The organism is Curtobacterium sp. ME-Dv--P-122a, assembly GCF_030209645.1.
GTDB classification, from domain to species: Bacteria; Actinomycetota; Actinomycetes; order Actinomycetales; family Microbacteriaceae; genus Curtobacterium; species Curtobacterium flaccumfaciens.
On sequence record NZ_JARVRO010000001.1, the window covers coordinates 172,576 to 229,025 of the forward strand.

The 56,450-nt window shown below is 71.2% G+C and carries 56 protein-coding genes, 1 tRNA gene and 1 riboswitch (2 of these 58 only partly in view); of the genes, 27 read left to right on the forward strand and 30 right to left on the reverse strand.

All coding sequences use genetic code 11. The features are described 5' to 3' along the window. Together QRN49_RS00690 and QRN49_RS00695 are read right to left on the reverse strand one after the other, a co-directional pair. Window positions 1–32 carry the 5' end (the start) of a heme-binding beta-barrel domain-containing protein gene (locus QRN49_RS00690; RefSeq protein WP_027466617.1) on the reverse strand. Its footprint begins 571 nt before the window's first position, so 32 of the gene's 603 nt are visible here — the first part of the coding sequence; the start codon lies at window positions 30–32; its stop codon lies off the left edge, out of view. A 136-nt stretch (window positions 33–168) separates the two neighbouring features. Continuing rightward, window positions 169–450, reverse strand: a complete 282-nt coding sequence (locus QRN49_RS00695) for a hypothetical protein (protein ID WP_128780538.1) — start codon at window positions 448–450, stop codon at window positions 169–171. A 157-nt stretch (window positions 451–607) separates the two neighbouring features. Here QRN49_RS00695 and QRN49_RS00700 point away from each other — a divergent pair, with 157 nt between their 5' ends. From QRN49_RS00700 to pstB, 9 genes are all read left to right on the forward strand, one after another. Next, window positions 608–1,291, forward strand: a complete 684-nt coding sequence (locus tag QRN49_RS00700; RefSeq protein WP_017888078.1) for a response regulator transcription factor — start codon at window positions 608–610, stop codon at window positions 1,289–1,291. After that, complete coding sequence (mshD, locus tag QRN49_RS00705) at window positions 1,291–2,121, forward strand: mycothiol synthase (RefSeq protein WP_284753343.1); 831 nt, start codon at window positions 1,291–1,293, stop codon at window positions 2,119–2,121. Before QRN49_RS00700 ends, mshD begins: the two co-directional genes overlap by 1 nt. A gap of 83 nt (window positions 2,122–2,204) precedes the next feature. Then, a complete protein-coding gene (locus QRN49_RS00710; RefSeq protein WP_284753346.1) occupies window positions 2,205–2,798 on the forward strand; it encodes a hypothetical protein in 594 nt (197 codons plus the stop codon). A gap of 116 nt (window positions 2,799–2,914) precedes the next feature. Continuing rightward, window positions 2,915–5,080, forward strand: coding sequence for an RNA degradosome polyphosphate kinase (locus QRN49_RS00715; protein ID WP_071404719.1), 2,166 nt, complete (start codon window positions 2,915–2,917; stop codon window positions 5,078–5,080). Then, a complete protein-coding gene (locus QRN49_RS00720; protein ID WP_071404718.1) occupies window positions 5,077–6,024 on the forward strand; it encodes an NUDIX hydrolase in 948 nt (315 codons plus the stop codon). The genes QRN49_RS00715 and QRN49_RS00720 overlap by 4 nt, the downstream gene beginning before the upstream one ends. Window positions 6,025–6,396: 372 nt before the next feature. Continuing rightward, window positions 6,397–7,503 carry a phosphate ABC transporter substrate-binding protein PstS gene (gene pstS / locus QRN49_RS00725; RefSeq protein ID WP_111024124.1) on the forward strand — a complete coding sequence of 369 codons (1,107 nt, stop codon included), beginning with the start codon at window positions 6,397–6,399 and terminating at the stop codon, window positions 7,501–7,503. 139 nt (window positions 7,504–7,642) lie between these two features. Beyond that, window positions 7,643–8,593 carry a phosphate ABC transporter permease subunit PstC gene (gene pstC / locus QRN49_RS00730; RefSeq protein WP_071404716.1) on the forward strand — a complete coding sequence of 317 codons (951 nt, stop codon included), beginning with the start codon at window positions 7,643–7,645 and terminating at the stop codon, window positions 8,591–8,593. Window positions 8,594–8,606: 13 nt separating this feature from the next. Then, window positions 8,607–9,692 (forward strand): phosphate ABC transporter permease PstA, encoded by a 1,086-nt coding sequence (gene pstA, locus QRN49_RS00735; RefSeq protein WP_111024123.1) that lies wholly within the window; start codon window positions 8,607–8,609, stop codon window positions 9,690–9,692. Window positions 9,693–9,741: 49 nt separating this feature from the next. Continuing rightward, window positions 9,742–10,521 carry a phosphate ABC transporter ATP-binding protein PstB gene (gene pstB / locus QRN49_RS00740; RefSeq protein ID WP_027466631.1) on the forward strand — a complete coding sequence of 260 codons (780 nt, stop codon included), beginning with the start codon at window positions 9,742–9,744 and terminating at the stop codon, window positions 10,519–10,521. Window positions 10,522–10,795: 274 nt separating this feature from the next. Here pstB and QRN49_RS00745 read toward each other — a convergent pair whose 3' ends face one another. The 3 genes from QRN49_RS00745 to QRN49_RS00755 form a co-directional block, all read right to left on the reverse strand. Then, entirely contained in the window at window positions 10,796–11,671 is an 876-nt protein-coding gene (locus QRN49_RS00745; protein ID WP_259514738.1) for an anti-sigma factor, read from the reverse strand. Then, the gene (sigK, locus tag QRN49_RS00750) at window positions 11,668–12,267 is read right to left on the reverse strand and encodes an ECF RNA polymerase sigma factor SigK (RefSeq protein ID WP_111039031.1); all 600 of its coding nucleotides are present in this window, start codon (window positions 12,265–12,267) and stop codon (window positions 11,668–11,670) included. Before sigK ends, QRN49_RS00745 begins: the two co-directional genes overlap by 4 nt. 507 nt (window positions 12,268–12,774) lie before the next feature. Beyond that, window positions 12,775–13,404 (reverse strand): hypothetical protein, encoded by a 630-nt coding sequence (locus QRN49_RS00755; protein ID WP_027466634.1) that lies wholly within the window; start codon window positions 13,402–13,404, stop codon window positions 12,775–12,777. Between the two features lie 127 nt (window positions 13,405–13,531). On the opposite strand from QRN49_RS00755, the gene QRN49_RS00760 reads away from it, so the two are divergent. The 4 genes from QRN49_RS00760 (at window position 13,532) to QRN49_RS00775 (ending at window position 15,209) form a co-directional block, all read left to right on the forward strand. Further along, the gene (locus QRN49_RS00760) at window positions 13,532–13,693 is read left to right on the forward strand and encodes a hypothetical protein (protein WP_017888098.1); all 162 of its coding nucleotides are present in this window, start codon (window positions 13,532–13,534) and stop codon (window positions 13,691–13,693) included. Between the two features lie 53 nt (window positions 13,694–13,746). After that, window positions 13,747–13,819: transfer RNA gene (locus tag QRN49_RS00765), tRNA-Lys, on the forward strand. A 56-nt stretch (window positions 13,820–13,875) separates the two neighbouring features. Then, the gene (locus tag QRN49_RS00770; RefSeq protein WP_284753361.1) at window positions 13,876–14,712 is read left to right on the forward strand and encodes an SGNH/GDSL hydrolase family protein; all 837 of its coding nucleotides are present in this window, start codon (window positions 13,876–13,878) and stop codon (window positions 14,710–14,712) included. A 176-nt stretch (window positions 14,713–14,888) separates the two neighbouring features. Then, window positions 14,889–15,209, forward strand: coding sequence for a hypothetical protein (locus QRN49_RS00775; protein WP_284753363.1), 321 nt, complete (start codon window positions 14,889–14,891; stop codon window positions 15,207–15,209). Window positions 15,210–15,297: 88 nt separating this feature from the next. On the opposite strand, the gene QRN49_RS00780 is transcribed toward QRN49_RS00775, so the two are convergent. Together QRN49_RS00780 and QRN49_RS00785 are read right to left on the reverse strand one after the other, a co-directional pair. Continuing rightward, window positions 15,298–16,230, reverse strand: a complete 933-nt coding sequence (locus QRN49_RS00780; protein ID WP_284753364.1) for an aldose 1-epimerase family protein — start codon at window positions 16,228–16,230, stop codon at window positions 15,298–15,300. Next, complete coding sequence (locus QRN49_RS00785; protein ID WP_209129837.1) at window positions 16,227–17,081, reverse strand: DeoR/GlpR family DNA-binding transcription regulator; 855 nt, start codon at window positions 17,079–17,081, stop codon at window positions 16,227–16,229. Before QRN49_RS00785 ends, QRN49_RS00780 begins: the two co-directional genes overlap by 4 nt. Window positions 17,082–17,145: 64 nt before the next feature. On the opposite strand from QRN49_RS00785, the gene galT reads away from it, so the two are divergent. Further along, window positions 17,146–18,243, forward strand: coding sequence for a galactose-1-phosphate uridylyltransferase (galT, locus tag QRN49_RS00790; RefSeq protein ID WP_128780524.1), 1,098 nt, complete (start codon window positions 17,146–17,148; stop codon window positions 18,241–18,243). Then, entirely contained in the window at window positions 18,240–19,379 is a 1,140-nt protein-coding gene (gene galK, locus QRN49_RS00795; RefSeq protein WP_284753365.1) for a galactokinase, read from the forward strand. The genes galT and galK overlap by 4 nt, the downstream gene beginning before the upstream one ends. Window positions 19,380–19,534: 155 nt before the next feature. Here galK and QRN49_RS00800 read toward each other — a convergent pair whose 3' ends face one another. The 3 genes from QRN49_RS00800 to glyA form a co-directional block, all read right to left on the reverse strand. After that, window positions 19,535–19,984, reverse strand: coding sequence for a hypothetical protein (locus QRN49_RS00800; protein ID WP_284753366.1), 450 nt, complete (start codon window positions 19,982–19,984; stop codon window positions 19,535–19,537). A 113-nt stretch (window positions 19,985–20,097) separates the two neighbouring features. After that, window positions 20,098–21,033: a tetrahydrofolate dehydrogenase/cyclohydrolase catalytic domain-containing protein gene (locus QRN49_RS00805; protein WP_071404707.1), complete on the reverse strand. Its 936-nt coding sequence runs from the start codon at window positions 21,031–21,033 to the stop codon at window positions 20,098–20,100. Continuing rightward, a complete protein-coding gene (gene glyA, locus QRN49_RS00810) occupies window positions 21,030–22,307 on the reverse strand; it encodes a serine hydroxymethyltransferase (protein ID WP_284753413.1) in 1,278 nt (425 codons plus the stop codon). The genes QRN49_RS00805 and glyA overlap by 4 nt, the downstream gene beginning before the upstream one ends. Window positions 22,308–22,403: 96 nt before the next feature. After that, a riboswitch (ZMP/ZTP riboswitch) is annotated at window positions 22,404–22,488 on the reverse strand. A gap of 38 nt (window positions 22,489–22,526) precedes the next feature. Between glyA and clpS the strand changes: the two genes are divergently transcribed. Both clpS and QRN49_RS00820 read left to right on the forward strand, forming a co-directional pair. Further along, complete coding sequence (clpS, locus tag QRN49_RS00815; protein ID WP_071404706.1) at window positions 22,527–22,832, forward strand: ATP-dependent Clp protease adapter ClpS; 306 nt, start codon at window positions 22,527–22,529, stop codon at window positions 22,830–22,832. Further along, the gene (locus QRN49_RS00820; RefSeq protein WP_111102501.1) at window positions 22,829–23,302 is read left to right on the forward strand and encodes a DUF2017 family protein; all 474 of its coding nucleotides are present in this window, start codon (window positions 22,829–22,831) and stop codon (window positions 23,300–23,302) included. The genes clpS and QRN49_RS00820 overlap by 4 nt, the downstream gene beginning before the upstream one ends. 42 nt (window positions 23,303–23,344) lie before the next feature. Here QRN49_RS00820 and QRN49_RS00825 read toward each other — a convergent pair whose 3' ends face one another. Further along, window positions 23,345–24,217 carry an NAD(P)H-binding protein gene (locus QRN49_RS00825; RefSeq protein WP_284753373.1) on the reverse strand — a complete coding sequence of 291 codons (873 nt, stop codon included), beginning with the start codon at window positions 24,215–24,217 and terminating at the stop codon, window positions 23,345–23,347. A 75-nt stretch (window positions 24,218–24,292) separates the two neighbouring features. Between QRN49_RS00825 and QRN49_RS00830 the strand changes: the two genes are divergently transcribed. The 6 genes from QRN49_RS00830 to nagA all read left to right on the forward strand — a co-directional run bounded on the left by QRN49_RS00830 (window position 24,293) and on the right by nagA (window position 29,235). After that, on the forward strand, window positions 24,293–24,748 hold the full coding sequence (locus QRN49_RS00830; protein ID WP_111024113.1) for a MarR family winged helix-turn-helix transcriptional regulator: 456 nt from the start codon (window positions 24,293–24,295) through the stop codon (window positions 24,746–24,748). A 56-nt stretch (window positions 24,749–24,804) separates the two neighbouring features. Beyond that, window positions 24,805–25,239, forward strand: coding sequence for a MarR family winged helix-turn-helix transcriptional regulator (locus QRN49_RS00835; protein WP_284753375.1), 435 nt, complete (start codon window positions 24,805–24,807; stop codon window positions 25,237–25,239). Window positions 25,240–25,348: 109 nt separating this feature from the next. Continuing rightward, entirely contained in the window at window positions 25,349–26,704 is a 1,356-nt protein-coding gene (locus QRN49_RS00840) for an MFS transporter (protein WP_284753377.1), read from the forward strand. A gap of 91 nt (window positions 26,705–26,795) precedes the next feature. Continuing rightward, complete coding sequence (purU, locus tag QRN49_RS00845) at window positions 26,796–27,656, forward strand: formyltetrahydrofolate deformylase (protein WP_194654544.1); 861 nt, start codon at window positions 26,796–26,798, stop codon at window positions 27,654–27,656. Window positions 27,657–27,664: 8 nt separating this feature from the next. Beyond that, the gene (locus tag QRN49_RS00850; protein ID WP_110861851.1) at window positions 27,665–28,072 is read left to right on the forward strand and encodes a YrdB family protein; all 408 of its coding nucleotides are present in this window, start codon (window positions 27,665–27,667) and stop codon (window positions 28,070–28,072) included. After that, window positions 28,069–29,235, forward strand: coding sequence for an N-acetylglucosamine-6-phosphate deacetylase (gene nagA, locus QRN49_RS00855; protein WP_284753378.1), 1,167 nt, complete (start codon window positions 28,069–28,071; stop codon window positions 29,233–29,235). The genes QRN49_RS00850 and nagA overlap by 4 nt, the downstream gene beginning before the upstream one ends. Window positions 29,236–29,269: 34 nt before the next feature. Here nagA and QRN49_RS00860 read toward each other — a convergent pair whose 3' ends face one another. The 4 genes from QRN49_RS00860 to QRN49_RS00875 all read right to left on the reverse strand — a co-directional run bounded on the left by QRN49_RS00860 (window position 29,270) and on the right by QRN49_RS00875 (window position 34,478). Beyond that, window positions 29,270–29,833 carry a hypothetical protein gene (locus tag QRN49_RS00860; RefSeq protein WP_258370510.1) on the reverse strand — a complete coding sequence of 188 codons (564 nt, stop codon included), beginning with the start codon at window positions 29,831–29,833 and terminating at the stop codon, window positions 29,270–29,272. Next, a complete protein-coding gene (locus QRN49_RS00865; protein ID WP_284753379.1) occupies window positions 29,817–31,688 on the reverse strand; it encodes an alpha/beta hydrolase in 1,872 nt (623 codons plus the stop codon). The genes QRN49_RS00860 and QRN49_RS00865 overlap by 17 nt, the downstream gene beginning before the upstream one ends. After that, window positions 31,685–31,963: a hypothetical protein gene (locus tag QRN49_RS00870; RefSeq protein WP_111029039.1), complete on the reverse strand. Its 279-nt coding sequence runs from the start codon at window positions 31,961–31,963 to the stop codon at window positions 31,685–31,687. The genes QRN49_RS00865 and QRN49_RS00870 overlap by 4 nt, the downstream gene beginning before the upstream one ends. A 67-nt stretch (window positions 31,964–32,030) precedes the next feature. Further along, on the reverse strand, window positions 32,031–34,478 hold the full coding sequence (locus QRN49_RS00875) for a GH92 family glycosyl hydrolase (RefSeq protein WP_284753380.1): 2,448 nt from the start codon (window positions 34,476–34,478) through the stop codon (window positions 32,031–32,033). 145 nt (window positions 34,479–34,623) lie between these two features. On the opposite strand from QRN49_RS00875, the gene QRN49_RS00880 reads away from it, so the two are divergent. After that, window positions 34,624–35,799 (forward strand): MalY/PatB family protein, encoded by a 1,176-nt coding sequence (locus QRN49_RS00880; RefSeq protein WP_259572136.1) that lies wholly within the window; start codon window positions 34,624–34,626, stop codon window positions 35,797–35,799. Between the two features lie 15 nt (window positions 35,800–35,814). Here QRN49_RS00880 and nagB read toward each other — a convergent pair whose 3' ends face one another. After that, a complete protein-coding gene (nagB, locus tag QRN49_RS00885; RefSeq protein ID WP_110895274.1) occupies window positions 35,815–36,600 on the reverse strand; it encodes a glucosamine-6-phosphate deaminase in 786 nt (261 codons plus the stop codon). Between the two features lie 60 nt (window positions 36,601–36,660). Here nagB and QRN49_RS00890 point away from each other — a divergent pair, with 60 nt between their 5' ends. Beyond that, entirely contained in the window at window positions 36,661–37,140 is a 480-nt protein-coding gene (locus tag QRN49_RS00890) for an NUDIX hydrolase (protein ID WP_284753381.1), read from the forward strand. A gap of 172 nt (window positions 37,141–37,312) precedes the next feature. Here the strand turns inward: QRN49_RS00890 and QRN49_RS00895 are convergent, their stop codons facing one another. Genes QRN49_RS00895 through QRN49_RS00910 form a run of 4 tightly spaced genes read right to left on the reverse strand, consistent with a single transcriptional unit; the run spans window position 37,313 to window position 41,446 of the window. After that, window positions 37,313–38,383 (reverse strand): ABC transporter ATP-binding protein, encoded by a 1,071-nt coding sequence (locus QRN49_RS00895; RefSeq protein ID WP_071404693.1) that lies wholly within the window; start codon window positions 38,381–38,383, stop codon window positions 37,313–37,315. Further along, the gene (locus QRN49_RS00900; protein ID WP_284753382.1) at window positions 38,380–39,294 is read right to left on the reverse strand and encodes an ABC transporter permease; all 915 of its coding nucleotides are present in this window, start codon (window positions 39,292–39,294) and stop codon (window positions 38,380–38,382) included. The genes QRN49_RS00895 and QRN49_RS00900 overlap by 4 nt, the downstream gene beginning before the upstream one ends. Next, window positions 39,291–40,295, reverse strand: coding sequence for an ABC transporter permease (locus QRN49_RS00905; protein ID WP_258371352.1), 1,005 nt, complete (start codon window positions 40,293–40,295; stop codon window positions 39,291–39,293). Before QRN49_RS00905 ends, QRN49_RS00900 begins: the two co-directional genes overlap by 4 nt. Window positions 40,296–40,300: 5 nt before the next feature. Further along, entirely contained in the window at window positions 40,301–41,446 is a 1,146-nt protein-coding gene (locus tag QRN49_RS00910; RefSeq protein WP_284753383.1) for an ABC transporter substrate-binding protein, read from the reverse strand. 183 nt (window positions 41,447–41,629) lie between these two features. Here QRN49_RS00910 and QRN49_RS00915 point away from each other — a divergent pair, with 183 nt between their 5' ends. Further along, a complete protein-coding gene (locus tag QRN49_RS00915) occupies window positions 41,630–42,067 on the forward strand; it encodes a YdeI/OmpD-associated family protein (RefSeq protein ID WP_284753384.1) in 438 nt (145 codons plus the stop codon). 177 nt (window positions 42,068–42,244) lie between these two features. Here QRN49_RS00915 and QRN49_RS00920 read toward each other — a convergent pair whose 3' ends face one another. The 9 genes from QRN49_RS00920 to QRN49_RS00960 all read right to left on the reverse strand — a co-directional run bounded on the left by QRN49_RS00920 (window position 42,245) and on the right by QRN49_RS00960 (window position 53,272). Then, entirely contained in the window at window positions 42,245–43,108 is an 864-nt protein-coding gene (locus QRN49_RS00920) for an NAD(P)H-hydrate dehydratase (RefSeq protein ID WP_284753385.1), read from the reverse strand. Continuing rightward, window positions 43,098–43,838, reverse strand: coding sequence for a histidine phosphatase family protein (locus tag QRN49_RS00925; RefSeq protein ID WP_209081003.1), 741 nt, complete (start codon window positions 43,836–43,838; stop codon window positions 43,098–43,100). The genes QRN49_RS00920 and QRN49_RS00925 overlap by 11 nt, the downstream gene beginning before the upstream one ends. Window positions 43,839–43,934: 96 nt before the next feature. Further along, window positions 43,935–44,894: a hypothetical protein gene (locus tag QRN49_RS00930; RefSeq protein WP_284753386.1), complete on the reverse strand. Its 960-nt coding sequence runs from the start codon at window positions 44,892–44,894 to the stop codon at window positions 43,935–43,937. A 356-nt stretch (window positions 44,895–45,250) separates the two neighbouring features. After that, on the reverse strand, window positions 45,251–48,289 hold the full coding sequence (locus QRN49_RS00935; RefSeq protein ID WP_284753387.1) for an alpha-mannosidase: 3,039 nt from the start codon (window positions 48,287–48,289) through the stop codon (window positions 45,251–45,253). Between the two features lie 39 nt (window positions 48,290–48,328). Beyond that, entirely contained in the window at window positions 48,329–49,222 is an 894-nt protein-coding gene (locus tag QRN49_RS00940; RefSeq protein WP_371830315.1) for a carbohydrate ABC transporter permease, read from the reverse strand. A 5-nt stretch (window positions 49,223–49,227) separates the two neighbouring features. Continuing rightward, complete coding sequence (locus QRN49_RS00945) at window positions 49,228–50,178, reverse strand: carbohydrate ABC transporter permease (RefSeq protein WP_502868951.1); 951 nt, start codon at window positions 50,176–50,178, stop codon at window positions 49,228–49,230. Between the two features lie 107 nt (window positions 50,179–50,285). Then, entirely contained in the window at window positions 50,286–51,644 is a 1,359-nt protein-coding gene (locus QRN49_RS00950) for an extracellular solute-binding protein (protein ID WP_284753388.1), read from the reverse strand. 221 nt (window positions 51,645–51,865) lie between these two features. Next, window positions 51,866–52,708 carry a PhzF family phenazine biosynthesis protein gene (locus QRN49_RS00955; protein WP_284753389.1) on the reverse strand — a complete coding sequence of 281 codons (843 nt, stop codon included), beginning with the start codon at window positions 52,706–52,708 and terminating at the stop codon, window positions 51,866–51,868. A gap of 9 nt (window positions 52,709–52,717) precedes the next feature. Then, a complete protein-coding gene (locus QRN49_RS00960) occupies window positions 52,718–53,272 on the reverse strand; it encodes a DUF805 domain-containing protein (protein WP_284753390.1) in 555 nt (184 codons plus the stop codon). A 138-nt stretch (window positions 53,273–53,410) separates the two neighbouring features. Between QRN49_RS00960 and QRN49_RS00965 the strand changes: the two genes are divergently transcribed. Then, window positions 53,411–53,923 (forward strand): hypothetical protein, encoded by a 513-nt coding sequence (locus QRN49_RS00965; RefSeq protein WP_284753391.1) that lies wholly within the window; start codon window positions 53,411–53,413, stop codon window positions 53,921–53,923. Window positions 53,924–54,083: 160 nt separating this feature from the next. On the opposite strand, the gene QRN49_RS00970 is transcribed toward QRN49_RS00965, so the two are convergent. After that, window positions 54,084–56,450: the 3' portion of a lamin tail domain-containing protein gene (locus tag QRN49_RS00970; RefSeq protein ID WP_284753392.1), read on the reverse strand. The gene runs 48 nt beyond the window's last position; only the last 2,367 of its 2,415 coding nucleotides appear in the window; its start codon lies beyond the right edge, outside the window; it ends in the stop codon at window positions 54,084–54,086.

The window sequence follows — 56,450 nt, forward strand, 5'->3', positions numbered from 1 at the left end:
TCGGGGGCGAGGCCCTCGGGCAGCTCGATCAACGCTGGCCCTTGAACAGCTTCACGACGACGACCACCGAGATGAACGCGATCGCGAGCGACGCCAGGCCGAGGAGGCCGACGTAGAAGAGCTCGAGCGCAAGCAGCGAATCCATGCTCGGAGTCTACGCGGCTCGGCTCAACGCGCCAGGAGCACCACCGCGGTGACGAGGACCACGACGAACGCCCCGGACGACGCGATGCTGATCCGTTCGACCAGACCGTCCTTCGTGGCGGTGATGAGCTGCAGCACGAAGCTGACCATCACGCAGGCGACGAAGACGAGCAGCAGCCACGCGAACGCGTCGCGCTCGGCCACGGTCAGCACGAGCACGGCCCCGACGACCGCCAGCACCCAGACCGGCAGGACGGACGTCAGCCGCAGGCGACGCTGGTCGGTGGGGTGCACGGGCTCGGTCACGCGCTCCATCATGGCAGGGACGTGCGGAGCGCACGCGCCGTGCGGTGCGGTGCTCGCGCCGAGCGGTGCGGGATGACGCGCAATCCGTCCGGCCGGATGAGTCCTTCCCGAGCATCACTAGGATGTCTCCACGACGTCATCCACCTCCGGAGGTCCTGTGGCACAGCTCCTGGTACTCACCTCGACCGCGCCCGGAGACGTCCTGCCGAGCCTGGGCCTCCTGAGCCACCGGATCCGCCACGTGCCGGCCGAGGCCGCACAGCTGGTCAACGCCCCGCAGAGCGACCTGATGTTCGTCGACGCCCGCACCGACCTGGTCAGCGCGAAGGCCCTGTGCAAGATCCTCGCCTCGTCGGGGTCGACCACGCCGATCGTGCTCGTCGTCACCGAGGGCGGACTGACCGCCGTCAACAGCGACTGGAACGTCGACGACGTCGTACTCGAGAGCGCGGGCCCGGCCGAGATCGACGCCCGCATCCGACTGTCGGCCGGTCGTGCGGCGAAGGGCCAGACGAGCTCGAAGATCCAGGCGTCCGGTGTCGTCATCGACGAGGCCAGCTACTCCGCCAAGGTGCGCGGCCGGCCGCTCGACCTGACGTTCAAGGAGTTCGAGCTCCTGCGCTTCTTCGCCACCCACCCGTCACGCGTCTTCACCCGCGAGCAGCTGCTCAGCGAGGTCTGGGGGTACGACTACTTCGGTGGCACCCGCACGGTCGACGTGCACGTCCGACGACTGCGCGCCAAGCTCGGCGACCTCGAGTCGCTCATCGGCACCGTCCGCAACGTCGGGTACCGCTTCAACGTCTACGACGACGAGGCCGAGCGCCTGATGGGGCAGTAGTGCTGCCCGACCTCGACAGCTACGTCGCCCCCGGCGAGGCTCCCCCGTTCTCCGACCAGACCCTGGTGGACGTCCGAGCCGGGCGCGCGACCGTCCTGACCGTCGACCACGGGGTCGCCGTGGTCCGTGACGGCGAGCTGGAACTCGTCGTCGCCCAGGAGGCCCGTGGCCAGGGCATCGGCACGGCCCTGGTGACGCAGGCACTCGCGCTGGGCGGCGGGACCGCTCCGCGGCTCGCGTGGGCGCACGGGGACCACCCGGCAGCGCGAGCGCTGGCCGACCGGTTCGGCTGGCGCGCGGTCCGCACGCTGCTGCAGCTCCGGGCCCCCGTCGCCGACTCCGATGTGGACGTTGCCGCCGACGTGGCGCTGCCCGACGGCTACTCGCTGTCGGCGTTCCGCCCCGGCACCGACGACGAGACCGACTGGCTCGCGCTGAATGCCGCCGCCTTCGCCCACCACCCCGAGCAGGGGCGGATGACGCTCGACGACCTGCACGCCCGCGAGGCCGACGACTGGTTCTCCGGCGAGGACCTGCTGCTGCTCCGCGACGCCTCCGGGCAGCTCGCCGGCTCGTGCTGGCTCAAGGTCGAGGACGGCATCGGCGAGTTCTACGCCGTCGCCGTGCGGCCCGACCTGCAGGGGCAGCGGCTCGGCGGTGTGCTCATGCGTGCGGGCACCGCTCGGCTGCGCGGCCGCGGCCTGACCGCCGCCGCACTGTACGTCGAGGGGGACAACGAGCCGGCGCTGGCGCTGTACCGGCGGTCGGGGTTCACGCAGCACGCGATCGACGTGCAGTACGCGGCACCGGAGCAACCCTCAGGTCACTGATACGCTTCGCCCATGATCCAGGGGGACCAGGGCGGATCGCCCATCGAACGACGACGTCCGGACGCACGGTCGGGGGCAGACCGGTGAACTTCAACCCGTCTCCGGTGTTCCTCGCGATGGCCGCGATGGTCGCCATCCCCGCCGTCGTCACCGCACTCGTCCGCCAGAGCGACCGGAAGCGACCCCCGTCGACGGTCGTCGGGGACGAGGCGTACGGCGTGCTCTTCACCGTCCGCGCTCGCCGGTGGAACTACCTGCTGCTCCGGATCATCGGGATCGTCTTCATCGTGGTCGGCGGGTTCTTCCTGCTGGCCGCACTCGCCCTGCTCGACGACCCCGAGGCGATCGGGATGCTCCCCGGCGGTCTCGGCATCGGGCTGTTCGGGCTGCTGTTCGTCTACCTGGGCGTCGGGCAGAAGCGGCGCCGGGTCGAGGCGTACGACTCGCAGCTGGTCGTCACGCCGATGTTCCGTGCCGCCCGGACCGTCGACCCCGCGGCCATCAAGCACATCCGGCCCACGACGAACCGCTTCGGCGGCCTGGACGTCAAGGTGCACGGCCAGCGCGGGGTGATCAGTGTCCTGTCCATCGATGCCGCCTACCCCGAGTTCTGCGCGTGGCTCGAGCAGCGGGCGCCGGCGCAGTGGGGCGCGTTCGTGCAGGTCTTCGCGCGCTGAGCGCAGCACCTCGGTCCGTCGCGGCCGTTCCTGCACAACCGAACGGTTCACCGCCGGTTTCCACAGCGTCCACCGAGGCCCCTCCGGTGGCAGGGGCCGGGTGGCAGGATGTGGGGATGGACACCGAACCGCAGCTCGACGGCGAATCCGTCGCACCCGACCTCGACGACTTCGACGAGGTCGTCGAGATCGAGCACGAGTCGCTGCCGACGGACCGCTACTTCGACCGCGAGCTGAGCTGGCTTCGGTTCAACCAGCGCGTGCTCGAGCTGGGCGAAGACCGCACGCAGCCCCTGCTGGAGCGAGCGAACTTCCTGGCGATCTTCGCGTCCAACCTCGACGAGTTCTTCATGGTCCGCGTCGCCGGCCTGAAGCGCCGCATCGACACCGGCATCGCCGTCCCGACCAACGTCGGCCGTGCCCCCAGCGACGTCCTGCGCGACATCGCGAAGAAGGCCCACGAGCTGCAGGACCGGCACGCCCAGGCGTTCATCGGGTCGCTCAAGCCCGACCTCGACGCCGCGGGCATCCACATCGAGCACTGGTCCGACCTCGACGAAGCCGACCGGCAGCGGATGCGGGAGTACTTCAACGAGCAGATCTTCCCGGTGCTCATGCCCCTGGCCGTCGACCCGGCGCACCCGTTCCCCTACATCTCCGGGCTCTCGCTCAACCTGGCGGTGCGGGTCCGCAACCCGAAGTCGCAGCGCCAGGAGTTCGCGCGCCTCAAGGTGCCGCAGAACTTCTCCCGCTTCATCAAGCTCCCCGACGACAACTCCGGCCGGATGCGCTTCATCCCGCTCGAAGACCTCATCGCGAACCACCTCGACGACCTGTTCCCGGGGATGGAGGTCCTCGAGCACCACGTGTTCCGGGTCACCCGCAACGAGGACGTCGAGATCGAGGAGGACGAGGCCGAGAACCTCATCCAGGCCCTCGAGCGCGAGCTCCTGCGACGTCGGTTCGGTCCGCCGATCCGCCTCGAGATCACCGAGGACATGGACCCGGTGACCCTCGACCTGCTCGTGCGTGAACTCGACATCACCGAGGAAGAGGTCTTCCGGCTGCCGTCGCCGCTCGACCTCGGCGGACTGTTCGAGATCTCCAAGATCAACCGTCCGGACCTGCACTACCCGAAGCACGTGCCGACCACCCCGGTGCAGTTCCAGCCGGGTGAGCCGAACACGAAGCCCGACCTGTTCCGCGCGATCAAGGCGAACGACGTCCTGGTCCACCACCCCTACGAGTCCTTCGCCACGAGCGTGCAGGCGTTCCTCGAGCAGGCCGCGGCCGACCCGAACGTCCTGGCGATCAAGCAGACCCTGTACCGCACCTCCGGCGACAGCCCCATCGTCGAAGCGCTCATCGACGCCGCGGCCGCCGGCAAGCAGGTCCTCGCCCTGGTCGAGATCAAGGCCCGCTTCGACGAGCAGAACAACATCACCTGGGCCCGGAAGCTCGAGAAGGCCGGCGTGCACGTCGTCTACGGCCTGGTGGGACTGAAGACGCACTCGAAGCTGGTGCTCGTCATCCGGCAAGAGGGCGGGACGCTCAAGCACTACAGCCACATCGGCACGGGCAACTACAACCCGAAGACCTCGCGCATCTACGAGGACATGGGGCTCTTCACCTCGGACGACACCGTGGGCAAGGACCTCACCCGCCTGTTCAACGAGCTGTCCGGCTACGCCATCGAGAAGAAGTTCAAGCGCCTGCTCGTGGCACCGCTGCACCTGCGGAAGGGCCTGCTCAAGCGCATCCAGACCGAGGCCGCCAACGCCCGCGCCGGCAAGCCCTCGGGCATCCGGATCAAGGTCAACTCGATGGTCGACGAGCAGATCATCGACGCGCTGTACCTGGCGAGCCAGGCCGGGGTGCCGATCGACGTGTGGGTGCGCGGCATCTGCTCGCTCAAGCCGGGCATGGAAGGCGTCAGCGACACCATCCGGGTGCGGAGCATCGTCGGGCGCTACCTCGAGCACTCCCGCGCGTTCGCGTTCCACAACGACGGCGACCCCGCGGTGTTCATCGGCAGCGCCGACATGATGCACCGCAACCTCGACCGACGCGTCGAGGCGCTCGTGCGGCTGGTCGCCCCGGACCACATCAACGAGGTGCAGGAGATGTTCGACCTGGCGATGGCCGACACCGCCAGCTCGTGGCACCTGGAGTCCGACGGCGAGTGGACACGGCACTCCACGGACGATGCGGGCCGTCCGCTCGAGGACGTGCAGAATGTGACCATGCGGAAGATCTCGGCCCGGAAGCGCTCGACTCGGTGAGCGGCGGTCCCTCGGGCCCCGTCGTCGCTGCGGGTGCGGTCGTCTGGCGCGAACAGGACGGCACACCCCTCGTGCTGCTCATCCACCGCGACCACCACAAGGACGTCTCCCTGCCCAAGGGCAAGGTGGACCCGGGCGAGGCCGTCCCGACGACCGCCGTGCGCGAGATCGACGAGGAGACCGGGTACCGCGTCCACCTCGGCGCACCGCTCGGCACCGCCGAGTACGTGCTGCCGAACGGCCGCGACAAGGTCGTGCACTACTGGGCGGCCCGGGTCTCGGCCAAGGAGTACGCCCGCGCCGGGGCATTCGTGCCGAACCACGAGGTCGCCGCGCTCGAGTGGGTCACGATCGACGATGCCCGCAACCGCCTGACGTACGAGCGGGACGTCGCGATCCTCGACCGGTTCGCCGAACGCGCCGCCGCCGGACAGCACCGCACGTTCGCCCTGATCACCCTGCGCCACGCGAAGACGGTGCCCGGCTCGGACTGGGACGGCCCCGACGCCACCCGTCCGCTGCTGCCCGTCGGCCGTTCACAGGCCAAGGCCGCCGCGGCACCGGTCGCGGCGTTCGGCCCGAAGAAGATCGTGAGCAGCACGGCGGCGCGGTGCCTCGCGACCGTCGAGCCGCTCTCCGCCGCGACGAAGCTCGGGGTCTCGAGCACCGCCGACATCAGCCAGGACGCCCACGACCGCGGCGCCGCCGACGTCAAGGGCGTCGTCCGGCGTCGGCTCGACAAGGGCAAGACCGCCGTGTTGTGCTCGCACGGTCCGGTGCTGCCCGACATCATCGCCAGGATCGCCACCGCGACCGCCGACGACTCCGGCCGCTTCGACCTGCGCCGCGCCGCGATGCTGTCCGTCGGGGACTTCTCCGTCATGCACATCGCCGGGGACACACTCGTCGCGGTCGAGACGCACCGCAACACGATCCCGGCGTAGCCGCCCACCGCCGGACCGCAGCGCCGGCGGACCGCAGCACCGCCGGACCGCAGCGCCGCCGGACCGCAGCCGACGAGCCCGGCACCCGGCCACGCGACGGGGCCGCGCCGCGCCCGGGAACGCGATCCGGGCCTCCCGACCGCCCGTCCGCGACCATGCGTGCGCATCTTCCGAACGAGCGCACAGTGCCCCCGATCCTGCTCCCTGCGCGGGAGCGGCGCACGCCGCCCCGACGTCGACAACCCCTCGTTCACCTTCCGTTCACCAGCGGGGGTGATTGCGGTCACCTCGCGTCCCTACAGTCGCTCCCGGGTCGGCACCGGCCCAGGGACCGCAGTGGTCCCACTGCATTCCATTCCCGAAGGGACCCCTGTGAACATCAAGCGAATCGGTTCGATCGCAGCAATCGCGATCGCCGGCGCAGTCGTGCTCTCCTCGTGCGCGGCGAACGAGGACGCGGGCAGCACCGAGTCCTCCTCCTCCAGCGGCAGCGACTACTCGAAGCTCTCCGGCACCCTGACCGGCTCCGGCTCGTCGGCACAGCAGACCGCGCAGGCCACCTGGGCCGCCGGTTTCCAGAACGAGGCCTCGGGCGTCACCGTGAACTACACCCCGGACGGCTCGGGCGCCGGCCGCGAGAACTTCATGTCGGGTGCCGCGGACTTCGCCGGCTCCGACGCCGCGCTGAAGGACGAGGAGCTCTCGGGCAAGTTCGAGTCCTGCAAGGCGGACACCAAGGGCATCGACATCCCCGTCTACATCTCCCCGATCGCCATCGCGTACAAGGTCGACGGCGTCAGCGACCTGACCCTCGACGCGAAGACCATCGCGGGCATCTTCTCGGGCAAGATCACCAAGTGGGACGACTCCGAGATCGCCGACCTGAACAAGGACGCGAAGCTGCCGGACGCCGACATCACGGTCGTCCACCGCTCGGACGACTCGGGCACCACGCAGAACTTCTCGGAGTACGTCTCCGCGAACGCTTCTGACGTCTGGACCGAAGAGCCCAGCCAGACCTTCCCGTACTCGGTCGGTGACAGCGCGAAGGGCACCTCCGGTGTCGCCTCCGCGATGGGCAACGCCACCAACGCCATCACCTACATCGACGACTCCGGTGCGGGCGACCTCGACCGCGCGAAGCTGATGGTCGGCGACAAGGCGACCGAGATCTCGGCCGACGGTGCCGCGCAGGTCGTCGCCGACTCGAAGATCGCGACCGGCCGTGAGGACAACGACCTCGCGATCGACATCGACCGCAAGGACACCGCTGACGGCGCCTGGCCGCTGGTCCTCGTCTCCTACGCCATCGCGTGCCAGGAGTACAAGGACGCCGACAAGGCCGAGCTCGTGAAGGGCTACCTCGACTACGTCGTCTCGAGCGCCGCTCAGGACGCCGCTGCCAAGGAGGCCAAGTCGGCCGCCCTCTCCTCCGACCTTGCGTCGAAGGCCAAGGACGCGGTCGCTTCCATCAAGTAAGGCCCCCTGAGCGCCCGGACGCCGGTCCCACCCACTCGACCGGCGTCCGGGCACTCAGCCGTCCAGGACCCCACCCGGACGCGCACCACCACCCCAGAACCCGTCGCCTCCCCCGGCGTTCCTCCGACAGGAGTACCCCATGACGACCGCACCGGCCCAGCCAGGGGCCACCGTCACCCCGACCAAGCCGAAGCCCGTCGTCCGTGTCGGCGACCGCGTCTTCTCCGCCGCCTCGGTCATCGCCGGCGGCCTCATCCTCTTCGTGCTCGTGCTCGTCGCCGCGTTCCTCGTCTGGCAGAGCATCCCGGCCTTCTCCGCCAAGGTCGGCGAGCTGCCGGGCAAGGCCACGAACTTCTGGGACTTCGTCGGCCCCCTGGTCTTCGGCACCGTCTGGTCCGCGCTCATCGCGCTCGTGATCGCCGTGCCGCTGTCCCTCGGGATCGCCCTCTTCATCTCGCACTTCGCGCCGCGTCGACTCGCGCCGGTCCTCGGCTACGTGATCGACCTGCTGGCCGCGGTGCCGTCGGTCGTCTACGGCCTCTGGGGCATCGCCGTGCTGGCGCCCCTGGTGAAGCCGTTCTACGTGTTCCTGAACGAGTACATCGGCTGGTTCCCGCTGTTCTCCGGCCAGGTGTCCGGCACCGGTCGCACGATCCTGACGGCGTCGATCGTCCTCGCCGTCATGGCGATCCCGATCATGACCGCGGTCATGCGTGAGATCTTCCTGCAGGCCCCGACCCTCAACGAGGAAGCGGCCCTGGCCCTCGGCGCGACCCGCTGGGAGATGATCCGCCTGTCGGTCCTGCCGTTCGCGAAGTCCGGCATCGTCTCCGCGATCATGCTCGGCCTCGGTCGTGCTCTCGGCGAGACGATGGCGATCGCACTGGTGCTGTCGGTCTCGACGAACGTCACGTTCCAGATGCTGACGTCGCAGAACCCCTCGACGATCGCCGCGAACATCGCTCTGCAGTTCGCCGAGGCATCCGGTACGGCCCTGAACGCGCTCATCGCCTCGGGTCTGATCCTCTTCGTCATCACCCTGGTCATCAACATGCTCGCGCGGTACATCGTCCGCAGCCGAGTCAGCTGAGAGGTCGCACCCGATGTCCCTCGCGCTCCGTCAGACCGGCACCGCCGGCAACGTCTACGCCAACGGCAAGCTGCACGCCTCCGTCCCGTGGCTGCTGCTCGTCGGCAGCTGGGTCGCCCTCGTCCTGGTCTTCGCCCTGCTCAACGCGGGTGGCGCCGTCAAGGACTTCAACGTCGTCGCCGCGATCTTCCTCGGCACGGTCCTGTTCGACGTCCTCATCGTCGTCATCTCGCGCATCGTCGAGGGTGGCCGCAAGGCGGTCGACCGCCTGGTCACCTCGCTCGTCATCACGGCGTTCGTCATCGCGGTCCTGCCGCTGGTGTCGCTGCTCTGGACGGTCATCGCCAAGGGCGTCGCCCGCTTCGACGCGAACTTCTTCTCGTACTCGATGCGCGGGGTCATCTCCGAGGGCGGCGGCGCGGTCCACGCCCTGATCGGCACGCTCGAGATCACGCTGTTCGCGGCGCTCATCTCGGTGCCGATCGGCCTGCTCACCTCGATCTACCTGGTCGAGTACGGTCGCGGCGCGCTGGCGAAGGGCATCACGTTCTTCGTCGACGTCATGACGGGCATCCCGTCGATCGTCGCCGGTCTGTTCGCCTACGCGCTCTTCGCGCTGTTCCTCGGCCCGGGTGCCCGCTTCGGCCTGGTCGGCTCCGTCGCCCTGTCGGTGCTGATGATCCCGATCGTCGTGCGCTCCACCGAAGAGGTGCTGAAGATCGTCCCGATGGAACTCCGCGAGGCCTCGTACGCCCTCGGGGTGCCGAAGTACCTCACGATCCTCAAGGTCGTGCTCCCCACCAGCCTCGCCGGCATCACCACCGGCGTGATGCTCTCGATCGCCCGCGTCATCGGTGAGACCGCCCCGCTGCTCGTCACGGCCGGCTTCACCGCGAGCATGAACTACAACCTGTTCCGTGACCCGATGATGACCCTGCCGGTGTACGCGTACACGCAGTACTCGCAGCAGGGCGCCAACCCGGTGCCGTTCGTCGACCGGGCCTGGACCGCGGCTCTGGTGCTCATCCTGATCGTGATGCTGCTCAACCTGCTCGCCCGGTTCATCACCCGCCTCTTCGCCCCCAAGCTCAGCCGCTGACCCTCCGCCCCCGCGGAACCAGCGACACCACCCACCCAGAAGGATCAACGTGTCCAAGCGCATCGAGGTCGACGGCCTCAACGTCTACTACTCGAAGTTCAAGGCGGTCGAGGGTGTCGACATCACCATCGAGCCCCGCACCGTCACGGCCTTCATCGGCCCGTCGGGCTGCGGCAAGTCCACCTTCCTCCGCACCCTGAACCGCATGCACGAGGTCATCCCCGGCGCATGGGTCGAGGGCTCGGTCAAGATCGACGGCGACGACCTGTACGGCGCCGGCGTCGACCCCGTGCTCGTCCGTCGTCAGGTCGGCATGGTCTTCCAGCGTCCGAACCCGTTCCCCACGATGTCGATCCGCGACAACGTGCTGGCGGGCGTGAAGCTCAACAACAAGCGCGTCTCCCGCTCCGAGGCCGACGACATCGTCGAGCGCTCGCTGCAGGGTGCGAACCTGTGGAACGAGGTCAAGGACCGCCTCGACAAGCCCGGCATGGGCCTGTCCGGTGGGCAGCAGCAGCGTCTCTGCATCGCCCGCGCGATCGCGGTCGAGCCGGACGTGCTCCTGATGGACGAGCCCTGCTCGGCCCTCGACCCGATCTCGACCCTCGCCATCGAGGACCTGATCGAGGAGCTCAAGAAGGAGTTCACGATCGTGATCGTGACCCACAACATGCAGCAGGCGTCGCGCGTCAGCGACAAGACGGCGTTCTTCAACATCGCCGGCACCGGCGCCCCCGGCAAGCTCATCGAGTTCGACGACACCGCGACGATGTTCTCGAACCCGTCCGTGCAGGCCACCGAGGACTACGTCTCGGGCCGCTTCGGTTGATCGGCATCCGTCCGTCGCGCTGACGGACGGCCTGGAGGCCCGGTGCACGTCCGCCACGGACGCGCACCGGGCCTTCGTGGTTGCGCCGGGTGCGACGGCGACCCGCGGGACGTGCGCATGTTCCGACGATCCACGCGTCGATCGACTCGTGGTTCGTCGCTCGATGCGCACGCAGACGTTGCGTGCGCATGTTCCGACAGTCCGCGCGTCGATCGACTCGTGGAACGACGAAAGGTGCCCGCGCATCGACTGCACGGGCACCTTCCGGAATGCGTCAGGCCGTGGTGGTGGGGACCGCCATGATCGGCGAGGTGGTCGGCTGCTCGGAACCGCCCTCGGGCTCGACCGTCATGCCGATCGTCGCACCCTCGGACATCGCGCCCTTGAGCACGGCGGAGTGCACGCCGTCGGCCGCACCGTCGACCAGGCCGGCCGACTTGATGGTGCCGCCCTGCTCCTCGGAGCCGATGTACCAGAGCTCGTACGTCTTGCCCTTCGGCGCCTGCTCGACACCGTCGAGGATCACCGCGGACTTGCCGAGGTCGTTCGACCACACGACCGTCGCCGAACCGCCGCCCGCGACCTTGGTCGTCGTGCGCTGGAAGTCCGAGGCGGCGTAGATGCGGTCGAGGCCGCTCGAGGCCTGCGTGGTGCCGGTGCCGGAGCCGTTCGGGTCGAAGATCGACCCGACGCCGAGTCCGCCGAAGAAGACCGCGGCGACGGCGGCTGCGGCCGTCAGCATGACCGCCGGACGCTGGAACCAGCGGCGGCGAGCCTCGGAGGAAGCCCGGCCACCGGCGGTGGGGCCGTCGGCGATCGAGGCGACGTGCCTGGCGGGCTCGGGACGGGCCTCCTGGACGGAGGTGGTCTCGGCGACCGGGGCCTGGTCGACCGTCGTGTCGGCGAGGGGCGCGGCCTGGGGGGTCGTCGCGATCCGGGCCAGCAGCGACGCCTTCAGCGACGCGGGGGGCTCGATCGGTGCGACGGCGTAGGCGAGCTGCAGCGCGGTCTCGCGCAGCGAGTCGTTCTCGGCCTGCAGCTCGGGGGACGTCCGGAGGGCGTCCTCGAGGAGCGCGCGCTCGTCGTCGGACAGCGCGTCGAGTGCGTGGGAACCCGTCATCAGTGCGGGGTCGTCGTGGCGTTCGGTCATGAGGTCACCCCCATCTCGTCTCGGAGTCGGATCATCCCGTCACGGAGACGGGTCTTGACGGTGCCGATGGGGACACCGAGGTGTTCGGCCATCTCGCTGTGCGAGTAGCCGCCGTAGTACGCGAGTTGCACGGCCTGCCGCTGGAACTCGGTGAGCTTCGCCAGCGCTCGGCCGACACGCTCGTGCTCGATGCGGATCTCGACAGACTCGGAGACCTGGTCGAAACCGGCCTCGAGGTCGCGGATGCCGATCTTGGTGTCGCGGTCGTGCGACGACTGCGAGGCACGGACCCGGTCGACCGCTCGGCGGTGGGCCATGGTGAGGACCCAGCTGGCGGCCGTCCCGCGCTTCCGGTCGAAGCGGGTGGCCTGCTGCCAGACCTCCAGGAAGACCTCCTGCGTGACCTCTTCCGACTGCGCGCGGTCCCGGAGGAGGCGCGTGATCAGACCGAGGACCCGACCGGAGAGTGCGTCGTAGAGGTCCGCGAAGGCGGCTTGGTCACCGGCGGCGACCTGGGCGAGGAGGTCGTCCGGCGATGCCTGAGCTGGCTCTGACGAGCTCCAGCGTTCGGTGTCGCTATCCACGAGGGCAAGCATTGCAGGTTTCCCTCCTCTCGGTTGCTTTCGTTGACCAGGCGGGTAGCACGAAGCTTCCGCATGGGCGGTCGAGACGAGGGGCCGGCGTGACCCACAGGGAATTGACCGGCGGTGCCGGTCCGGGTCACACCGGGCCTCTCGCTTCGTGACGGGCATTCCGTCCGTCACGCAGATGATTCGGTGCGGTCCCCGCTGTGGATTGGATGGGGGTCGGGTTTTCTCGGCGGGATGGGCGCGGCGGGCCTGCACAGGGGTGCGCGCGGGCACGCCCGGGGCCGGTTCTGTCCACCATGAGTGAACAGGGTCGAGGGATCAGCCGACGTCTCGTAGACTGGGTCTCGCCGGGCCGCAGCAAGCCCCGGGCTCCAAAATTCGCCGCTTCGAGCGGCCTCGCGCCGAGAGGCGCTTCTGCGGCCCGGTCTTTTCATGCCCGGACGCCGCCGTGTCCGGGTTTTCTGCTGCGGACTTCGGCCTGGAGGCCCGGTGCGGGTCCGTCCCGCCGCTCGCTCAGTCCAGGCTGTCGCGGCGCCAGAGCGCCGCCGCTTCGGTCAGGTCGGCCGCCAGCTCCGTCAGGCGGAGCGCCCGCGTCGTGAGTTCGCTTGCACGCTCGGACGCCACCAGGTCCGACTCGTCCGCCACGGCGGTCGCGCCGGCGGCGGTCAGACGGCAGAACGACGCCCCGCGGTCGAGCGCCACCGCGAGGTCGCCCGTGTACAGGCCGTGCAGGATGCGGTCGGCGAGCGTCAGGATCTCCGCCGGGCCCGTCGGTTCCTCGGCACCCGCGACCGCCTGGTCGATCGTGCCGATCTGCGCCGTGCCACGCTCGAACAGGTACGCGATCTCCTCCGGGTTCTGCCGGATGACGATGCGCACCAGGTACACCCGCCAGAGCGCCCCCGGCAGGGTGTGTGCTCCGACCCGTGCCCACAGTTCCGCGATGGCGTCGATGCCGTGCACGTCGGTGTACGTGACGAGCCGCTCGACCACGGCCGGGTCCGGGTCCTCGCGCACCCGGTGCAGCAGGGCGTTCGCGGTCTCGTGCGCGACACGGTTCACGAGCGCCGGGTCCTCACCGCCCTGGATGGCGGCGAACTCGGCGTCGGTGAAGTGGACGGGACGGTGGTGATCGCGAGGCACCGCAGCAGTGTAGGCGCGGCCGGTGACACGCCCGCGTCCCGTTCGCCCAGAACGCAACGGCTGCGCCACGCGTACCGTGTTGCGGCAGGGAGGCGCTCCTCCCTGCACGTGAAGGAGAGGATCTTCCATGAACGCCCTGCTCATCATCCTGGCTGTGATCGCAGTCATCCTGCTGTTCGTCGGCGGTTTCGCTGCGAGCCTCAAGTTCCTGCTCTACGTCGGCATCGTGCTGCTGATCATCGCGGTCATCGCGTGGCTGCTGCGGACGCTCACCGGACGCCGGGGCTGACCCGGACCGACGGTTCCTTCCTGGAGGCCCTCACCCGCTAGCCTTGCGGGTGAGGGCCTCTAGCTCAGTTGGTAGAGCACCGGACTTTTAATCCGAGGGTCGTGGGTTCGAGCCCCACGGGGCCCACACCTTCCGGCCTGTCTTCACAGCTCCGGTCTGGCCTCTTGTCTAGAATGCGACGGATGGGCCGACGATCGCAGCGCGAGCGGCCGGGCACCCCCACCGGCCCGGCGACGATGCGCCGACGCCGCCGGAAGCTGGTGCCGGCACTCGCCCTCGGCGCGATGGCACTCGGGGTCTCCGGACTCCTGCTGATCCTGCCGAGCGTCTCGAGTGCCTGCCAGCCGGTGTCCTCGTCGACCTCGGCCTCGGCCGTCGCTGCCCCCGGCGTCTCGGCCGATCGCGTCGCTGCGGCGATCGAGCCCGGGTCACGCGTCCTGATCGTGGGTGACTCGTACACCTCGGGTCGGGGCTCGGCCAGCGGACTCCGCGGTTGGGCGCAGGACCTCAGCGAGGACCGTGGGTGGACGGCCAAGATCGACGGGTACCCGGGCACGGGCTACGTCGACACCGGTCGGACCGGTTCGTCGCACTACACGTACGGGCCACGCCTCGAGCGGCACGCCTCGTTCGACCCCCAGCTCGTGATCGTGCAGGGCAGCCAGAACGACTGGCTCGTCGACGCCGACACCCTCCGCGCCACGGTGGAGCGGACCCTCCGCACGGCGCAGCAGACCTGGCCGGACGCCGTCGTCGTTGCGCTCGGCCCGTCAGCACCGCTCCCGTGGGCGAACTCGACCGTCGGTGTCGCCGCATCGGTCTCCGCGGGTGCCGCCGCCGCAGGTGTCCCCTACGTCGACGCCCTCGCCGGCAGGTGGTTCACGTCGAGCAACAGCCCGGGGTACTCCGCCGTCGACGGCGGACACCCGAACGACGCCGGCTACCAGTACCTGGCGGACCGCGTCAGCGAGTCCCTCGACGCCCTCGGCGCACCCGTCGGCAGCGCCCGCTGCGTCTGAGCGGCGCCGTCTGCTCCTGAACGGGGTACAACCCGTCCCCAGTGGGCTCATGGGAGATCCCCTGCCCACCACAGCCCGCCCTCAGCGGATTGTTGGGCTGCCGCCGATAGTGTCGTTCCCGGATCCGATCACCGGATCCTGCAGCACAGCACCACCACGAACGAACGGGGTACACCGTGATCGAGCCCATCGAAGCCACGCAGACCAGCACCACCGGTGACGCGCGCCGCATCGTCGAGCTCGCAGCAGCGACCAACACGACGATGAGCAACGAGCTCCTGCTCGACACGCTCCGCCGAAACGCCCAGGTCACGACCCGCCACATCCGCAAGGACTTCATCGAGGTCGCGACGGCCACCGCCGTGCTCGGCTACGTCTGCCGGCAGCGCAAGGACTTCATCGCGCTCCGTGGCGACGACCCGGCGTGGGCGCACGAGGTCGGCCGGTACGCGACCGAGCCCCTCGCGGTCGAGGCACTCCGGATGCGCCGCGGTTGACGCCCGGCGTCCGACACGAACACAGAAGGCCCCGCCGGAGTCCCGGCGGGGCCTTCCTCGTGTCGGCGGTGCACGCCGACCGGCGTCCTCAGGACCAGACGCGACGGATCCCCCACGAACCGGTCCAGGTCTCGTCCGGCTCGAGCCAGCGCAGGCCCTCGCCCGAGTTCAGGGCGTTCGCGGGCGCCGTCATCGGTTCGACCGCGACGGCGAGGCCCTTCCCGTGGCCCCGCGGGTACTCGCGCGAGGTGAAGACCTGCACGTAGGGGAACGAGGCGTCCTGCCAGAGCTCGACCCCGTCACCCTCGGGCCCGTGCATCGTCGTGCGGCGGATCCCGTCGGCGTCGGGGGTGACGTCCGTGTAGGCGGTGTCGAGGTCAGAGTCCCCGGCACGTCGCCCCTGGCGCAGGTCGTACGGCGTGCCCTCGACCGGCACCGAACCGTTCGGGACCTTCTGCTCGTCGACGGTGAAGGCGGTCGCGGCGTCGAGCGTGACGACCAGGTCGTCGGCGGGGGTGTCACCGGCACGCAGGTACGGGTGGGCGCCGACGGCGAAGGGTGCGCGGACGCCCGAGCGGTTCGTGACCTCGTGCGTGACACGGATGCCGTCGTCGACGAGTTCGTGCAGCACGCGCGTCTCGAGGGTGAAGGGCCACCCGTGCTGCGGGTGGATCGTCGCTTCTTGCTGGATCGACGTCTCGGTCTGCGAGACCACCCGGTACGGGGCGAACCGGAGCAGTCCGTGCGACGCGTTGCCGTACTTGGGCTCCGAGACGTCGAGCTGCTGCCGCTTCCCGTCGAGCTCCCACACACCACCGGCCACGCGGTTCGGCCAGGGCGCCAGGACGATGCCGTTCGCCCCCGGCGGCTGCTCGGTCACGGGGAACGGCTCGGTGATGTCGAAGCCGGCGACACGGAGTTCGCGGATGCCCGCGGCGACCTCGGTGACCACGGCTTCGACGACCCCGTCGGGCCCGGCGTGGTGGAGGCGGTACTGGCCACCCGTGGGTGCTGCGGTCATGGGGTGTTCTTCCTTCCGGCTGGTTCGGTGTGCTGTTCGCCGTCGGCGACGACCACCTGGGCCCCGGCCGCCCGGATCGTGGCGACCGCGGCGGCGTCGGCCTCGGCGGTGACGACGACGTCGATGTCCTCGAGCGCACGGACGACCCCGATGTGGGCCCGGCCGAACTTCGACCCGTCCGCGACCACGACCGTACGCCGGGCCGTCGCCGCGAGCATCCGCTTGGCCTCGGTCTCGGGCAGGTTCACGTTCGTCAGGCCGTGGTCGACGTCGAGTCCGGTCCCGCCGAGGAACACGAGGTCCGCGGCGATCATCGGCAGGACCGCGCCGTTGAAGGGGGCGACGAGCGAGTGCTGCAGGGGCCGGAGGGTGCCGCCGGTGACGATCACGGTGAAGCGCGGGACGGCCCGCTCGAGCGCGAGCGCCGTGGTGAGGGAGTTCGTGACGACCGTGACGCCGGTGAGCTCGGTGCGCGCCACGAGGGCCTCGGCGACGGCGGCCGGCGTGGTGCCGACGTCGAGGACGACGCACTCCCCCGGGCGGACCAGCGCAGCGGCCGCACGGCCGATGGCGGCCTTGGCCACCTGGTGCTCGACGGCGGTCTCCTCGAAGGGGCGCTCGGTGGACCCGGCCCCGAGGCGGACCGCGCCTCCGTGCACCCGCCGGATCCGGGCCTCCTGGTCGAGGACGGCGAGGTCCTGGCGGACCGTCACCTCGCTGGTGCCGAGGGACGCGGCCAACGCGGCCGTCCGGACCATGCCGGGGGCACCGTCGACGATCGCGACGATGCGGTCCTGCCGGAGGGGCGCGGGCAGCGCGCCGGCGAGGAAGGAGAGGTCGGCGTCCGTCATGTGGACAGTTTCGCTTGCTTCCGATGTCTTTCGCAACGCTTCGGATGGGCGCTAGGCTGTTCCGGTGATCACCAAGCGCGTGACGAAGCTCGCGGACGGCCGCGACCTCTTCTACTTCGACGACGCCGACTCGACGCTGCCCCAAGAACGCAGCATCGACGAGCGCGTGCTCGACCCGCGGCCCGAGACGGCGCGGATGCGGCAGGACGTCCTGACGGGCGAGTGGGTGTCGATCGCGGCGTCCCGGCAGAACCGGGTGTTCCTGCCGCCGGCCGACCAGGACCCGCTCGCGCCCCAGAGCCCGGCCAACCCGTCCGAGATCCCGAGCCGCTACGACGTCGCCGTGTTCGAGAACCGCTCGCCGTCGTTCGGCCCGCTGCTCGAAGCCGACGACGCCCCCGAGTCGCTCGAGTCCCTGAGCGACGTGGGCCTGAACCGCCAGCTCCGCTCGGTCGGCCGGTGCGAGGTCGTGTGCTTCTCGCCCGAGACGTCCGGGTCCTTCGCCTCCATCTCCGAGTCGCGTGCCCGCACCGTCGTCGAGGCCTGGGCCGACCGCACCGCCGCACTCTCCGCGATGCCGGGCATCCAGCAGGTGTTCCCCTTCGAGAACCGGGGCGAGGCGATCGGCGTCACGCTGCACCACCCGCACGGGCAGATCTACTCGTACCCGTACATCACGCCGCGCACCCAGCGCCTGCTCGCGAGCATCGAACGGTTCGGTCCGGACCTGTTCGAGCAGCACCTCGCGAACGAGCGGGGTTCCGAGCGGGTCGTCCTCGCTGGCGAGCACTTCACCGCCTTCGTCCCGTTCGCGGCGCGCTGGCCCATCGAGATCCACATGCTGCCGCACCGCCACGTCCCCGACTTCGCCGGTCTGACCGACGCCGAGAAGGACGAGCTGGCGCACATGCACCTCCGGCTCACGCGTGGGCTCGATGCGCTCTACGGCGACCCGACGCCGTACATCGCCGCGTGGCACCAGGCACCGGTGCACACCGCCCGCGACACCGTGCGGCTGATGCTGCAGATCACCTCGCCGCGACGTGCGGCGGACAAGTTGAAGTTCCTGGCCGGCAGCGAAGCCGCCATGGGCGCCTGGATCGGGGACCTCGTGCCCGAGAAGGCGGCCGAGTTCATCCGACAGGGAGTCGAGCGCGCATGACGTTCCAGCAGGTCTACGGGTACGAGCCGACGGTGCGGTACTCCGCCCCCGGTCGCGTCAACCTGATCGGTGAGCACACCGACTACAACGACGGCTACGTGCTGCCCTTCGCGATCGACCGTCGCACCACCGCCTCCATCGCGCAGCGCGACGACCGGGAGATCCGCGTCGCCTCCGCCTTCGACGCCACGAGCGCCCCGGTGGCGCTGTCCCTGGACGACCTGTCGCCCGAGGCCATGGACGGCTGGTCGGCGTACGTCTTCGGCATCGCCTGGGCCCTGCGCGAGCAGGCCGGTGCCGATCTGAGCGACAAGACCGGGTTCGACGTCTTCATCGAGTCCGACGTGCCGGTCGGTGCGGGCCTGTCGTCGAGTGCGGCGATCGAGTGCGGTGTCGCGCTGGCCTTCAACGACCTGTGGGAACTCGGCCTCGACCGGAAGACCCTGGCGCGCGTCGGGCAGTACTCGGAGAACCACGCAGTCGGTGCCCCCACCGGGATCATGGACCAGTCCGCCTCGCTGCTCGGCGAGCAGGACGCCGTCGTGTTCCTCGACTGCCGCACGCTCGACACCGCCGTCGTCGACCTGGCGCTCGAGGCGAACGGGCTCGAGGTCCTGGTGATCGACACCCGCGTCGAGCACGCCCACGCAACCGGTGGCTACGCGGCTCGTCGGGCCTCGTGCGAGCAGGGTGCGCGGGTGCTCGGTGTCGAGGCACTGCGTGACGTCAGCGTCGAGGACCTGCCTCGTGCGCAGGAGCTCCTGGACGACGAGACCTTCCGCCGGGTCCGGCACATCGTGACCGAGGACCAGCGCGTCCTCGACACCGTCCGCACACTGCGCGAACAGGGCCCCCGGGCGATCGGTTCCCTGCTCGTCGCGTCGCACGAGTCGATGCGCGACGACTTCGAGATCTCCGTGCCGGAGCTCGACCTGGCCGTCGCGACCGCCGTCGGGCACGGTGCCGTCGGTGCCCGCATGACCGGGGGTGGATTCGGCGGCGCGGCGATCGCGCTGGTCGACCAGGAGTCGCGCGGTGCGATCACGGCCGCCGTCACCGCTGCCTTCGCCGACGCCGGGTACCGCGAGCCGAACGTGTTCACGGTGCACGCCGCGCAGGGCGCCCGGCGCGACTGACGGCGCTCGGCCGCTCGACGTTTCGCGCTCAGCCGCTCGGCCGCTCGACGTTTCGCGCTCAGCGACAGGTCACGCGGCGATCAGCCCGTGGACTGTCGCTCAGCGCGAAAGAACGGCAGCACCCCGACAGCCCCGACCGCCGCGCGCCCGCCGACTCAGCCGAGGGAGTCCGCGTACCGGACGTGTTCCACGACGTTCCCGAGCACGAACGGGTGTGCCCGACCGTGCTCCACCTCCCACTCCACCCACGCGGTCTGCGCCGGCATGAGCAACCACACCAGGGCGGTGGTCCCGAGCACGGCGGCCAGGGTCAGGCCCATCACGGTGTGCTCGTCGAACCGGGCTGCACCTCGGCGGGCGATCGCGACGACGAACCCGGCGACCGCGAACCCCACCGTCGCGAGCGTCCATCCGGACCAGGGGCCCGACGTGAACGCGTACTCCTGGCCGGCGTGCACGAAGGTCGTCGCCCAGGTCGACCCGGGAGCCTGGAACAGCACGCAGATCGCCACGATGACGATCAGCCACCGGGCGTCCTTGGTCAGTTGCGACGGCTCGGGCCGGGCTCGCATCACCGGCGTCGTCTGCAGTCGTTCGTCCCCCATGCCGCGACCGTAGCACCGGCTGGGCGCACTTCGTGAGCAGCAATGGTCGGGTGCGATGACGCCACCCGACCATTGCTGCACACCATCGGCGCGCGAGCCACGCGACCGCCGTGCTACGACAGCTGGCGCTCGGCGGCCTCGACGACGTTCTTCATGAGCATCGCGCGGGTCATCGGCCCGACACCACCGGGGGTCGGCGACAGGAAGCCCGCGACCGACGCGACCGCGGGGTCGACGTCGCCGTGCAGCTTCGCCTTGCCGGTCTCCTCGTTGACCACGCGGGTGATCCCCACGTCGATGACGGCGGCACCGGGCTGGACCCAGTCCGGCTTGACGAGCCCGGCGACCCCGGCCGCGGCGACGATGATGTCGGCGCGACGGCACTCCGCGGCGACGTCGGCGGTCAGCGAGTGCGTCAGGGTCGCGGTCGCCTCGAGCCGCGTGAGCAGCAGACCGAGCGGCCGTCCGACGGTCAGCCCCTGGCCGATGATCGTGACGTGCGCACCACGGATCGGGATCTCGTACGCGTCGAGCATCGCGACGATGCCCCGCGGGGTGCACGGCAGCGGTGCGTCGATCGTGCCGGCACCACCGGGCACGGCGAGCACCAGCTCGCCGAGGTTCGTCGGGTGCAGGCCGTCGGCGTCCTTCGACGGGTCCATCAGCTCGAGCATCGGCGTCGGGTCGATGCCCTGCGGCAGCGGGAGCTGCACGATGAACGCGGTGACCCGGGGGTCGTCGTTCATCTGCAGGATCGCAGCCCGGATGTCGGCAGCGGACGCCGTCTCGGGCAGGTCGATGCGGTGCGAGTCGAGCCCGATCGACGCCGAGTCGCGGTGCTTGCCCGCGACGTAGGACATCGAGCCGGGGTTCGAGCCGACCATGATCGTGCCGAGGCCCGGACGGATGCCGTGCTCGTGCAGGCGGTCGATCCGGCCCCGGAGTTCGTCGAGCGTCCGGGCGGCGAGGGCCGTGCCGTCGATGCGGACGGCACTCCCTTCACCGGCCCAGAGCTCGCGCGGGAGCGCCGCGCTGACCGAACCGCTCACGCGTAGAGCGGGAACGCGTCGGTCAGGACCTTCACGCGGGCCGAGAGCGCTGCGACGTCCGGGTTCGGCATGAGGGTCAGCGCGATGATGTCGGCCACCTCGGTGAACTCGGCGTCGCCGAAGCCACGGGTCGCCAGCGCCGAGGTGCCGATGCGGACACCCGAGGTGACCATCGGCGGGCGCGGGTCGAACGGCACGGAGTTGCGGTTCACGGTGATGCCGACCTCGTGCAGCAGGTCTTCGGCCTGCTTGCCGTCGACCTCGGACGCGCGCAGGTCGACGAGCACCAGGTGCACGTCGGTGCCGCCGGTGAGCACGTCGATGCCCGCGGCCTTGGCGTCGTCCGCGGTCAGACGGGCGGCGAGCGCCTGGGCGCCGCGGATCGTGCGCTCCTGGCGGTCCTTGAACTCCGGGGTGCCGGCGAGCAGGAACGCGGTGGCCTTCGCGGCGATCACGTGCATGAGCGGGCCGCCCTGCTGGCCCGGGAAGACCGCGGAGTTCAGCTTCTTGAACAGGGTCTCGTCGTTCGACAGGATGATGCCCGAGCGGGGGCCGCCGAGGGTCTTGTGGACCGTCGACGAGACGACGTGCGCGTGCGGCACCGGGGACGGGTGCAGACCGGCGGCGACGAGGCCGGCGAAGTGCGCCATGTCGACCCAGAGCTTCGCGCCGACCTCGTCCGCGATCTCGCGGAACTTCGCGAAGTCGAGCTGGCGCGGGTAGGCGGACCAACCGGCGATCAGGACCTTCGGCTGGTGCTCGATGGCCTTGGCGCGGATGTCGTCGTAGTCGACCTCGAACGTCTCGGGGTCGACGCCGTACGCCACAGCGTTGTAGATGCGGCCGGAGAAGTTGAGCTTCATGCCGTGGGTCAGGTGACCACCGTGCGCGAGCTCGAGGCCGAGGATGGTGTCGCCGGCCGCGGCGATGGCGTGCAGGACGGCCGCGTTCGCGGTCGCGCCGGAGTGTGGCTGCACGTTCGCGTACTCGGCACCGAAGAGCGCCTTGGCACGGTCGATGGCGAGCTGCTCGGCGACGTCGACGTACTCGCAGCCGCCGTAGTAGCGCTTGCCCGGGTAGCCCTCGGCGTACTTGTTGGTGAGCACGGAACCCTGCGACTCGAGCACGGCACGCGGCACGAAGTTCTCGGACGCGATCATCTCGAGGGTGTCGCGCTGGCGGCCGAGCTCCTGCTGCAGGACGGCGGCGATCTCGGGGTCGACCTCGGTGAGCGGGGCGTTGAACGCGGCGCGGGCGGCGGCCTGCTCGGCCACCTCGGCCGAGTCGGAGACGAACGGGGGCAGATCGGCAATGGACACGGGACTCCTACGGTGTGCGGACGACCAGCTGGTCGCACTCGGACGGTCGGTCGGTGCAGCCCAGGCGTACGGCCGCGCACCGTGTCTTTGTCGCTCCCCGATGGTGACCCATCCAACGCCAGTCGCGACCTGACGATCGTACCGAGCCACCGCACCCTGTGTCACCCTGGATGCATGACGCTGCTCTCGCCCGACGTGGACGAACGGACCACCACGGACGAACGGACCAGTGCGCGGGCGGACACCCCGTGGGTCACGGTGGTGTGGGACGACCCGGTGAACCTGATGTCGTACGTCACCTACGTCTTCCAGCGGCACTTCGGGTTCTCACGCGAGCAGGCCGAGCGACTCATGCACCAGGTGAACGACGACGGTCGGGCGATCGTGGCGACGGGCCCGCGTGAGTCGATGGAGGCCCACGTGCAGTCCATGCACGGCTACGGGCTGCAGGCGACCGTCGACAAGGCCCCCGAAGCGTGATCCCGTTCGTCCGCCGCGCCGACGGCGTGCACCTCGGCCTGTCCTCCGGCGAGCGCGACCTGCTCGCCTCGCTCACCGAACAGCTGCAGCAGGTGCTCGGCGGTGACCTGTCCACCGACCCGCTCAGCGAGCGGATGTTCCCGGACGCCTATCCCGGTGACGACGCGGCGAGCGCGGAGTTCCGGAAGTACACGCAGTCCGACCTGCTCACGCAGAAGACGACGAACGCCTCGATCGTGCACGACTGGCTGACGGGCACCCGCGACGGTTCGCTCGACGCCGAGGACGAGCAGGCGTGGCTCCGCACCCTCACCGACCTGCGGCTGACGATCGCCGACCGGCTGGGCATCGAGGACGCCGACGACGAGGAGCGCTCGGTCGAGGCCGACGCGGGCGTCGGCCTGCGCGACGTCTACGACTGGCTCGGCTACGTGCAGGAACACCTGGTCGTCACGCTCACGTCGCGCTGACGGCCACGGCCTGGAGGCTCGGATCACCTCCGGTGCGGCGGGTCACCCCAGCAGGTCGTCGCTGTGGGCTCGCGCCCAGTCGGCCAGGCTCCGGGGTGCGGTGCCGGTGATGCGCAGGACGTCGTCGCTCATCACGTCGACGCCGTCGAGGCCGCGGCGGACGACCCGGCCGAACTGCTGCCGGAGCCCCTCGGCCTGCCACGCGGGCACGCCGCTCAGGCGCAGCACACCGGCGTAGACCCGGCTCGGCAGGTGCAGGGCGCGCACGGGTCGGCCGAGCCCGGTGGCGAGCGCGGCGGCGACACCCCGCGCGTCGAGCAGGTCCGGCCCGGTGAGCACCGGTTCGGTGCCGTCGTGGCCGTCCTCCGTCAGCACCCGGGCGGCGGTCCGGGCGATGTCCTCGGTGTCGATCCAGCCGATCACCCCGCGGCCGGTGGTGTGCGGGAACCACCCCCGTCGGATCGCCGGTGCCGAGGGCCGCACGTTCGTCATGAACGACGAGGGGTGCAGGATCGTCCACGCCAGCCCGCTCTCGCGCACCAGACGGTCGATGTGCCAGGCGGCGCTCGCCCACGACATCGGGGACTGCTCGGCGGCGTCCCCGCCCGACAGCTGCACGATCCGGCCGACCCCGGCGCGCTGCGCCGCACGGACCCCGGTGTCGCCCTGCTCGCGCTGCCGCTGGCTGACCGGCGTCACGAGGAAGAACCGGTCGACCCCGTCGAGCGCCGCGGTGAGGGAATCCTCGTCGTCCAGGTCGGCCAGGCGTCCGTCGATGCCCCGCGCCCGGAGCGCGTCGACCTGTTCGGGCCGCCGGACCACGGCTCGCACCGTCACCCCGGCCGCCCGCAGCAGCTCCGCGGTCTTGCCCCCGACGTCCCCGGTCACGCCGGTGACCGCCACGATCTCGCCCATGTCTGCTCCTCGTCCCACTGACCCGTTCTGGTATCAGTTTCCTGATACCAGAACGTACGCCGGTACGATCGCCCAGTGCCCCAGGAACTCCCAGCCCCGAGCGACGACGTCGACGGCATCGTGGCGTGGACGGTGATCCGGGCCGCACGGACGCTCTCCCGGCGGCTCGCGGCCGAGCTGGCGCCGCTCGGGTTGACGCCCGTGGAGTTCGGGGCGCTCATCCAGCTCGCGGCAGCGGGCGAGCTCAGCCAGGCCGACCTGGCGCGAGCGGTCGGCGTCCGACCGCAGAGCATGACGACGCTCGTCGGGGGGCTCTCGACGCGGGGACTCGTGGAGCGGGGCGCCGCACCGGGCCGGGGACGGGCCTCCCGGATGCGGCTGACCGACCAGGGCGAGGCGCTGCTGGCACGCGCCCACCCGATCGTCCGGGCGAGCAACGCGTGGTTCGGCGACGGTGCGGAACCGATCTCGGCGACCCTGCTCCCGCTGCTCGAGCCGGACGCGGGCGACGACGGGTCCGCCGTTCCCTGAGCAACATCAGAAGGCAAACTTGCAAGGCGGGCTGGTGACGGACTAGCCTCCGGGGCGTGACCGACGCACCGGAGACCGACCCGACCGACCTGGCCGACGCCGTGCTGACGATGCACGGACGACTGCGGCGGTCGTTGCTGGCCTCGAAGTCGGACGACGTCACGGCGTCGCAGACCGCCGCTCTCGGACGTCTGCTGCGGCACGGGCCGGCCACCATCGCCGACCTGGCGCGAGCCGAGGGTGTCCGACCGCAGTCGATGGGCGCGACCGTCCAGGCCCTGGTCGACCTCGGCCTGGCCGAGCGGCAGGCCGACCCGACGGACGGCCGGCGGGCGATCGTCAGCGCGACGGCGGCCGGTCGGGACGCGCGCCAGACCGCCTGGGCCGCGCGGAACCGCGAGCTCGCCGAGCGGCTCGCGACCCTGCCCGAGGCGGACCGCCGCGTCGTCGCGCGGGCGATGGACCTGCTCGGGCCGATCGTCGATCCCTGACCCGCACCCCTCGCCCAGTCCTGCAACCGGAAGAAGCGCGCTCACGTCCACCACCACGACCCCCGACACGACCACGGGCAGCGGCTTCGGCCCGAAGCTCCTCATCCCGGTGCTCGTCGGGCCCCTGCTCAACCCGATCAACACCACGATGGTGTCGGTCGCCCTCACCCCGATCTCCCGCGACCTGGGCATCGGTGCGGCGCAGGCGATCTGGCTCGTCGCGGCCCTGTACCTGGCGAGTGCGATCGCGCAGCCCACGATGGGCAAGCTCGCCGACCGGTTCGGCCCGAAGAAGGTGTTCCTGACCGGGCTCGTCATCGTCGGGATCGCCGGGGTGGTGCCCGAGGTCCTGACCGGGTTCGGCGGCGCCGTGTTCGCCCGGGTGCTCATCGGCATCGGGACGTCGTCGGCGTACCCGGCGGCACTCACCACGCTCCGGCAGCACTCCGCCCGGATCGGGAAGCCGACGCCGCCGCTCGTGCTCGGGGCGCTGTCGATCACGTCGCTCGTGTCCGCTGCCGCCGGCCCACCGCTCGGCGGGGCACTCATCGCCGCGTTCGGTTGGCACGCGATCTTCCTGGTGAACATGCCGCTCGCGGTGTTCGGCATCGTCGTGGCGACGCTCTGGCTGCCGTCCGACCGGCTGCGCCCGCGCGACGACGCGGAGTTACCGGTGCTGCAGGCACTCGACCCGCTCGGCATGGTGCTGATGACCGGGACCGTCTCGGCGCTGCTCGTCTTCCTGCTCGACCTGTCCGCCGGGCTGTGGTGGCTGCTCGCGGTGGCCGTCGTGCTGCTCGGCGCCCTGGTGGCGTGGGAGCTGCGGGCCGTGCGACCGTTCGTCGACGTGCGGCTGCTCGCCCGGAACGGCGCGTTGTCCCGCACGTACGGCCGCCTGTTCCTGACCTACCTGCTCGCCTACACGATGACCTACGGGTTCTCGCAGTGGGTGCAGGACGTCGCGGGCTACCCGAGCGACGTCGCCGGGTACATCCAGCTGCCGGCCGCGATCGTCGCCGGCGTGGCCTCGTTCGTGGTCGCACGCAAGACCGCGATCCGCGGGCCGCTCGTCGTCGCCGCACTGGTACCGATCGTCGGCGGTGTGCTCCTGCTCTTCCTGCACACCGGGTCGCCCGTCGTCCTGCTCGCCCTGACCCCGGCGCTGTTCGGGGTGCCGCAGGCCCTGGCGTCGGTGTCGAACCAGGCGGCGCTGTACCGGCTCGTCCCCGCGGAGTACATCGGCACCGCGGCCGGGCTGTCGCGCACCGCGGTGTACATCGGGGCGATCGCGGCGTCCTCGCTCATCGGTGGCGTGTTCGGCCAGGCCCCGACGACGCCGGACCTGCACGTGCTGGCGTGGGTGATCCTCGGCGTCGCGGTGCTCCTGACGGTGCTGACCCTGGCCGACCGCCGCCTGCGGGACGCCGACGCCGGGCGCGGCACCGCCGCTGCGCCCGCCGCCTGACGCTTCGTGAGCAGGAACGGTCGAGTCGCCGCGGCGCACTCGACCATTCCTGCTCACGAAGCACCTCCCCCGCGGCCGGTACCCTGATCCGGTGACCGACCCGACCCCCACGCACTGGACCCTGACGCTCGTCTGCGACGACCAGCCCGGGATCGTGCACGCCGTCTCCGGAGCGATCGTCGCCGCCCAGGGCAACATCACCGAGTCGCAGCAGTTCTCCAGCGCCGACACGAACACCTTCTTCATGCGCCTGCAGGTGATGGCGCCGGTGGACCGCGCCGCCTTCGAGGCCGCGCTCGCCCCCGTCGCCGCCCGCTACGACGCCCGCGTCCAGCTCGACGTCGTCGGGCGTCCGCTGCGCACCCTCGTGCTCGTGTCGAAGGCGGGCCACTGCCTGAACGACCTGCTCTACCGGCAGCGCGGCGGACAGCTGCCGATCGAGGTCCCCCTCGTGCTGTCCAACCATGCGGACCTGTCCGAGCTCGCCGCGTTCTACTCGGTGCCGTTCGAGCACCGCCCGGTCTCCGACGCCGAGTCGAAGGAGCAGATGGAGCGGCGCGTGCTGCAGGCGGTGGAGGAGCACGACATCGAGCTCGTGGTCCTCGCCCGCTACATGCAGATCCTGTCGCCCGAACTCTGCGCAGCGCTCGAGGGCCGCGCCGTGAACATCCACCACTCGTTCCTGCCCGGCTTCAAGGGCGCGAACCCGTACCGGCAGGCGCATGCCCGCGGGGTGAAGCTCATCGGTGCGACCGCGCACTTCGTGACGAGCGATCTCGACGAGGGCCCGATCATCGAGCAGAACGTCGTCCGCGTCGACCACACCAAGGAACCGGCCGAGCTGGTGTCCATCGGGCAGGACGAGGAGTCCCGCACGCTCACCCAGGCGGTGCGCTGGATCGCGGAGGACCGCGTCCTGCTCGACGGCGCCCGCACCATCATCTTCAAGTAGGCAGCACCATGACCAACGCCCCGCAGTCCCCCGTCGACTGGGAATCGGTTCCCGACCCGGCCGCCGTCCGGCAGCCGCGACGGCGGTTCGAGGCCTGGATGGTCCTGCGGATCGCCGTGATGGTGTTCGGCCTGCTGTCCCTGGCCTTCTGGGGCTACTGGTCGTGGCAGCTCCCGCTCCCCGGCTACCTGTTCATGGTCGGGGCTCCGCTGTTCGCCGCGGTCGTCTGGTACTTCTTCCGGTCGCCACGCTCCCCGATCGAGACCGACATCGTCGGCAAGACCATCGTCGAGGTCGCCCTGGTCGTCGCCGCAGGCGCGACCTGGATCTCCATCGGCCACCCGGTCGTCGGCATCGTCTTCATCGTGATCGCCGCCCTGAGCGGCGTGATCGCGTTCCGCAAGGAGACCGCATGAGCACCACGGGCCTCCAGACCGGCCAGGAGGCCCAGCGCACGCTGGTCCGCGCAGCCCGCGTCGTCGACGCGGCCGGCACCACGGCCGACGGCTGGGTCCTGGTCGTCGGCGACACGATCCACGCGATCGGCTCCGGCCCCGAGGCCCCCGTGGCCGACCGGGTCGTCGACCTGGGCGACGCGGTCCTGACGCCCGGCTTCGTGGACCTGCACGGGCACGGCGGGGCGACCGAGGCGTACGAGGACGACTCGTTCGACCGTTCGCTCGCGATGCACCGTTCGCACGGCACGACCCGCTCGGTCCTGTCGCTCGTCGCGAACCCGGTCCCCGCGCTCGCGGCGTCGCTGGCCCACGTCCGCGCCGTGATGGCGACCGACCCGCTCGTGCTCGGTGTGCACCTGGAGGGGCCGTTCCTGTCCCCGCACAACAAGGGCGCCCACAACGAGTCGTTCCTGATCGACCCGACCCCCGCCGCGGTCGACGCCCTGCTCGAAGCGGGCGAGGGTGTCATCCGCCAGGTCACGATCGCGCCCGAGCTGCCCGGAGCGCTCGACGCCGTCCGCCGCTTCGTCGATGCCGGCGTCACGGTCGCCGTCGGCCACACGGTCGGCACGTACGACCAGGCGCGGGCCGCGTTCGACGCCGGCGCGACGATCCTGACCCACGCCTGCAACGCGATGCCCGGACTGCACCACCGCGCGCCGGGCCCGATCGGCGCCGCCGTGGCGGACGACCGCGTGACGCTCGAGCTCATCCTGGACGCCGTGCACGTGCACCCGGTCGTGGCGGACACGCTCTTCCGGGCGACGCCGGGTCGGGTGGCGCTGATCACCGATGCGATGGGTGCCGCCGGCGCTGCGGACGGCTCGTACCGGCTCGGGTCGCTCGACGTCACGGTGACCGACGGTGTCGCGCACGTCGCGGGGACCGAGACCATCGCGGGGTCGACACTGACGCAGGATGTCGCGCTCCGCAACGCGGTCTCGCTCGCCGGGCGGACCCTGCCTGAGGCTGTGGCGGCGCTGACGAGCGTGCCGGCCGGCGCGCTGGGGCTCGGCGACCGCCTGGGTCGGCTGGCGCCGGGGTTCGCCGCGGACCTCGTGGCGCTGTCGCCGTCGCTCGAGGTGCAGCGCGTGTGGGGCGGCGGGCGCGAGCTGCGCTGAAGCGCGCACGGCGCAGAGGGCTCGCTCGGGCACGTCACGGCAGGTCGGTCGGGCGGGGGTTGAGCGGCTCACCGAACCGTGGGGCCCGGCCGGGGACGCAGTGCCCGTAGATGGACACGTCCGCATGGGACTCGTACGCCTGGAACAGGACGGCGAAACCGTCCCCTGCCGTCCCACCGAGGTAGCCGTTCGGGTAGCTGACGACGGTGCGCTCGGGCGTCAGCGTGTCGTCGTGCTGCACGCGGGCTCCGTCGTACCCGATCGCAGCGAGCGCCTTCGTGACGCGCTGGGCGACCTGGTCGGGCGTGCCCGGGAGCGGGAGCCTGCGTGCGGCCGAGTACGAGTACTGGGCGGCTTCCTGGTCGCCGGTGCCGCAGATGAACCACGCGGGTTCGTCGTCGCCCCAGCCGTCCTGCCCGACGACCGAGCGCACGGCGGCGAAGATGTCCAGGACGTCCTGGTGCGACTGTTCGACGTTCATCGACGTGTCCTTCTGCATCGGGGAGTCCGGGGCGGGGCCGGTGCACCCGGTCAGGAGTGCGGTGACCACCAGGGCTCCGGCGAGTGCCGCCCACGACCGTTCAGAGCGTCGGGTCACCGGTGCCCCCGGTCTGCCAGCCGTACATGAGCCAGTCGTCCTTGGTCTGCTGCCGCATCCGGTCGAAGGGGCGGCCTCGCTCGGGGATCTCGTCCCCGTGTCCCATCGCCGCTCGTGCAGCGTTGTGCTGGGCGGTGGTCCCGTTGTCGAAGTAGGAGTACCGGCCGTCGTCGTCATCGCCGTCGTACGGCCCGTGGCGGGTGACGCCGTGCAGGGTGTCCGACCCACGGCCCTCGGTCTCGGAGCTGAACGCGTGCGCGTCCCACGTGGACTCGGTCGGGTCACGCCGACCGGACAGGTTCTGCCCGGTGACGGCCCAGCCGTCCTTCGCGCCCTGGCTGGCGAAGACCTGCCCCTCGGGCACGTGCAGCGCGGACGCGTTCGGTACGGCGTCCGTGACTCCGGCCGAGCCGAGCAGCACCACGTGGTCGGCGTGGGTCTTCGTCAGGGCGATCGTCGCCACGGTCGTGCCGTAGGAGTGCCCCATGACGGTCAGGTCGGCGTCCCGCCCGGCGGCCGCTCGTGCCGCGTGGAACCCGTCGAGGTCGGCGACGAGTCGCTCGGCGCCCGCTCGCGCGCGGTCGTTCGCCAGGACGGACCGGAACGACGGGTCGTCGGCCATCGGCGGGTGGTAGCCGATCCAGGACAGGACGGCCACGTCGCCCGCGCGGGCACCGGACACCCGAACCTGCGCAGCACGCATGCCGATGGCGATCGCTCCGTAGTCCTGCACCGTGCCGTCCTGGTACGTCGCGGTGTTCATGCCCGGCACGATGACGCTGACGTGCGTGGCACGGTCGAGGTCACCCGCGACGATCTGCGCGAGCGGGGGACGGTCGTCGACGAGTGCCACCAGCGAGACCGGTGTCGTGGCGAGGGTGTCCTGGATGTTCCGGTAGGCGTCGCGCTGCCGTTCCCAGACGAGCAACTGCTCCCGCGCCGTCGCCGCTTCGGCCGGGTTCCGGGCCGCGTCGTGCCGCCCGCGCCAGTGGCGGACCTGCTTGCGGGCGTGTGCGAGCCGATCAGCCAACACCGTCGTGTTCGCCCGTGCCCGCGCCCAGGAAGCGACGCCGTTCAGGGTGCCGATGACCGCCGGCATCGCCGCGACGAACGCCCGCTGGACCGCGGACGGCACACCGTCGACGCCCGACATCGCCTGCCACCACCCGGCCACCTGCGCAGGGTCGAGTCCGGCGAGCCGCTTGGCGACCCGTGCGTCGTCACCGAGCGCGGCGACGGTCTCCGGGTCGAGCGTGCCGAGCCAGGTGAGGAACTGCCCGTCACTCATCGCGGACACGACCGTGGCGGAGACCAGCTTGCCGAGCACCGCCCGGTCCTCGAGGGCGGAGGCTGCCGCTCGGTCGGCTGCGGCTCGGCGGGCGACGAGCTCGTCCCACTGCGCCGTCAGCCGAGCGTCCAGCGCTGCCAACCACTCGCCGCTGCGCTCCAGCTGCTGCAGGAGCGCACGGTCCGACTCGACCGCATCCGGTCCGGACGCCACCACGGTGGCATCGCGGATCGCCCGCTCGTTGGCCGCGATGTCGTCCGCGGTGTTCCGCCGTGTCGTCTGCAGGCTCGCGGCGTCGTCCTGGATCTCCCGCACCTGGCGTGCGTAGGTGGCGAGTGCGGCCGACGCCGCGTCCAGCCGCGCCGCGACGCGCTGGGCACTCGCCGGCATCGCCGCCGCCGTCACGATGAACCGCTGTTGCGCCTGCCCCGCCCAGCCGGACGCCGCGTGCTCCGCGGCGACGAGCACGTGCCGGGCGCCGTCACGGACCGCGTCCGAGTGGTGGTCGTGCCGACGGGCGATCCGCTGGATGCCGTCCGGGTCGCCCGCGACGGGGTCCGCGCTCACCGGACCCGCCGGGCGAGGTCGGCATCCGCACGCAGGACCGCTTCGGCGGCGGCGGTCACGTACTCGCGCAGCGTGTCCGCGTCGTCACCGAGGGACCGGATCATCGCGTCGTGCGCCCTGGCCGACGCGACGAACGCGGACTCGACCGCCCCCGAGCCGAACGCACCGCCGTCCGAACCGGACAACGGGCGCTCAGAGCGGAGGTCGGTGACCGCCTGCCCCGCCGCTCGTGCGACCGCCTGCATCGTCGGCAGGTCGACCGTCAGATCCCCCATGGTGCCCCCTCGTGTTCCCCGAGAAGGTCAACATATCACCGCTGAAGTACGGTGTGTCAAGCAGTGTTCAGCGGTCGACCGGGCGCCCCCGCTCCCCGCTCGCCCAGCTCGTGTCCGCCGTGTCCCCGACCCGCAGGGACAACGTGCCGCCCCGCGTCACGAACGACGCCGGCACCCAGGACCGCTCGTGCGTCCACCCGTTCAACCGGGCGCCCTGCACGTACGGTTCGGTCCCCGAGGACCGGATGACGATCCGCTCGCCGCTCGAGCGCCGGATGTCGACTGTGCTGAACGTCGGGCTGCCGATGAGCATCTCCGCTCGCCCGGGCGTCTGCGGGAACAGGCCGATCGAGGCAAAGACGTACCAGGCGCTCATGGTGCCGAGGTCGTCGTTGCCCGGCAGGCCGCCTGGGCCGGTCGAGTAGGCGTCGTCCACGACCTGCCGCACGGTCTCCTGCGTCTTCCAGGGCTTGCCGAGCGCGTTGTACATCCACGGCGTGTGGATGTCGGGCTCGTTCGTCGGGTCGAACTTCGTGGCGTCGCCACCGGTCACCGCGAACGCACCGGTGCTGTCGTGGAAGAACTCGTCGAGCCGAGCGGTCGCGGCGTCGTCACCGCCGAGCGCGCTCGACAGGCCCCGCACGTCCTGCGGCACGAGCCAGGTGTACTGCGCGCTGGTGCCCTGTGCGAACCCGGTGCCGGTCGAGGGCGACCAGTCGGGCGTCCACGATCCGTCGGCCTGACGAGCAGCCTGGTAGCCGACGGCGGCGTTGAAGGTGTTCTTCCAGTAGGTCCCACGCTCCGCGAACATCCGTGCGTCGGAGCGCAGCCCGAGGGAACCCGCCCAGTACCCGAGCGCGCTGTCGGAGATCGAGTCCTCGAGGGTCTCGGCCGCACCGCCCCAGCAGGAGCAGTCGTCGTTCGCCGCGTACTGCCGCTCCAGGTACTCGTCGAGTGCGGGCCGCTGCGCCAGGCACTGCCCCGGGCACCCGATGTCGCTCTCGGCGTCCGCGTTCTCGACCGTCGCCTGGTGCTTGAGCGAGGCGTAGGCGGCCCGGACGTCGAAGTTCCGGACGCCCATGGCGTACCAGGTGGCGAGCGTCGCGGCCGAGGGGTCGCCGGTCATCACGTGCGTCGGCGCTCCGAGGTGCAGCCACCGGTCCCACACCCCGCCGTTCTGCTCGGCGAACCGCAGCATCGACTGCGCCATGTCCCCGGCGACGTCCGGCCGCAGCAGCGCGAGCAGCTGGATCTGCGCCCGGTACTGGTCCCACCCGGAGTACGTGCCGTAGACGGCCCGGTGTCCGCGGTCCATCCGGTGCACCCGCAGGTCGGGCCCGAGGTAGCGCCCGTCGCGGTCGTTCAGGGTGTTCGGCTGCATGAGTGCGTGGTAGACCGACGTGTACAGCTGGGTGGTCCGGTCCGCCGTGCCGCCACCGACGCGCAGGCGCGACAGTTCACGGTTCCAGGAGGCCCGTGTGCCGGCCGCCACGCTGGCGACGGTCGAGCGCTTGGTCACCTCGCCGTCACGGTTCGCGACCGCCCCGGCCGCACTCACGTACGAGATGCCGATCTTCGCCTGCACCGTCGCTCCGCGACGCGCATCGAACCCGACCCACGCGCCGGAGCCGCGTCCGGCGCGGTCGGCGCCGGTCAGGTAGCCCTCCCCACCGGAGGAGGACGTGCCTCCAGGCTGGACCGTGCCGTCCTTCCAGGTGCCGGTGCTCGCGAACGCCGTGTCGAAGGTCGCGGTGAAGTAGAGGCGGTAGTAGCTGCGGCGGTCCGGGTTGGTGGCGCCGCCGCCGTTCGCGCGGCGGCTGCAGAAGCCGCCGGTCAGGACGCTGCCGCTGACCGTGCGGGTGCGCGGGTCGACGCGGGTGATCGCGGCCTCGCTGCCGTTGATCGAGTTCGACGTGCGGAAGAGCAGGTTCGCGTCCTTGCCGGCCGGGAACGTGAACGCGCCGACGCCGGCACGGGTGGTCACGGCGAGGTCGGTGCGGACGCCGTTGTCGAGCGTGACGCCGTAGCGGCCGGGGCTCGCGGACTCCTGGTCGTGGGAGTACCCGGCGGCGTAGACGGCGTCCTTCGAGTCGGCTGCCGGCGAGGTCGTGACCGGGGTCGTGACCGGCATGATCGGCACGTCTCCCGCGGCACCCGGCGCACACCCGGCACCGTTCAGGTGCGTCAGGCTGAAGCCGCGCAGCCGGTTCACGTCGTACGAGTAGCCGTTCGCGACCGGGGTCGACGTCTGGTCGCCCGCGGTGCCCGTGGGACTCCACTGCATCATCCCGAACGGCGCCGTGGCACCCGGCCAGGTGTTGCCGTTGTTGCTCGTGCCGATGAAGGGGTCGACGTACCGCGCGGGATCGCTGACGATCCGTCCGGCCTGCGTCGACGGCGTGGCCACGGCCGGCGCGGCGACGATCGCCGTGCCCAGCAGTGCGGCGATCGTGGCCACCGCGGCGAGCGGGAGCGGACGGACGAGCGGGCGACGGTGCACGCGAGATCGGTTCACATCGGTGACGCTAGCCCCCTCGGACGGGGGACGCCGCCCGCGTCACCGAGCGCTCTCCCGCTGTTCACGTCGGGTTCGGCGTCGGGCCCGGCCCCGACCGGCGCCCACCCTCGCGCCCCGCGTGCCTCGCTGTCAGGATGGGCGCATGAGCGTCATGGTGTCCGTCTTCGATGCGTACCGGTCCCGCACGAGCGAGAAGTACACGGCCTACCCGCCGGACGTGCTCCCCATGTTCGTCGCCGAGATGGACAGCATGCTCGCCGAACCGATCCGCGACGCCCTGGTCACGGCGGTGACGAACGGCGACACCGGGTACGTCGGGCACGGCCGGGCCCTGCCCGAGGCGTTCGCCGACTTCGCCGAGAGCCGGTGGGCATGGCGGGTCGACCCCGACCTGGTCCGCACCACCACGGACGTGTCGGTCGCGGCGGTCGAGGTGCTGCGTCGGGTCATCGAGCCGGGCGACCAGGTCGTCATCATGCCGCCCGTGTACCCGCCGTTCTGGGAGTACGTGTCCGAGGCCGGCGGCACCGTCACCGAGGTCCCGCTGCTCGCCCCCGCAGGCCCGGCCGACCCCTTCGACACCACGGCCGGCTGGCGGATGGACCTGGACGGCATCGCACAGGCGTTCGCCGACGGAGCCCGCACGGTGCTGCTCTGCAACCCGCACAACCCCCTCGGCCTGGTGCACGACCGCGAGTCGCTCGTCGCACTCGCGAAACTGGCCGCCGAGTGGGACGCCGTCGTGGTGTCCGACGAGATCCACGCGCCGCTCGTGCACGCCGACGCGGTGTTCACGCCGTTCCTGGAGTCCTGCCCCGAGGCCGCGTCGCTCGGTGTCGCCCTGACGAGTGCGAGCAAGGCCTGGAACCTCGCCGGCACGAAGTGCGCGATGATGATCGGCGCCTCGGAGCGGGCCCGCGCCTGGTTCGACGGACTGCCGACCGAGGTCGTCGAGCGCACCGGCATCCTCGGCTACACGGCGAGCGTCGCGGCCTTCAGCGAGGGCGGGCCGTGGCTGGCGTCGCTGCTCACCGAACTGGCCGCGAACCGGCGCACCCTGGCCGAGCGGATCGGCGACGTGCTGCCCGGCGCCGAGTACCGGCAGCCGCAGGCGTCGTACCTGGCGTGGCTCGACCTGCGGGCGCTGCCGTGGGGCGACGACCCCGCGGCGGAGCTCGTCGACCGGGCAAAGGTGGCGCTCGGCTCCGGCCCGGCGTTCGGACGGCAGGGCCGGGGCTTCGCGCGGCTGAACTTCGGGTGCTCGGCGGAGACCCTCGACGAGGGACTCAGCCGCCTCGCCGCAGCCGCTCGGGCCTGAACCCGAGCCACCCGCCTACTCGAACCGCTGCCAGGCCGGCTTGTTCGCGTACGTGTAGCGGTAGTAGTCGGCGAGCTGCAGCCCGGCGGCGGCTTCCTCGTCGACGACGACGGTCGCGTGCTCGTGCAGCTGCAGGGCCGAACCGGGCACGAAGGAGCTGAGCGGCCCCTCGATCGCAGCGGCGACAGCGGCCGCCTTCGACGGGCCCTGGGCGACGAGGACGAGCTCGCGGGCCTCGAGGATGGTGCCGAGCCCCTGCGTCATGCAGTGCGTCGGGACCTGCTCGGGCGAGTCGAAGAAGCGCGCGTTGGCGTCACGGGTCGACGGCGCGAGGGTCTTGATGCGGGTGCGCGAGGCGAACGACGACGTCGGCTCGTTGAACCCGATGTGGCCGTTGGCCCCGATGCCGAGGATCTGCACGTCGATCCCACCCGCGGCACGGATCGCGGCGTCGTACTCCTTGGCCGCGAACTCCAGGTCGGCGGCACGGCCGTCCGGCACCCGCACGCGCGAGGCGTCGAAGCCGAGCGGTGCCACCACGTCGCGGGCGATCACGGCCGCGTACGACTCGGGGTGCTCGAGCGGGATGCCGACGTACTCGTCGAGGGCGAACCCACGAGCCTCGGCGAACGAGATCTCGCCCGCCTGCACCCGGCGCTGCAGGTCGGTGTAGATGCCCTGCGGGCTGGATCCGGTGGCGAGACCGATGACGGCGGACGGCTTCTTGGCGACGACGGACGCGATCTTGGCCGCGGCGACGCGACCGACCTCGTCCGGCGTGGGCAGGATGATGATCTCCACACGGCAAGCCTACTGGTCATGACCAGTCTGCGACAGGGGTCGGATGGGTAGCGTGGAGGCATGCCGACCCCCGACTTCGTCCTGTCCCTGCGCGAGAAGATCGGCACGGCGCCGCTCTGGCTGTCGGGCGTGAGCGCCATCGTGACCCGCGGCTCCGGCGCCGATCGCGAAGTGCTCGTGGTCCGGCGGGCCGACACGGGCGCGTACACCCCGGTCACCGGGATCGTCGACCCGGGCGAGGAACCCGCCGTCGCCGCCGAGCGCGAGGTCCTGGAAGAAGCCGACGTCGTCGCCGTCGCCGAACGCCTGGCCTGGGTGCAGGTGCTGCCCGAGATGACCTACCCGAACGGCGACCGATCGCAGTACCTCGACCTCGTCTTCGCCTGCCGGTACGTCTCCGGCACGCCGAACCCCGCCGACGGCGAGAACACCGAGGCTTTCTGGGCTCGGCTCGACGCCCTGCCCGACATGTCGGAGAACATGCGGGCACGCGTCGAGGCCGGGCTGGCGGACGAGCGCGAGGCGCGCTTCCAGCGCTGACCCCACCGGCCTGGAGGCGCGGTGCCAGGCCGCCACAGGCCTCCCGTCCGCCGTCGGTCGCGCCCACCCCGCCAAAGCGACAGAAGTCCGCGAAGCATCCGCGCCCATCTGTCGCTTTCGCGGTGGGGACGGCCGAGGCCGTCGAGAACTGTCGCTTTCGCGCGCGGGGTAGCTACGCGAGCGGCGCGACCGCCACCGGTGCGCCGAGCAGGCGCACGGCGACGGGGTCGCCGGTGGCCCGGCGGTCGCCGACCTCGTGCTGGACGGTCACGACGGTGTCGTCGTCCAGGCGGACGGTGGTGCGGCGGATCGACCCGAGGAAGCTCGAGGTGACGACGGTGCCGGTGATGCCCTCGGGGGCGAAGGCGATGTCCTCCGGCCGGACGTAGGCGAGCACCGGCCCGTCGGGGGCCGAGGAGTCGAGGGCCGGCACCCGGAAGCCGTACACGAAGACGTCGCCCCCGCGCAGGTCGCCCTGCAGCCGGTTCGACTGGCCGACGAAGTCCGCCGTGAAGGCCGACGACGGGGTGCGGTAGAGCTCCTCGGGCGTGCCGACCTGCTCGATGTCGCCCGCCTGCATCACCGCGATCCGGTCGGAGACGGCGAGCGCCTCCTCTTGGTCGTGGGTGACGAACACGGTGGTGATGCCGAGGTCGCTCTGGATGCGGCGGATCTCGTCGCGCAGCGACACCCGGACCTTCGCGTCGAGGGCCGACAGCGGCTCGTCGAGCAGGAGCACCCGGGGGCGGGTGACCAGGGCGCGGGCCAGGGCGACGCGCTGCTGCTGCCCGCCGGAGAGCTGGTGCGGGTACCGCTCGGCGAACTCGCCGAGGCGGACCATGTCGAGGGCCTCGACCACGCGGCTCTTGCGCTCGGCGGCGGGGACCCGGCGCATCTCGAGGCCGAAGGCGACGTTCTGCCGCACCGTCATGTGCGGGAACAGCGAGTACTGCTGGAACACCATGCCGATGTCGCGCTTGTTGACCGGGGTGTCGGCGACGTCCCGGCCGTCGATGCGGATCGAGCCGGCGTCGATGGCCTCGAGGCCCGCCAGCGCGCGGAGCGCCGTCGTCTTGCCGCAACCGGACGGGCCGAGGAGCGAGACGAACTCCCCCGGCTCGACGCGGAGGGACAGTCCCGCGAGTGCACGGTGTGCGCCGTAGTGCTTCTCGACGGCGTGGAGTTCGACGACGGCACCGGTGGTGGCGAGGGACGCCGGGGCTGCCGGGGCGGTGACGGTCATGCGGACTCCTCGAGGCGGGGACGACGGGTGGTGCGGGTGCGGCGGATGCGGCCCGTGCGACGGGTCCCGATGCGGCCGATGAGGACGAGCAGCACGAAGCCGAACGCGAGCGCGGCGACCGAGAAGATCGCTGCGACGTACGGGTCGGTCCCCTGCACGAGCACGAGCCCGGTCTGGAACGTGCTGCGGGAGAGGAACGCGGCGAGGGTGTACTCGCCGAGGACCACGGTGATCGTGAGGAAGCACGCGGCGGTGATGCCCCGGCGCAGGTTCGGCAGGAGCACGCGCCAGGTGACTGTCCACCACGAGGCGCCGAGCGACCGGGCCGCCTCGGACAGGACGATCAGGTCCGTCGCGGTGATGGCGGCGGCGATCGGGCGGAACGCGAACGGCAGCGTGATGATGCCGATCGCGAACGCCAGCGTCCAGGAGCCGGACCCGAAGACCTGCGAGACGACCTGGTACACGGGGATGAACCCGACGACGAGCACCACGACCGGCACGGTGATCGGCACGATGCAGACGAACTCCAGGATGCTCCGGAGCCGGGGGTAGCGGAGCGCGGTGATGATCTGGGCCGGCAGCAGCACGAGCAGCACGATCCCGACGGTGATCACGGCGATGAGCAGCGACGCCCCGAGCCCGTCGAACACCGGCTGGTAGGTGAACGCGTTGGCCGGGTCACCGATCGCCGCCCAGTGCGCGAAGGTGAGCCCGCCGTCGGTGCCCTGCCGGAAGGTGAACTGCAGCAGGGCGACCAGCGGGACGGCGAACAGGAGCCCGATCACGGTGAGCACGATCGCTGCCGCACCACGGGACGGGGCCGTGCCGAAGCGGCGGACGCGGGACGGGCCTCCGAGCCGAACCGGCTGCGCCGGGCGGACCGGACGGACCGGGGCCGCCGCGCTCATCGCTGCCACCTCGCGGCACGGCGCTGCAGCAGCGAGTACGCGCCCATCACGACCGCCATCACGACGACCATGCCGAAGGCGAGCACCCCGGCGACGTTCTGCAGGCCGGCGAGCGTCTCGCTGGTGAGCTGCGTGCGGATCGTGAGCGGCACGATGCCGCCCTGCGAGATGAGGGCCGCGGCGGTGGCGAACGACGAGAAGCCGTTCGCGAAGAGCAGCAGGAGCGACCCCCAGAACGCCGGTGCCAGGACCGGCAACGCGATCCGGCGCCAGTACGTCAGACGCGAGGCGCCGAGGGTCGCGGCGGCCTCGCCCCACTGGGCCTTGACGCCCTCGAGTGCGGGCATGAACGTGAGGACCATGAGCGGCACCTGGAAGTAGACGTAGGGGATCACGAGCCCGGGCACCGTGTACAGGAAGGCACCGTCCGCGTTGAGGTCGACGTGGAAGACCGTCACCAACCACGTCGTGACGAGGCCTTGCACGCCGATCGTGGCGATGAACGCGAACGCGAGCATGACCCCGCCGAACTGGGCGAGGACGCTCGCGGCCGAGTCGATCATCGACCGGACCAGTCCGTCCGGCCGCAGCGCCGAGAGCGCCCAGCAGACGACCGCACCGAGCACGGCACCGATGACCGCGGAGGCGGCGGACAGGCCGAACGACCCGCCGAACGCCCGCAGCACGGACGGGTCGGCGAAGGCCGCGAGGTTCGCGAACGTGAACGCCCCGGAGCCGTCGAAGAAGCCACTGCCGATCGCGATCACGGCGGGGACCGCGAGGAACAGCAGGACGTATGCGGCGAAGGGCGTCAGCCCCAGCCAGGCGAGGCCGACGCGGCGCCGGACACGGGGTCCGGCGCCGCGGCGGACGGCATCGGCGGACGCTCGTGCGGACGTCGGGCGCACGGGGCTCGTCGCGCTCGTCGCGCTCGTCGCCGGTGCGGCGTCGGTCGCGGCTGCGCCGCTCGCCGCGGGCGCGTCTGCCGATGCGGTGGTCATGCTGCTCAGGACCCCATCGTCGAGGACCACTTGGCCTTGAGCACCTTGGCGGCGTCGGCGACCTGCGCGTCGGTCAGCTCGACGTAGTCCTTCGGTGCGCCACCGGCGGCGTCGAGGGCGTCCTGGTCGACCTTGCCCGACTTCGTCAGCGCGGCGAGGGTGGACGGGAAGGCGCCGGCCTGCAGGTACAGGTTCTGGACCTCGGGGCTGGCGATGTACTCCTCCCACAGGCGGGCGGCCGCGGGGTGCGGGGCGTCCTTGTTGATGGCCTGCGAGTAGTACGAGCCGAGCGCCTGCCCCTTCGGGACGACGGTCTTCCAGTCCTTGTTGCCACTCGCGCCCGCTGCCGGGCCCCAGGCCAGGTTGTTGTACGACCACTGGACGACGACCGGGGTCTCACCCGAGGCGACGGTGGCCTGCGTCGGCAGCACGTTCTGGAAGTTGCCGGCCTGCTTGAGCTTGCCGAAGAAGTCGACGCCCTTGGTGATGTCGTCGGCCGAGCCGCCGTTCTCCAGCGCCGCCAGGTACACCGCGGACGCGGCCTGGTTCGCCTGCGTCGGGTCGCCGCCGATCGAGACCTTGCCCTTGTACTCGGAGCCGAGCAGGTCCGTCATGTCCTTCGGGGCGTCGGAGATCTTCGACGAGTCGTACCCGATCGACATCAGGCCGGTGTAGTCGCGCGTCCAGGCGCCGTCCTCGTCCTTCAGGTTCGTGGGGATGTCGTCCCAGTTCGCGACCTTGTAGTCGGCGAACAGGTCGAGGTTCTCCTGCAGCACGGCGTTGCCCAGGTCGAGCACGTCGGGGGCGGTGGACTGGCCCTTCTGCGACTTGACCGCGGCGACCTCGTCGGCGCTCGAGCCGTTCGGGTTCGCGGAGTTGATCTTGATGCCGTACTTCTTGGTGAAGCCGTCGATGATCTTGCCGTAGTTGGCCCACGTCGGCGGGAGCGTGATGACGTTGAGCTGGCCCTCGGCCTTGGCGGCCTTGACCAGGGCGTCCATGCCGCCGGCGGACTGGGCGCTGGTGGTGGTCTTCCAGTCGGCGTCGCCGTCGGAGCCGGCGGTCGCGGAGCTCGTCGCCGAGCATCCGGCGAGGGTGACGACTGCTGCGGCGGCCAGGGCGATGCCGGCCAGGGTGCGCTTGTGCTGCACGGGTGGGCCTTTCGGGTGGGGGAAGGTGCTGCGGGACCGGGTGTCCGGGTTCTGGTCGATCGTGGACGCGGCCGGTTTCCGGCCCGTGCTCCGGTGGTGAACGACGGCGGAACAGCGGGTGCGGCTGTACGCTTTGCTCGTTCTGGGCGCAGGGTCGCGCCCAGACCAGGCCTGGAGGCACGGATGCGGTTCACGACGACGGTCCTGCTGGCACGGAAGACGGCGACCGGACTCCCCGTCCCGGAGTCCGTCATCGAGGCGCTCGGATCCGGCAAGCGCCCCGCGGTGGTCGTCACGATCGACCGGGGCTACACCTACCGTTCCACCGTCGGGGTCATGGACGAGCAGTTCCTGGTGCCGCTGTCGGCCGCCCACCGTGCGGCCGCCGGGATCGCCGCCGGGGACACGGTCGAGGTCTCGCTCGAGGTCGACACCCTGCCCCGGACCGTCGACCTGCCGGAGGACCTGGCCACCGCGCTGCAGGAGGCCGGCGTGCGTGCGGCGTTCGACACGCTGTCGAACTCGCGGCAGCGGGCGCTCGCCGACCCCGTCACGCAGGCGAAGGCCCCGGAGACCCGGGCCCGGCGGATCGAGAAGGCCGTGGAGTCCCTGCGTGGGTAGGGGTGCGGCGGGCGGGGTCGGGCGGGGTCGGGCGGGGTCGGGCGGCCTGGTCGTTCCGGGCGTACCTGGTGGTTTCGGGCGTACCTGGTCGATTCGGGCGTACCTGGTCGGAAGTTCTCGGCAGGTATGCCCGAAAGCACCAGGTACCGCGGGCGTTCTGGGAAAGAACGGGCGCGCTCAGGCCCCGAGTTCGACCAGGACCCGCGGGATCTCGGTGACGAGTTCACTCGCCAGGTACCCGAGCGGCCCGACCTGCACCGCGAGTCGGTCACCCGCGGCAGCGTGCACGTAGGACGCCCACGCCACGGCCTGCGCCGGATCAGCGCCGCGGGCGAGCAGGCCGGTGACCGCACCGGACAGCACGTCCCCACTGCCGCTCGTGCCGAGACCGCCGGAGCCGGTGCCCTTGAGCCACGCCCGACCCTGCGGTGTGGCGATGGCATCGCCGAGGGCCACGACCGCTCCGAAGCGGTTCGCGATCGCGACGGCGTCGGCCACGTCGTCGTCGCTGCACTCCCGCCCGAGCAGGCGTTCGGCCTCGCCGGAGTTCGGCGTCATCACCAGCCGTCCACGCAGCGGTTCGAGGCGGTCCCGCACGTCGGCAGCCACACCGAGGGCGAAGGCGTCGAGCACGACGGTGGTGTGCGGACCGACGACGTCGGCGAGTCCGGCCACGAGGTCACGCGAACCGTCCGGCTCGTCGAGCCCCGGCCCGACCAGCACGGCATCGGCGCTCGAGGCACTGTCCGCGATGCCCTCGATCGCACCGACGGCGATGTGTCCGTCCTGGTCCTCGTCGAGGGGTTCGACCCCGGACTCGGGCACGACGACCGCGACCTCGTTCGCCACGCTCCGGCCGACCGCCAGCGTGAGGCGACCAGCGCCGACGCGGAGTGCGGCGAGCGCGGAGAGCATCGCCGCACCGGGGGTCCGAGCGGCGCCGCCGACGATCAGCACCTGCCCGCGGCCGTACTTGCCGGCACCGGGTTCGGGCAGTGGCCAGTCCCGCAGGAAGTTCGGGGTGACGGGTTCAGTGGACATGTTCGTCGTCCTTCCGGCCGGTGTGCTGGGTGACCTCGTCGTCGTCCAGGTGTCCGACGGAGGAGAACTCCTCAAGCACCCACGGTGATCCGGCATCGTCACGACGGAGTCTGGTGAGGGAGGCGTTCGCGACGGCGTGGGTCCGGGCGAACTCCATGAGTGCCGGTTCGTCGAGGTCGAGGCACACCGCGACGGCGAGCATCACCACGGCGTCGTGGGCGGCGATCACCAGGCGCTCGACACCGTCGACCCGCTCGAGGTCGCCCAGGAGCGACCGGAGCCGGAGCATCACGTCCGCCCACGACTCTCCACCTGCCGGCCGGTGGTAGTACTTGCCGAGCCACTGCCGGCGGCGTTCCTCGTCCGGGTACCGGTTGCGGACGCCCTGCAGGGTCAGCAGGTCGAGGACGCCGAGTTCGCGGTCGCGCAGCCGCTCGTCCACCCGCTTCTCGGGTTCGGCGAGGCCGGCTGCCTCGAGCGCGATCGCGATGGTCTGCTGTGCGCGCAGGTACGGCGACACCCACAGCGCGACGGGGACGTCGTCGATCCCGCGGTCGGCGAGCTCCTGCCCGAGGGCCCGGGACTGATCGGTGCCGAGCCGGCTGAGCGGGACGTCGGCGTCCCGGAACTCGACGTCGATCACGTCATCGCCAGCGGCTTCGGCCCGAGCCGCTGCGACGTTCGCGACCGATTCGCCGTGACGGACGAGCCAGATCTCCTGCACTGCCATGCCGCCACGCTAGCCAGCGCGTGCTGTGCCGGTTCACCGGTGCCGAACGGTCACCCCCTGCGGCGCCGGACGGTCACTCCGCTCGGCGCCGGACGGTCACCCCGTACGGAGCCGAGCGCTCCGGACCGGTCGGACGGCACACGGGAGCCCGGCCGCCCGGAGTCGCAGCGCCAGCGCATCGAGGTCGAACAGGTCTCGCCACTCGAGCCGGATGATCGTCCGCACACCCGGCACGGTGAGCAAACGACCGTGCCGGCGCTTCTCGTCGAGGAACACCTCGGTCGGACTCCGGCCGCACAGGTAGCGCTCCTGGGAGTACTTGGCCCGTCCGTCGATCTCGACGATGACCCCGTGGTCCGGGAACCAGAAGTCGACTGCGGACCGACGGCCGTCGACGACGAACTCCTGCTGCAGCACCGGGTCCGGCAGCCCGAGCTCCCGGAACACGACCCGAGCGAGCGACTCGGCCGGTGACCCGGAGCGAGCATCGGCCAGTTCGAGCACCTGCTGCGCCAGGGCTCGGGCGCGGGCCTTCGGAGGAATCGCTCGTCGGAGATCGGCGTCGTCGAACCCACGTCGCAGCGCGGCGTCCGCGATCACGACGCCCGCCCGCAGGTCGCCGGTCGTCGCCACGTCGACGACGGTCCGGGGGACGGAGGTGACCGCGACCGCACCGACCGTGGCCCGTTCGCCCCGGCCGACGGGTCTCGTGTGCAGGACCAGCTCGGCGCTCCGGCCCCGGTACATCGACTCGGGCACGGTCGCGTGCACCGGGACGTCCCACCCGCCGAGCGCCGGGAGACCGTGCAGGGCCGCCGCGGACAGGTGCGAGGCCGTCGCCCGTGTGCCGAGCCGGCCGAGCCGCGCGAACACCCGGGTGACGTACCGCTGACGAGGCCCGGCGGCGTCCCACGCGGCACCGTCGACGAAGGCGTTCGGCCCGACCCGGACCAGGCGGCCCACACCCTGGGTCCGGGTCCGGCGGCGCAGGGTGGTGGCATCGAGGCCGGCCTCGTGCATGGCGGAGGCTCGGAGGATGGGCAGCGACTCGTTCATGCACGTGACGATGCCGGACCGACCATCCGGTCCGGAGGCCGATGTCGGGAACTGTGGACGGGCCTCCAGGCCTGGGCGGTTGTGGAGGGGAGACGTTCCTTCCCAGAACGCGCGCGATGCCAAATGAAATCGGGCATACCTGGCCGGAAGTTCCGACCAGGCACGCCCGATTCGACCAGCTACGCCCGATTCCACCCGGCCCGGCCCGCGCCCGCACCCCACCCGCACCACACCCGCCCCCGCCCCGGCAACCACCCCGCCCCCCCCCCCCCCACGCAACACGGCGCCGGACGGAACGCACCCGTGTCCCGTCCGGCGCCGCGGTCTCTCCCCGACCGAACGCCGGGCCCGCTGCCTCAGGCCCGACGCACGCGCAGCGTCACGATCTCGAACGGACGCAGGGTCAGCACGACCGGCTCCCCCGCCGACCACGAGCGCTCCAGCGGCCGCTCGAGCAGGTCGACCTGCGACACCGACTCGACGTCGAACCCGAAGGCGACCCCGACGTCCGTCGCCCGGCCCCCGAGTCCTTCGTACAGGCGCACGACGACGTCTCCCGAGCGGTCCTCGGCGAGCTTGACGGCCTCGACGAACACCTGCGGCGACGACACCGTGACGAGCGGCGCGACCTCGGCCGACCCGGGCACGCTCCGCACCGGCAGGTTCAGCCGGTACCCGGAGTCGGCGGCGTCGAGTACCGAGGCCCCGATCCGCAGCACCGTCCGGAACACGTGGTGCCCCTGGTCGGCGTTCGGGTCCGGGAACGTCGGTCCGCGCAGCAGCGACTCCCGCACGAGCGTGGTGATCCCGCCGTCCGGCCGGGTCTCGCGCGTGATGTCGTGGCCGTAGGTCGAGTCGTTCGCCACCGCGACGCCGAACCCGGGCTCCGCGACGTGCACCCAGCGATGTGCCGAGGTCTCGAAGCGGGCGTGGTCCCACGAGGTGTTCTGGTGCGTCGGCCGGTCGATGTGCCCGAACTGGATCTCGCTCGAGGCCGACGACGCGAGCACGTCGATCGGGAACGCGAGCTTCAGCAGCTTCTGGTGCTCGTGCCAGTCGACCTCGGTCTGCACAGTCAGCTCCGGTTCGCCCTGCACGGCGGAATAGCGCGTGGTGAGCGTCGACGATCCGAAGGACCGTTCCACCACGAGCTCATCGCCGTCGACCGAGACGGACGAGGCCGACAGCACCGTGCCGTTGCGCTGGTAGGCGCGGTCGATGTCCCACGCCTCCCACTGGTTCGGGGTGTCCCGGAAGACCGTGTACTCCGCCGCCGCGGCGCCGGGAGCGATCGCGTCGCGTCCGGTGGCGTGGTCGACGAACGACACGACGTGGCCGGCAGCGTCGATGGTCGCGGTGACGACGCCGGTGTCGAAGACGAAGCGGTCGCCGCTCCGGACGGGAGGCACGGGTCGCGGCGCGTGGACGACCGAACCTGCCAGGGCGGTCACGTCCCCTGCCGCGACCGGCGAGGCGTTGAAGCGCACGACCGACGCGGCATCGTCGGCAGCGGCGCCGCTGACGGCTGCGGTCCCGCCTGCGGCGAGCGCCGTCGTCGCGCTCCCGATCAGCCCCTCGAGCACCTCAGCGACCCGGGCGTACTGCTCCTCGGCGTTCTCGTACACCCACGCGATCGAGGACCCGGGCAGGATGTCGTGGAACTGCTGCAGCAGGACGGTGTGCCAGGCGTCCTCGAGTTCGGCGTACGGGTACTCGCTGCCGAGCCGGACCGCCGCCGTCGCTGCCCAGAGCTCGGCTTCGCGGAGCAGGTGCTCGGAGCGGCGGTTGCCCTGCTTCGTGCGGATCTGCGACGTGTAGGTGCCGCGGTGGAACTCGAGGTACATCTCCCCTGACCAGACCCCGGGCGTCGGCAGCTCGGCCTCGAGCTGCTCGAACACCTGCGCGGGCGTGCCGAGTGTCACGTGGGGCGACCCGTCGAGGTCGTGCTGGCGGTGTGCGGCGCCGACCATCTCGCGGGTCGGACCGCCACCACCGTCGCCGAAGCCGTACAGGAGCATCGAGGTGTTCGCGGTGCCGCGTTCCTTGTTGTTCCGTTCGCCGCGGCGCAGGTCGGCAGGCGAGACGTCGGAGTTGTAGGTGTCGGCCGGGGGCAGGTGCGTCAGGACGCGCGAGCCGTCGATGCCCTCCCAGTGGAACGAGGTGTGCGGGATGACGTTCGTCTCGTTCCACGACGGCTTCTGGGTGACGAACCACTTCGACCCGGCGGCGCGGACGATCTGCGGCAGGGCGCCCGAGTAGCCGAACGAGTCGGGGAGCCAGGCCTCGGGGGTGTCGATGCCGAACTCCTCCAGGAAGAAGCGCTTGCCGGCGACGAACTGGCGGGCCAGGGCCTCACCGCCGGGCAGGTTGGTGTCCGACTCGACCCACATGCCGCCGACCGGGATCCACCGCCCTTCGGCGACGCGCTGCTTGATGCGGGTCCAGATGGACGGGTACTCGTCGCGGATCCAGGCGTACTGCTGGGCGGACGAGCAGGCGAAGGTGAAGTCGGGGTCGCGGTCCATCAGGTCGAGCACGTTCGAGAACGTCCTGGCGCACTTGCGCTTCGTCTCGCGCACGGGCCACAGCCAGGCGGAGTCGATGTGGGCGTGCCCGACGGCGATCGCGCGGTGGGCGGCGGGGCTGGCGGGGACGGCGAGCACGGGCGCCAGGACCTGCCGGGCGTCCGCGGCGGTGCCGGCGACGTCGTCCGGGTCCAGGGCGTCGGCGGCGCGTTCGAGTGCCCGCAGGATGTCGGCGCCGCGGGTGCCGTCGGTGGGGAGCTCGGCCATCAGCCCGCGCAGCACCCAGAGGTCCTGCTGCAGTTCCCACACGGTGTCGTCGCGCTCGACGACCTCGAGGGCCTTCAGGCGGTAGATCGGGTCGTCGCCGGCGGTGGAGCGCGAGCCGAGCGGCGTCGCGCCCTGGAACGAGTCGCCGCCGATGTCCGGGTTCGCCCCGGCCTCGATCCAGAGCTCGAAGGACTCCCCCGGGCCGACCTCGAGCGGCACGGTGTCGTTCCGCGGCTCGATCGCCTTGATCGTGGAGCCGTCGGCGCGGAACGCGAGTCCCTCGGCCTGGAACCCGGGCTGCCGCTTGGTGAACCCCAGGTCGACGAGGAGTTCGGCGGTGGTCCCCGGCGCAGTACCGAAGTCCGCCGGCACGGTCCCGGTCACCCGGAACCACGTCGTGCCCCACGGGCGTCCGCCCCAGTGCGACCCCACCGTGAACGGTGTGTACGTCTCGCCCACGGCGGCGTCGAACGGCACCGGCTCGCCCGGCACCTCCCACGCCTCGATCGTCACCGGCGCCGAGCGACGGAGGACGGCGGGGTCGACACGGTCGCGCACAAGGCGGGCGATCCGGGCCTCGACGAGCGGTTCGTCCTGGTGCATGTGCTTCCTTTCGAGAGTGTGCCGGGGTGGACCGGCGGATCAGCCCTTGATGCCGCCGGCGAGGGCGTTGCCGCCGCCGAGGCCTCGGGACACGATCACGTAGAGGGCGATGACGGGCACGGAGTAGACGATCGAGAACGCGGCGAGCTGGCCGTACGCCACCGCCCCGTTCTGCCCGAAGAAGTTGAAGATGCTCACCGCGGCGGGCACCTTCTCGGGCGAGAGCAGCAGGACGAACGGGACGAAGAAGTTCCCCCACGCCTGGATGAACACGAAGATGAACACGACTGCGATGCCCGGACGCATGAGCGGGATGACGATGCGGGTCAGGGTGGTGAGCATCGAGGCGCCGTCGGTCCACGCCGCCTCTTCGAGCGAGATCGGCACCGAGTCCATGAAGTTCTTCGCCATCCAGATCGCCATCGGCAGCGACGTGGCGGCGAGGAAGAAGATGCAGCCCCACACGTTGTCGATCAGGTTGAGCGACACGAACAGCGCGTAGACGGGCACCATCATCGCGGTGATCGGCAGACCGGTGCCGAACAGGATGCTGTACAGGAACGGCTTGTTGACGCGCATCTTGTACCGGGACAGCGGGTACGCGGCGAGCAGTGCGAACACCACGGTGACGACCGCGGTGCCGCCGGAGAGCAACAGGCTGTTCGCGAGCGGGATGAACGACAGCTCGGGGGTGAGCACCTTCGCGAAGTTGTCGAGCGTGAACTGCGAGGGCAGCTTCACCGACAGCGAGGCCTGGGTGTCGAACGAGGCGAGCACGAGCCAGAGCAGCGGCACCGCGAAGCACACCGCGATGACGAGCAGCACGACGTTCGACACCCACCGCATGGTGCGGCCGCGCGGGGACGTCATGTGCATCGACCCCGGTGCGGTCACCGAACGGGTCGTGGTCTGGTCGAGGGACGGGGCTGTCATGGCCATCAGTCCACCTCCGGCTTGAGGGCTCGGATGTAGATGATCGAGAAGACCGCCCCCACCACGAGCAGGATGGTCGCGATCGCCGTCCCGAAGCCGAGCTGCGAGAACTTGAACGCCTCCTGGTACGCCAGGATCGGCAGGGTCGACGAGTTCGTGCCCGGACCGCCGCCGGTCATCACGAAGATCAGCGTGAAGACCGACAGGGTCTGCAGCGTCGTGAGCATGAGGTTCGTCGAGATGCTCCGGCGGATCACCGGGAGCGTGATGTAGACGAGCCGCTGCCAGCCGGTGGCTCCGTCGACCTCGGCGGACTCGGTGATCTCCTCGGGGACCTCCTGCACGGCGGCCGAGTAGACGAGCATCGAGAACGCGGTGCCGCGCCAGATGTTCGCCAGGATCACGGCGAACATCGGGTACGTGTAGAGCCAGTTCGCGCCGGTGATCCCGATCGACGCGAGGAACGTGTTGAGCGTCCCCTCGTCGTTGAAGAACGCGTACGCCGCGAACGACGCCACGATCTCCGGCAGGACCCACGCCGCCACCACGAAGGTGCCGACGATCGCCCGGACGGCCTTGTTCGCCGAGCGCATCAGCAGGGCCAGCCCGAGGCCGAGCACGTTCTGTCCCACCACGGCCGAGGCCAGCAGGAAGACGACGGTCAGGATGACGGACTTCGGGAAGTCCGGGTCCTGGAACAGCTCGACGTAGTTCTGGAACCCGACGAACTGCTGGTCGGCCGCGCTGGCGCCGGTCAGGGCCGAGTTGGTGAAGGACCCGTAGAACGACGAGATGACGGGGCCCAGCAGGAAGATGACGAGGAGGACCAGGGCGGGGATGAGCGGAACCGCTCGTCCGACGTTCCGCAGCGGTCGCCGCTTGCGCGGCACGGGTGGATCGGTGCGCTTCGGCGCACCGGGCGCCGACAGCGTCGGCGCGAGGGGGGTGCTGGACACGATGGGTGCCTTCCGGGTGCGGAGGGGTTCCGAAGGTGGGGAAGAGCGGACGGGAGGCGCGGTGCGGGACCGCCCCGCGCCTCCAGTCCGTCAGTGGGTGACGTCCGTCAACCAGCGGAGACGGTGTTCTCCTTGCCGACCACCTGCGTGACGGCCTTGTCGTAGGCGGCAGCCGCGTCCTTCGGCGACTGCTGACCGGTCATGACCGCTTCCATCGCGACCTGGATCGCGTTGGACACCTGCGAGTAGTCACTCGTCGCGGGGCGGAAGTTGGTGTTCTCCACCAGCCCCGAGAAGAACTTGAACGTCGGGTTCGCCGCCGTGTACTCCGGGTCGTCCGCGACGTCCTTCCGGACGGCGATCTGGCTGTTCTCGGTGTCGTACTTCAGCGAACCGTCCTTGTCGAGGAAGCTCGTGATGAAGTCGAACGCCGCCTGCGGGTTCTTCGACTTCGCGCCGACCGCCAGGGTCCAGCCGCCGGACATCGAGTTGTAGCCGGGAGCCTGCCCGTTCTGGGTCGGCATGGGCGCCTGGCCCATCACGTCGTTCCACTCGGGCCACGGCGCGGTGCCGGACTTGAGCCACGTGCCGGACTGCCACGAACCGTCCAGGTCGATCGCGAGCTTGCCCTTCGGCAGCCACGTCTGGGCGATGGTCGTGCCGACGTTCGTGTCGAGCGCCTGCTGCGGTGTCGGGCCGAGGCCGCCCTGGTAGACGTCCTTCACGAACTTGAGCGAGTCCTCGAACTGCTTCGAGCCGGTGACCCACTTCTTGTCCTCGTACAGGGTGTTGCCGGAGCCGTCGGCGCCGTACAGGAGCATCTCGAAGCCCTGCATGGTCGAGGCCTCGCCCTGCGCCTTGCCCGAGTAGATGTTGAACGGGATGACGTCGGGCTGCTTCTCCTTGATGGTCTTCGCCGCCGCGAGCACGTCGTCCCACGTCTTCGGCTTCCACGGGACGTCGAGCCCGGCCTTCTTGAAGATGTCCTTGTTGTACCAGAGGGCTCGGGTGTCGGTGCCCATCGGGACGCCGTAGATCTTGCCGTCGTCACCCTGCCCGGCCTGCTTGGCGTTGTCGAAGAACTGGTCCCACTCGTCCCACTTGTCCGTGTACTTGTCGAGTGGCAGCAGGTAGCCCGCCTCGGCATCGGCCTTGACGAGGAACGTGTCCTCGTACATGACGTCCGGGGCGGTGGCCGGCGCCTTGTTCATGAGCGCGAGCTTCGTGTAGTAGTCGTTGCCCTGCGCCTGGATGGGCACGAGGGTGACCTTCTTGCCGGGGTTGTCCTTCTCGTACTGCTTCTTGACGACCTTCATCTGGGCGTCGAGCTGCTGGAAGGCGCCGAACTTCTGGTACGCGATCTTGATCGTGTCGCTCGAGGCGGACCCCGAGCTCGAGCAGCCAGCCAGACCGACTGCGGCCACGGCCACAGCTGCGAGTCCGGCGATGATGCGGGTGCGTTTCATCGGTGCTCCTTTGCACGGGTGATGTCCGCGGGCACCATCGCCCGCGCGCAGGATTAGTCCACCGTATTGACTTAAACCTGTCAAGGAGTTTCTCGGGCCGATTCGGGCGTACCGGGTCGAATCGGGCGTACCGAGCGGATTCGGGCGTACCGGGTCGGAAGTTGCGACCAGGTACGCCCGATTCCACTTCCCATCGCGTGCGTTCTGGGAAGGAACGTCCGTCAGGAGATCGGCGTCGCGCTCCCCGTCACCGTGATCCCGCCGGCCTCGGGCACGTCCACGAGCAGCAGACTCGGACGCCCGACGTGCCGCCCCTGCCGGATCGTGACGCGGTCGCCCGGCTGCACTGCACCGATCTGCCGCAGGTACGCCCCGGTCGACGCCGCTGCCGATCCCGTCGCCGGATCCTCGGTGATGCGCCCGGCGGGGAACAGGTTGCGCGCCTCGTACTCCCGGTCGCCGGTGCGGTGCAGCACCGTGACCGTCCCCGCCCAGCCGGCCTCGCGCTTGAGCTCGGCCAGGGGCCCCGGCGCGAACCGGAACTGGTGGAACAGCTCGCGGTCGTGCAGCACGAGCACCGGGTGCCAGTTGCCGGCGAAGGACTCCAGCACGGGGAACCCCGGAGCGATGTCCGCGGCCGAGAGCCCGAGCAGGTCGAACAGCCGCTCCTGAAGAACGGCGTCGATGTCCCGTGTCGCCGGCTCGACGCTCGTCATCGCGACCTGCACCGCGCCGTCCGCACCGACGGTGGCATCGAGGGCGACCTCGCCGGCCGGGGTCGTGAACACCCGACGGCCCGGCCCCTCGCGCTCCGCCAGCGCCACGGCCAGCGCGACGGTGGCGTGCCCGCAGAACGGCACCTCGGCGCTCGGCGAGAAGTAGCGGACCCGCGGCCCGGTCGACGTCGCACCCACGACGAAGGCGGTCTCGGGGTACCCGACCTTCCGGGCGATCGCGAGCATCCGGTCGTCGGACAGTCCGGCCGCGTCGAGCACGAGCCCGGCGGGGTTGCCACCGCCCGGCTCGGCGGCGAAGGCGGTGTACCGGAGGATCTCCTGCTGCATGCCCCGACGCTACTGCGGCGTCACGACCGGGTGCGCGGGCCGATCACCGACGGGTGGCCCGGACTGCTGCGGCGCCGCGGGTGGCTCCGAGGGCAGCGCGAGGAACACGGCGAGCACGATGTAGCCGGCGGGCACGAAGCAGAGCAGGACCCACCACCCGGAGCGGTTCGTGTCGTGGAGCCGCCGCATCGCGATGGCGATCCAGGGCAGCAACGCCGCGAGCCCGACGACCACGAAGACCCCCAGTGCGATCTGGGCGAAGACCGGCATCGACGTGAGCAGGAACCACCAGACCGGGAACGGGTTGAAGGACTGCATCGCCTGGTCGAGGACGCGCGCTTCCTCCGGGCTCGGCATCGGTGGGGGCGTCGTGAAGAGTCCGATGCCGTACACGATGTTGATCGCAGCGGAGATGATCGCCCACCACAGCGCCCACCACCAGAACTCGGCACGAGCGGCACGACCCCGGAACACGACGTACCCCCGCCAGAACCGCGAGAACGAGGCGGGGAAGGAGGCCTGGTGCCAGGGGACCCCGACCGGTGGCTGCTGCGTCTGGTGCACCGGACCTGCTTACCGGGGCGACCTGGGCCCTCCTGAGCACTCCTCGGCGGGCCCGGCGTGGCGGGTGGGGGTAACCCCCGACCACTTCCGGGTGCGCACGTGATGTTTCAGCGTCACGTCCGTCGCGAGACTGGATCCATGAGCACCGACACGCGCCCCACCACCGCCCGCCGCACCCTCCGGATCGCCCTCGCCACCACCGCCGCGGTGTCCGCCCTGCTGCTGACCGCCGGCTGCAGCGCGATCCAGGACATCGTGCCGAACAAGACCCCGCAGAAGCACTTCGACGCGTACTCGGACGCCCCGCGCTCCGGGGAGTCCGAGGACCTGGCGTTCTTCATGCCGAAGTGGGTGCCGGAGGACGCGAAGGACATCGATGTCCGCCTCCACGTCTCGCAGCCCGGGTACGTCATCGGGTTCGCGTCGAAGGACGGCGTCGACGTGGACGGCTGCACCCCGCTCGACGAGTCGTACGGGGGCACGGCGATGACCGCCGACTTCCTGCCCGAGGATCTCCCGACGAAGGGCCTGGTCACCTGCGGCGACGGCCGCGCGGTCACCGAGATCGACGGCCGCTGGTACGGCTGGACCACGAAGGACGCCATCCCGGGTCAGGACGACACCCAGACCATGCACGGGTCGGCGGACTGACCGCAGCCACCCACCGGCCTGGAGGCGCGTGACAGCCCCGCACCGCGCCTCCAGTCCGTCGCGCGGTCGCGCCCACCGCGCATGGTGAGCAGGAATGGTCGGGTCCGCTGTGCGAACCCGACCATTCCTGCTCACGAAGTGCCCCCGTGGGGCGTGGGGACTACTCCGCGGCGGCCGCGGTCCTGCGGCGGCGCACGATCAGCACGCCCGCGCCCGCCGCGAGCAGCAGGAACGCCACCAACGCACCGGCACCGAGGCCCGCAGCACCGGTGAACGCGAGTTGCCCATCCACGGTGATCGTGATCGGGGTCCACCCGATCAGGCTCCCGTCCGCAGCGGTCACCGCGAGGCGGTGCACGCCAGCGACGGTGTCAGACGGGATCGTCACCCGCACCGTCCGGTCAGCAGCGACCACAGCCGTGCCGATCAGCGTCGGCTCCGAGAACAACCACACGTTCACGACGTCACCGGCCGAAGCCGTCCCGACCGTCACCGTGATCGTCTCCCCCGCACGAGCGGTCGCCGGGGCTGACACCCCACCACGGTTCGCCTCCGTCAACAGCGACTCCGACGGCGCCACCGGAGCAACCGGGGCAGCCGAAGGACCCGGGGTCGGGACCGCGGTGGGCGTCCCACCCGGAGTCGGGGTCGGGGTCGGCGTCGTGCCGCCGTCGCCCGGGGACGGGGTCGGGGTCGGCGTCGGCGTGGGCTCCGTGCCCGGGTCGGTGTCGCCGCCCTCGCACGGGTACGTCCCCGTGCGGAGCGAGAACCCGTCCGTGTCGTTGTCGTCGGCGTAGAAGGTCGCGCGCTCCCCGTCGGTGCAGACGCCCGAGATCGCGAAGCCCTCGTTGGCGAGCGTGCGGTCGGCGGCCGACGGCGCCTCGTACAGCGTCGACGCGGCGAAGGCCCCGTCGGTCACCTCGAACAGCGCGGTCCGGCCGGAGCACACCTCGTCGCAGACCACCCAGAGCGCGTCGAGCGTCGGGTCGAACTGCACGTCGGCGACGACGGCGAGCGAGGTCGCGATCGTGGCGACCCGCGCCGAGGACCCGTCGTCCATCAGGGCGTAGGCGTACACGCTCGCGGTGCCTTCGACCCCGACGAAGAACAGGCCCTCGCCGTGTCCGGCGTAGCTCGACGGTGCGTAGGCGGCGCCGGTGCGCTCGTCGGCGAAGCCGTGCGCGGTGAGCCAGGTGTCCGGGATCCAGGTGACGCCCTCGAGCCCGGCGTTCGCGCCCAGCCCGGGGAAGTCCGCGGCGAGGTTCCACTCGTCCGTGGCCCGCAGGGTGCCCTCGGAGCCGTCGGTCGTGGCGTAGCGCAGGACCGACGGGCGGCTCGTGCTCGACACGTCGTTGTTGCGCTCGGTCGACACGTAGACGGCGCCGGGGTCGTCGCTCGTGACGGTCACGCCCTCGGCGTCCGGGGTGCCCGTGCCGTCGGCGTAGCGCAGGTCGGTGCCCGCGGCGTTCGACGGCGCCCAGCCGCCCGCGCCGTCCGAGGTCAGGTGGTAGAGCAGGCCGTCGCCGTTCTGCACGGCCCAGAGCTGCCCGTCCCGCGAGGTCCCCGAGGTCGTCCAGTCGAGGCCGCTCAGGTCACCGGTGAAGGTGTCCTCGTCGTCGAGCACGGTCTCGTCCGGGCCGCCGGGCCAGGCCTCGGCGGTGACGACGCCCGCGAACCGGTTCGCCGCGCCCTTCGTGGGTGCCGCCGTCTCGGCGAAGTCGCCGGTGCCGTCGGGGTTGCGGCCGTACGTCGTTGCGGCGTGCGCCGTCCACGAGGTCGAGTCGACGACCGCACCGCGGGCGTCGAACAGCCGCACGGAGTCCGCCTTGCCGAGTCCGAAGCCGAACGCCGCCTCGTCGAGGACGGTGAAGCCCCCGGCCGCGACGGTCGTGCCCGCGGGGATCGTGTACGCGTGGTCGTCCTCGCTGTCGCGCAGCACGTACCCGCCCAGGTCGACGGTGGTGCTGCCGGTGTTGGTCAGCTCCACCCAGTCGCCGGGGGTGCCGTCCTGCGACTCGACCTCGTTGATCCGCACGGGCGAGGAGCAGTCGTTCGCAGCCCCCTTGGTCGAGGCCGTGGTGTCCACGAGCGGCCCGACACCGTCGGCGCAGCGGCCGTAGGTGACACCCGCGTGGGTCGTCCAGGCGTACCGGAGCACCAGGTCGCCGGCGGGGTCGTACAGGCGCGCGGTGTCCGCACCGCCGAGTCCGAAGTCGAAGCCGGGGGCGGTCGCGGACAGCTGGTCGACGACGAAGTACCCGCCGGCGGCGATCGTCGAGCCGCTGGGCAGCACGTACGCGTCGTGCGAGTTGTCGGAGTCGAGGAACGCGTACCCGGTCAGGTCGATCGCGGTGCCCGAGGTGTTCTTGAGCTCGACCCAGTCGGTGTCGTCGGCGTTCGACTCGACCTCGTTGACGACGAGGCCGTTCGCCGCGACGGCGCCGACGGCCGGGTCGTCGTCACCGACGGCGGCGAGGGCCGGGCTGGCGGTGACGACACCGGCGGCGACGACCAGGGCGGTCGCGAC

Bases quoted from the DNA above. Each gene is read 5' to 3' on its own strand.
- QRN49_RS00715 (WP_071404719.1), top strand. From the start codon at position 2,915: ATGGACACCGAACCGCAGCTCGACGGCGAATCCGTCGCACCCGACCTC.
- pstC (WP_071404716.1), top strand. From the start codon at position 7,643: ATGACGACCGCACCGGCCCAGCCAGGGGCCACCGTCACCCCGACCAAG.
- pstA (WP_111024123.1), top strand. From the start codon at position 8,607: ATGTCCCTCGCGCTCCGTCAGACCGGCACCGCCGGCAACGTCTACGCC.
- QRN49_RS00745 (WP_259514738.1), bottom strand. From the start codon at position 11,671: ATGACCGAACGCCACGACGACCCCGCACTGATGACGGGTTCCCACGCA.
- sigK (WP_111039031.1), bottom strand. From the start codon at position 12,267: ATGCTTGCCCTCGTGGATAGCGACACCGAACGCTGGAGCTCGTCAGAG.
- QRN49_RS00760 (WP_017888098.1), top strand. From the start codon at position 13,532: ATGAACGCCCTGCTCATCATCCTGGCTGTGATCGCAGTCATCCTGCTG.
- QRN49_RS00770 (WP_284753361.1), top strand. From the start codon at position 13,876: ATGGGCCGACGATCGCAGCGCGAGCGGCCGGGCACCCCCACCGGCCCG.
- QRN49_RS00780 (WP_284753364.1), bottom strand. From the start codon at position 16,230: ATGACCGCAGCACCCACGGGTGGCCAGTACCGCCTCCACCACGCCGGG.
- QRN49_RS00785 (WP_209129837.1), bottom strand. From the start codon at position 17,081: ATGACGGACGCCGACCTCTCCTTCCTCGCCGGCGCGCTGCCCGCGCCC.
- galK (WP_284753365.1), top strand. From the start codon at position 18,240: ATGACGTTCCAGCAGGTCTACGGGTACGAGCCGACGGTGCGGTACTCC.
- QRN49_RS00800 (WP_284753366.1), bottom strand. From the start codon at position 19,984: ATGGGGGACGAACGACTGCAGACGACGCCGGTGATGCGAGCCCGGCCC.
- clpS (WP_071404706.1), top strand. From the start codon at position 22,527: ATGACGCTGCTCTCGCCCGACGTGGACGAACGGACCACCACGGACGAA.
- QRN49_RS00825 (WP_284753373.1), bottom strand. From the start codon at position 24,217: ATGGGCGAGATCGTGGCGGTCACCGGCGTGACCGGGGACGTCGGGGGC.
- QRN49_RS00850 (WP_110861851.1), top strand. From the start codon at position 27,665: ATGACCAACGCCCCGCAGTCCCCCGTCGACTGGGAATCGGTTCCCGAC.
- nagA (WP_284753378.1), top strand. From the start codon at position 28,069: ATGAGCACCACGGGCCTCCAGACCGGCCAGGAGGCCCAGCGCACGCTG.
- QRN49_RS00870 (WP_111029039.1), bottom strand. From the start codon at position 31,963: ATGGGGGATCTGACGGTCGACCTGCCGACGATGCAGGCGGTCGCACGA.
- QRN49_RS00880 (WP_259572136.1), top strand. From the start codon at position 34,624: ATGAGCGTCATGGTGTCCGTCTTCGATGCGTACCGGTCCCGCACGAGC.
- QRN49_RS00890 (WP_284753381.1), top strand. From the start codon at position 36,661: ATGCCGACCCCCGACTTCGTCCTGTCCCTGCGCGAGAAGATCGGCACG.
- QRN49_RS00895 (WP_071404693.1), bottom strand. From the start codon at position 38,383: ATGACCGTCACCGCCCCGGCAGCCCCGGCGTCCCTCGCCACCACCGGT.
- QRN49_RS00900 (WP_284753382.1), bottom strand. From the start codon at position 39,294: ATGAGCGCGGCGGCCCCGGTCCGTCCGGTCCGCCCGGCGCAGCCGGTT.
- QRN49_RS00905 (WP_258371352.1), bottom strand. From the start codon at position 40,295: ATGACCACCGCATCGGCAGACGCGCCCGCGGCGAGCGGCGCAGCCGCG.
- QRN49_RS00915 (WP_284753384.1), top strand. From the start codon at position 41,630: ATGCGGTTCACGACGACGGTCCTGCTGGCACGGAAGACGGCGACCGGA.
- QRN49_RS00920 (WP_284753385.1), bottom strand. From the start codon at position 43,108: ATGTCCACTGAACCCGTCACCCCGAACTTCCTGCGGGACTGGCCACTG.
- QRN49_RS00925 (WP_209081003.1), bottom strand. From the start codon at position 43,838: ATGGCAGTGCAGGAGATCTGGCTCGTCCGTCACGGCGAATCGGTCGCG.
- QRN49_RS00930 (WP_284753386.1), bottom strand. From the start codon at position 44,894: ATGAACGAGTCGCTGCCCATCCTCCGAGCCTCCGCCATGCACGAGGCC.
- QRN49_RS00935 (WP_284753387.1), bottom strand. From the start codon at position 48,289: ATGCACCAGGACGAACCGCTCGTCGAGGCCCGGATCGCCCGCCTTGTG.
- QRN49_RS00940 (WP_371830315.1), bottom strand. From the start codon at position 49,222: ATGACAGCCCCGTCCCTCGACCAGACCACGACCCGTTCGGTGACCGCA.
- QRN49_RS00950 (WP_284753388.1), bottom strand. From the start codon at position 51,644: ATGAAACGCACCCGCATCATCGCCGGACTCGCAGCTGTGGCCGTGGCC.
- QRN49_RS00955 (WP_284753389.1), bottom strand. From the start codon at position 52,708: ATGCAGCAGGAGATCCTCCGGTACACCGCCTTCGCCGCCGAGCCGGGC.
- QRN49_RS00965 (WP_284753391.1), top strand. From the start codon at position 53,411: ATGAGCACCGACACGCGCCCCACCACCGCCCGCCGCACCCTCCGGATC.